The 57,092-nt window shown below is 71.6% G+C and carries 51 protein-coding genes (2 of these 51 running past the window's edge); 18 read left to right on the top strand and 33 right to left on the bottom strand.

Annotation, left to right across the window (positions count from 1 at the left end; translation table 11 throughout):
• The 3 genes from BG418_RS33510 to BG418_RS33500 form a co-directional block, all read left to right on the top strand.
• Positions 1-1,259, top strand: the 3' portion of a protein-coding gene (locus tag BG418_RS33510) for a glutamine synthetase family protein (protein WP_188277833.1). Its footprint begins 103 nt before the window's first position; the window shows 1,259 of its 1,362 coding nt (coding positions 104-1,362); its start codon lies off the left edge, out of view; the stop codon is at positions 1,257-1,259.
• Positions 1,260-1,372: 113 nt separating this feature from the next.
• Positions 1,373-1,717: a VOC family protein gene (locus tag BG418_RS33505; protein ID WP_188277832.1), complete on the top strand. Its 345-nt coding sequence runs from the start codon at positions 1,373-1,375 to the stop codon at positions 1,715-1,717.
• A gap of 132 nt (positions 1,718-1,849) precedes the next feature.
• A complete protein-coding gene (locus BG418_RS33500) occupies positions 1,850-2,209 on the top strand; it encodes a 5-carboxymethyl-2-hydroxymuconate Delta-isomerase (protein WP_188277831.1) in 360 nt (119 codons plus the stop codon).
• On the opposite strand, the gene BG418_RS33495 is transcribed toward BG418_RS33500, so the two are convergent.
• The 7 genes from BG418_RS33495 to BG418_RS33465 all read right to left on the bottom strand — a co-directional run bounded on the left by BG418_RS33495 (position 2,206) and on the right by BG418_RS33465 (position 12,407).
• Positions 2,206-3,231, bottom strand: coding sequence for a PD40 domain-containing protein (locus BG418_RS33495; protein WP_188277830.1), 1,026 nt, complete (start codon positions 3,229-3,231; stop codon positions 2,206-2,208). The two genes, BG418_RS33500 and BG418_RS33495, sit on opposite strands and share 4 nt — an antisense overlap.
• Positions 3,228-4,487 carry an MFS transporter gene (locus BG418_RS33490; protein ID WP_188277829.1) on the bottom strand — a complete coding sequence of 420 codons (1,260 nt, stop codon included), beginning with the start codon at positions 4,485-4,487 and terminating at the stop codon, positions 3,228-3,230. Before BG418_RS33490 ends, BG418_RS33495 begins: the two co-directional genes overlap by 4 nt.
• Position 4,488: 1 nt before the next feature.
• On the bottom strand, positions 4,489-5,379 hold the full coding sequence (locus tag BG418_RS33485) for an alkaline phosphatase family protein (protein ID WP_188277828.1): 891 nt from the start codon (positions 5,377-5,379) through the stop codon (positions 4,489-4,491).
• 209 nt (positions 5,380-5,588) lie between these two features.
• Positions 5,589-8,579, bottom strand: coding sequence for a bifunctional [glutamine synthetase] adenylyltransferase/[glutamine synthetase]-adenylyl-L-tyrosine phosphorylase (locus tag BG418_RS33480; protein WP_188277827.1), 2,991 nt, complete (start codon positions 8,577-8,579; stop codon positions 5,589-5,591).
• Between the two features lie 98 nt (positions 8,580-8,677).
• The gene (locus tag BG418_RS33475) at positions 8,678-9,577 is read right to left on the bottom strand and encodes a phosphatase PAP2 family protein (protein WP_399001656.1); all 900 of its coding nucleotides are present in this window, start codon (positions 9,575-9,577) and stop codon (positions 8,678-8,680) included.
• Between the two features lie 150 nt (positions 9,578-9,727).
• Positions 9,728-10,750: a LacI family DNA-binding transcriptional regulator gene (locus tag BG418_RS33470; RefSeq protein ID WP_317453847.1), complete on the bottom strand. Its 1,023-nt coding sequence runs from the start codon at positions 10,748-10,750 to the stop codon at positions 9,728-9,730.
• Positions 10,751-10,775: 25 nt separating this feature from the next.
• Positions 10,776-12,407: a glycoside hydrolase family 13 protein gene (locus tag BG418_RS33465; RefSeq protein ID WP_188277824.1), complete on the bottom strand. Its 1,632-nt coding sequence runs from the start codon at positions 12,405-12,407 to the stop codon at positions 10,776-10,778.
• Positions 12,408-12,720: 313 nt separating this feature from the next.
• On the opposite strand from BG418_RS33465, the gene BG418_RS33460 reads away from it, so the two are divergent.
• The 7 genes from BG418_RS33460 to BG418_RS33430 all read left to right on the top strand — a co-directional run bounded on the left by BG418_RS33460 (position 12,721) and on the right by BG418_RS33430 (position 23,106).
• Positions 12,721-13,995 (top strand): extracellular solute-binding protein, encoded by a 1,275-nt coding sequence (locus BG418_RS33460; protein ID WP_188277823.1) that lies wholly within the window; start codon positions 12,721-12,723, stop codon positions 13,993-13,995.
• Positions 13,996-14,052: 57 nt separating this feature from the next.
• Positions 14,053-15,060, top strand: a complete 1,008-nt coding sequence (locus BG418_RS33455) for a carbohydrate ABC transporter permease (RefSeq protein ID WP_188277822.1) — start codon at positions 14,053-14,055, stop codon at positions 15,058-15,060.
• A 2-nt stretch (positions 15,061-15,062) separates the two neighbouring features.
• Positions 15,063-15,926: a sugar ABC transporter permease gene (locus BG418_RS33450; RefSeq protein ID WP_188277821.1), complete on the top strand. Its 864-nt coding sequence runs from the start codon at positions 15,063-15,065 to the stop codon at positions 15,924-15,926.
• Positions 15,927-16,526: 600 nt separating this feature from the next.
• On the top strand, positions 16,527-18,170 hold the full coding sequence (locus BG418_RS33445; protein WP_188277820.1) for a glycoside hydrolase family 13 protein: 1,644 nt from the start codon (positions 16,527-16,529) through the stop codon (positions 18,168-18,170).
• Positions 18,155-19,192, top strand: a complete 1,038-nt coding sequence (locus BG418_RS33440) for a LacI family DNA-binding transcriptional regulator (RefSeq protein WP_188277819.1) — start codon at positions 18,155-18,157, stop codon at positions 19,190-19,192. Before BG418_RS33445 ends, BG418_RS33440 begins: the two co-directional genes overlap by 16 nt.
• Before the next feature lie 139 nt (positions 19,193-19,331).
• Positions 19,332-21,374 carry an NB-ARC domain-containing protein gene (locus BG418_RS33435; protein ID WP_188277818.1) on the top strand — a complete coding sequence of 681 codons (2,043 nt, stop codon included), beginning with the start codon at positions 19,332-19,334 and terminating at the stop codon, positions 21,372-21,374.
• 133 nt (positions 21,375-21,507) lie between these two features.
• The gene (locus BG418_RS33430) at positions 21,508-23,106 is read left to right on the top strand and encodes a fused response regulator/phosphatase (protein ID WP_317453845.1); all 1,599 of its coding nucleotides are present in this window, start codon (positions 21,508-21,510) and stop codon (positions 23,104-23,106) included.
• Here BG418_RS33430 and BG418_RS33425 read toward each other — a convergent pair.
• The 8 genes from BG418_RS33425 to BG418_RS33390 all read right to left on the bottom strand — a co-directional run bounded on the left by BG418_RS33425 (position 23,099) and on the right by BG418_RS33390 (position 33,144).
• A complete protein-coding gene (locus BG418_RS33425) occupies positions 23,099-23,617 on the bottom strand; it encodes a GNAT family N-acetyltransferase (RefSeq protein WP_188277816.1) in 519 nt (172 codons plus the stop codon). The two genes, BG418_RS33430 and BG418_RS33425, sit on opposite strands and share 8 nt — an antisense overlap.
• 21 nt (positions 23,618-23,638) lie before the next feature.
• Positions 23,639-24,352, bottom strand: a complete 714-nt coding sequence (locus BG418_RS33420; protein WP_188277815.1) for a TetR/AcrR family transcriptional regulator — start codon at positions 24,350-24,352, stop codon at positions 23,639-23,641.
• Between the two features lie 13 nt (positions 24,353-24,365).
• On the bottom strand, positions 24,366-25,439 hold the full coding sequence (locus BG418_RS33415) for a PDR/VanB family oxidoreductase (RefSeq protein WP_188277814.1): 1,074 nt from the start codon (positions 25,437-25,439) through the stop codon (positions 24,366-24,368).
• A 1-nt stretch (position 25,440) separates the two neighbouring features.
• The gene (locus BG418_RS33410; RefSeq protein ID WP_188277813.1) at positions 25,441-26,328 is read right to left on the bottom strand and encodes a metal-dependent hydrolase; all 888 of its coding nucleotides are present in this window, start codon (positions 26,326-26,328) and stop codon (positions 25,441-25,443) included.
• Between the two features lie 177 nt (positions 26,329-26,505).
• Entirely contained in the window at positions 26,506-28,422 is a 1,917-nt protein-coding gene (locus tag BG418_RS33405) for a hypothetical protein (RefSeq protein ID WP_188277812.1), read from the bottom strand.
• Positions 28,423-28,564: 142 nt separating this feature from the next.
• Positions 28,565-29,362, bottom strand: coding sequence for a tyrosine-protein phosphatase (locus BG418_RS33400; protein WP_188277811.1), 798 nt, complete (start codon positions 29,360-29,362; stop codon positions 28,565-28,567).
• 91 nt (positions 29,363-29,453) lie between these two features.
• On the bottom strand, positions 29,454-30,017 hold the full coding sequence (locus BG418_RS33395) for a rhomboid-like protein (protein WP_188277810.1): 564 nt from the start codon (positions 30,015-30,017) through the stop codon (positions 29,454-29,456).
• A 43-nt stretch (positions 30,018-30,060) separates the two neighbouring features.
• A complete protein-coding gene (locus BG418_RS33390) occupies positions 30,061-33,144 on the bottom strand; it encodes an alpha-N-acetylglucosaminidase (RefSeq protein ID WP_188277809.1) in 3,084 nt (1,027 codons plus the stop codon).
• A 145-nt stretch (positions 33,145-33,289) separates the two neighbouring features.
• Here BG418_RS33390 and BG418_RS33385 point away from each other — a divergent pair, with 145 nt between their 5' ends.
• Positions 33,290-33,685 (top strand): hypothetical protein, encoded by a 396-nt coding sequence (locus BG418_RS33385; RefSeq protein WP_188277808.1) that lies wholly within the window; start codon positions 33,290-33,292, stop codon positions 33,683-33,685.
• Between the two features lie 86 nt (positions 33,686-33,771).
• Here the strand turns inward: BG418_RS33385 and BG418_RS33380 are convergent, their stop codons facing one another.
• The 7 genes from BG418_RS33380 to BG418_RS33350 form a co-directional block, all read right to left on the bottom strand.
• A complete protein-coding gene (locus BG418_RS33380) occupies positions 33,772-35,322 on the bottom strand; it encodes a DUF1996 domain-containing protein (RefSeq protein ID WP_188277807.1) in 1,551 nt (516 codons plus the stop codon).
• Between the two features lie 128 nt (positions 35,323-35,450).
• Positions 35,451-36,602 (bottom strand): methyltransferase, encoded by a 1,152-nt coding sequence (locus BG418_RS33375; RefSeq protein WP_188277806.1) that lies wholly within the window; start codon positions 36,600-36,602, stop codon positions 35,451-35,453.
• Between the two features lie 271 nt (positions 36,603-36,873).
• Complete coding sequence (locus tag BG418_RS33370) at positions 36,874-37,521, bottom strand: response regulator transcription factor (RefSeq protein ID WP_188277805.1); 648 nt, start codon at positions 37,519-37,521, stop codon at positions 36,874-36,876.
• A complete protein-coding gene (locus tag BG418_RS33365) occupies positions 37,506-38,774 on the bottom strand; it encodes a sensor domain-containing protein (protein ID WP_188277804.1) in 1,269 nt (422 codons plus the stop codon). Before BG418_RS33365 ends, BG418_RS33370 begins: the two co-directional genes overlap by 16 nt.
• Before the next feature lie 221 nt (positions 38,775-38,995).
• Positions 38,996-39,574 (bottom strand): winged helix-turn-helix domain-containing protein, encoded by a 579-nt coding sequence (locus BG418_RS33360; protein WP_188277803.1) that lies wholly within the window; start codon positions 39,572-39,574, stop codon positions 38,996-38,998.
• Positions 39,575-39,972: 398 nt separating this feature from the next.
• Complete coding sequence (gene glnII, locus BG418_RS33355) at positions 39,973-41,001, bottom strand: glutamine synthetase (protein WP_188277802.1); 1,029 nt, start codon at positions 40,999-41,001, stop codon at positions 39,973-39,975.
• 183 nt (positions 41,002-41,184) lie between these two features.
• The gene (locus tag BG418_RS33350; RefSeq protein WP_188277801.1) at positions 41,185-41,658 is read right to left on the bottom strand and encodes a hypothetical protein; all 474 of its coding nucleotides are present in this window, start codon (positions 41,656-41,658) and stop codon (positions 41,185-41,187) included.
• Between the two features lie 185 nt (positions 41,659-41,843).
• On the opposite strand from BG418_RS33350, the gene BG418_RS33345 reads away from it, so the two are divergent.
• The gene (locus BG418_RS33345; RefSeq protein ID WP_188277800.1) at positions 41,844-42,407 is read left to right on the top strand and encodes a carboxymuconolactone decarboxylase family protein; all 564 of its coding nucleotides are present in this window, start codon (positions 41,844-41,846) and stop codon (positions 42,405-42,407) included.
• A 28-nt stretch (positions 42,408-42,435) separates the two neighbouring features.
• On the opposite strand, the gene BG418_RS33340 is transcribed toward BG418_RS33345, so the two are convergent.
• The gene (locus tag BG418_RS33340) at positions 42,436-42,795 is read right to left on the bottom strand and encodes an arsenate reductase family protein (protein WP_188277799.1); all 360 of its coding nucleotides are present in this window, start codon (positions 42,793-42,795) and stop codon (positions 42,436-42,438) included.
• A 164-nt stretch (positions 42,796-42,959) separates the two neighbouring features.
• Here BG418_RS33340 and BG418_RS33335 point away from each other — a divergent pair, with 164 nt between their 5' ends.
• On the top strand, positions 42,960-43,241 hold the full coding sequence (locus BG418_RS33335) for a hypothetical protein (protein ID WP_188277798.1): 282 nt from the start codon (positions 42,960-42,962) through the stop codon (positions 43,239-43,241).
• A 178-nt stretch (positions 43,242-43,419) separates the two neighbouring features.
• Here the strand turns inward: BG418_RS33335 and glnA are convergent, their stop codons facing one another.
• Positions 43,420-44,829, bottom strand: coding sequence for a type I glutamate--ammonia ligase (glnA, locus tag BG418_RS33330; RefSeq protein WP_188277797.1), 1,410 nt, complete (start codon positions 44,827-44,829; stop codon positions 43,420-43,422).
• A 244-nt stretch (positions 44,830-45,073) separates the two neighbouring features.
• Between glnA and BG418_RS33325 the strand changes: the two genes are divergently transcribed.
• Positions 45,074-45,541, top strand: coding sequence for an RDD family protein (locus BG418_RS33325; RefSeq protein ID WP_188277796.1), 468 nt, complete (start codon positions 45,074-45,076; stop codon positions 45,539-45,541).
• Positions 45,542-45,741: 200 nt separating this feature from the next.
• Here the strand turns inward: BG418_RS33325 and BG418_RS33320 are convergent, their stop codons facing one another.
• The 4 genes from BG418_RS33320 to lipB all read right to left on the bottom strand — a co-directional run bounded on the left by BG418_RS33320 (position 45,742) and on the right by lipB (position 48,868).
• Positions 45,742-46,440, bottom strand: coding sequence for a DUF4191 domain-containing protein (locus BG418_RS33320; RefSeq protein ID WP_188277795.1), 699 nt, complete (start codon positions 46,438-46,440; stop codon positions 45,742-45,744).
• Positions 46,441-46,459: 19 nt separating this feature from the next.
• The gene (locus tag BG418_RS33315; RefSeq protein ID WP_188277794.1) at positions 46,460-46,663 is read right to left on the bottom strand and encodes a hypothetical protein; all 204 of its coding nucleotides are present in this window, start codon (positions 46,661-46,663) and stop codon (positions 46,460-46,462) included.
• Positions 46,664-46,978: 315 nt separating this feature from the next.
• Positions 46,979-47,944, bottom strand: coding sequence for a lipoyl synthase (gene lipA / locus BG418_RS33310; RefSeq protein WP_188277793.1), 966 nt, complete (start codon positions 47,942-47,944; stop codon positions 46,979-46,981).
• Positions 47,945-48,070: 126 nt separating this feature from the next.
• Positions 48,071-48,868, bottom strand: a complete 798-nt coding sequence (gene lipB, locus BG418_RS33305) for a lipoyl(octanoyl) transferase LipB (protein WP_188277792.1) — start codon at positions 48,866-48,868, stop codon at positions 48,071-48,073.
• 207 nt (positions 48,869-49,075) lie between these two features.
• Between lipB and BG418_RS33300 the strand changes: the two genes are divergently transcribed.
• Entirely contained in the window at positions 49,076-50,545 is a 1,470-nt protein-coding gene (locus tag BG418_RS33300; protein WP_188277791.1) for a regulator, read from the top strand.
• 114 nt (positions 50,546-50,659) lie between these two features.
• Here the strand turns inward: BG418_RS33300 and BG418_RS33295 are convergent, their stop codons facing one another.
• The gene (locus BG418_RS33295; RefSeq protein ID WP_188277790.1) at positions 50,660-52,033 is read right to left on the bottom strand and encodes an NAD(P)/FAD-dependent oxidoreductase; all 1,374 of its coding nucleotides are present in this window, start codon (positions 52,031-52,033) and stop codon (positions 50,660-50,662) included.
• Between the two features lie 184 nt (positions 52,034-52,217).
• Complete coding sequence (locus BG418_RS33290) at positions 52,218-53,111, bottom strand: TIGR01777 family oxidoreductase (protein WP_188277789.1); 894 nt, start codon at positions 53,109-53,111, stop codon at positions 52,218-52,220.
• Positions 53,112-53,168: 57 nt separating this feature from the next.
• On the opposite strand from BG418_RS33290, the gene BG418_RS33285 reads away from it, so the two are divergent.
• Together BG418_RS33285 and BG418_RS33280 are read left to right on the top strand one after the other, a co-directional pair.
• Positions 53,169-53,663 carry a GNAT family N-acetyltransferase gene (locus BG418_RS33285; RefSeq protein ID WP_188277788.1) on the top strand — a complete coding sequence of 165 codons (495 nt, stop codon included), beginning with the start codon at positions 53,169-53,171 and terminating at the stop codon, positions 53,661-53,663.
• Positions 53,664-53,712: 49 nt separating this feature from the next.
• On the top strand, positions 53,713-54,783 hold the full coding sequence (locus BG418_RS33280; protein WP_188277787.1) for a PP2C family protein-serine/threonine phosphatase: 1,071 nt from the start codon (positions 53,713-53,715) through the stop codon (positions 54,781-54,783).
• A 10-nt stretch (positions 54,784-54,793) separates the two neighbouring features.
• On the opposite strand, the gene BG418_RS33275 is transcribed toward BG418_RS33280, so the two are convergent.
• The gene (locus BG418_RS33275) at positions 54,794-55,315 is read right to left on the bottom strand and encodes a DUF4240 domain-containing protein (protein ID WP_188277786.1); all 522 of its coding nucleotides are present in this window, start codon (positions 55,313-55,315) and stop codon (positions 54,794-54,796) included.
• Positions 55,316-55,424: 109 nt separating this feature from the next.
• On the bottom strand, positions 55,425-56,270 hold the full coding sequence (locus BG418_RS33270; protein ID WP_188277785.1) for a winged helix-turn-helix domain-containing protein: 846 nt from the start codon (positions 56,268-56,270) through the stop codon (positions 55,425-55,427).
• A 257-nt stretch (positions 56,271-56,527) separates the two neighbouring features.
• Here BG418_RS33270 and BG418_RS33265 point away from each other — a divergent pair, with 257 nt between their 5' ends.
• Positions 56,528-56,746 carry a hypothetical protein gene (locus tag BG418_RS33265; protein ID WP_188277784.1) on the top strand — a complete coding sequence of 73 codons (219 nt, stop codon included), beginning with the start codon at positions 56,528-56,530 and terminating at the stop codon, positions 56,744-56,746.
• Positions 56,747-56,812: 66 nt separating this feature from the next.
• On the opposite strand, the gene BG418_RS40670 is transcribed toward BG418_RS33265, so the two are convergent.
• Positions 56,813-57,092 carry the end of a winged helix-turn-helix domain-containing protein gene (locus BG418_RS40670; RefSeq protein ID WP_317453844.1) on the bottom strand. The gene runs 620 nt beyond the window's last position, so only the last 280 of its 900 coding nucleotides appear in the window; the start codon falls outside the window, past its right edge; it ends in the stop codon at positions 56,813-56,815.

Below are 57,092 nucleotides of genomic sequence, written 5' to 3'. Positions count from 1 at the left end.
CGGTGGCTCCTGCCGAGCTTGAACAGGCGTTCGACGAGGGCATCGGCTTCGACGGCTCGGCCATCGAGGGCTTCGCCCGGGTGTACGAGTCGGACATGATCGCCAAGCCGGACCCGAGCACCTTCCAGATCCTGCCGTGGCGCGCGGAGGCCCCGGGCACCGCGCGGATGTTCTGCGACATCCTGATGCCGGACGGCTCCCCGTCCTTCGCGGACCCGCGCTTCGTCCTCAAGCGCATCCTCGCCAAGACCTCAGACCTGGGCTTCACCTTCTACACCCACCCCGAGATCGAGTTCTTCCTGCTGAAGGACAAGCCGCTGGACGGCACCCGCCCGGTGCCCGCCGACAACTCCGGTTACTTCGACCACACCCCGCAGAACGTCGGCATGGACTTCCGCCGCCAGGCGATCACCATGCTGGAGTCGATGGGCATCTCGGTCGAGTTCAGCCACCACGAGGGCGCGCCGGGCCAGCAGGAGATCGACCTGCGCTACGCGGACGCGCTCTCCACGGCCGACAACATCATGACGTTCCGCCTGGTCATGAAGCAGGTCGCGCTCGAACAGGGCGTCCAGGCGACGTTCATGCCCAAGCCCTTCTCGGAGTTCCCCGGCTCCGGCATGCACACCCACCTCTCCCTCTTCGAGGGCGACCGCAACGCGTTCTACGAGTCGGGCGCCGAGTACCAGCTCTCCAAGGTCGGCCGCTCCTTCATCGCGGGTCTGCTCAAGCACGCCGCCGAGATCGCCGCGGTCACCAACCAGTGGGTCAACTCCTACAAGCGCATCTGGGGCGGCTCGGAGCGCACCGCGGGCGCGGGCGGCGAGGCCCCCTCGTACATCTGCTGGGGCCACAACAACCGCTCGGCCCTCATCCGCGTGCCGATGTACAAGCCCGGCAAGACGGGCTCCGCCCGCGTCGAGGTCCGCTCCCTCGACTCCGGCTGCAACCCCTACCTCGCGTACGCGCTGCTGCTCGCGGCCGGCCTCAAGGGCATCGAGGAGGGCTACGAACTCCCGGCGGGCGCGGACGACGACGTCTGGGCCCTCTCCGACTCCGAGCGCCGCGCGATGGGTATCGAGCCCCTGCCGCAGAACCTCGGCGAGGCGATCACGCTGATGGAACGCAGCGAACTGGTCGCCGAGACCCTCGGCGAGCACGTCTTCGACTTCTTCCTGCGCAACAAGAAGCAGGAGTGGGAGGAGTACCGCAGCGAGGTCACGGCGTTCGAGCTGCGGAAGAACCTGCCCGTTCTGTAGGGATCTTGGGGCATTCGGGTGCTCCCGGCGGGCGGGTCGGTCCGCCGGGGTGTGTCATGGCAGGGGCGGACGCGAAGCCGTCCCGTGACACGCACTTCGAGGAGTACATCCCCATGACCCAAGGCCTCAAGACGATCATCTATCCCGTCAAGGACATCGCCGCCGCGAAGGCCCTGTTCAGCGGGCTTCTGGGCGCCGATCCCGTGATGGACGAGCCGTACTACGTGCAGTTCAACGCGGCGGGCCAGGAAGTGGGGCTCGATCCGAACGGGCACGGCAAGGGGATGACCGGGCCGGTCCCGTACTGGCACGTCGACGACATCGAGAAGAGCGTGAAGGCGCTGCTCGACGCGGGGGCGCAGCCGCTCCAGGACGTCCAGGACGTCGGCGGCGGCCGCCGCACCGCGTCGGTGAAGGACGCGGACGGCAACGTCATCGGGCTGGTCCAGCCGTCCTGACGCCGTCCTCGTACGACCGGGAGGCCCGCCCCCGCGCCGGGGCGGGCCTCCCGGCGTCCGCGGCGTCGGACGGCACAGAGATACTGCCTGGCGGGAGCCGGCCGGTTCCGCCGTGCGAGAAGAGGATTGAGCATGCCGTTCGTCACCGTCGAGTACTCCGACCGCCTCGCCGAGACCTTCGACCGCCGGGCCTTCGCGAGCGAGGTGCACACCACCGCCCCGGCGATCATCGACGCCCCGACCACGGCCTTCAAGTCCCGCTTCCGCCGTATCGAGGAGGCGTACTTCGGCGAGGGCGACGACGACCTCGACGTCGTCTTCATCCAGCTCTCGATCCTCACCGGCCGCACCCAGCAGGCCCGCGAGCAGCTGAGCGAGACGGTCCTGGACATCGCCCGCAAGCACGTGACGGCCCCGCAAGGCCGCCGCCTCCACCTCACGGTCGAGGTCCGGGAGATGGAGCGGGCGTCCTACCGCTTCGACAAGGACTAGCCCAGATACGCCGGAGCCAGCCCCGCCGTCAGCAGGCGGTGAGGCTTTCCTGTGCCGTCGGCCGGGAGCGTGTAGAGGTCGGCGCCGTAGTCGCCCGGCAGGGAGTACGTCACCGTCTTGTCGTCCTGCCAGACCAGTTGGTCGTCGACGCTGCGCGGCTCCGCCAAGGGGGTCTCGTGCATCGTCGTGAGGTCCAGGACGTACAGGCGCCAGGGCGCGTCCGACGGGAGGCCGGGGACGCGTTTCTTGAAGGCCAGGCGGGTGCCGTCGGGGGAGAGGGACGGGCACTCCAGGTTGGTGCGCAGGGTCGTGACCCGGCGGGTTTCCAGGTCGCCGCGGATCAGGTACGTCTTGCCGGACGTCGCCATCGTCGCGTAGAAGTGGCGGTCGTCGGACGCGAAGGTGACGCCCCAGAAGTTGACGTCCGAGGCGTGGTACGTCTTGCCGTCCCGCTCGATCGTGAAGTCTTCGAGTGTTTTGGTGAGTTGGCCGGTGTGCGTGTCCAGGATCGCCGTGCGGGTGGAGAAGTTGGTGCCAGCGTACGAGTCGCCGCCGACGAAGACCGTCCAGGCGGCCAGCTTGCCCGACGGGGATACGCGGGCCCGGGTCGGGATGCCCGGGACGTCGTAGTGGGCGCGCTCCTTGAGGTGCGCGTCCAGGACCACCGCGCGGTAGGTCGTCTGCACCGTGCCCCGCTCGGCCCGCAGGCACACCCCGGTCCCGCCGGCCGCGTAGAACCGCAGGCACTTCACGCCGGAGGCGGTGCGCGGCCCCGACGGATCGCCCGCCGGGACCGTGGCGAGCTCGTCGCGGTGCGGGCCCCAGGCCATGTTGCGGAAGACGATCCGGCGCCCGGCGTCCGGGGCCAGCGACACCTGCCCGGCGCTCACCGGCGGGCCGCCCGCCTGCACCTGGTTCTTGCGGTCGGCCCGGCTCGACGCGTGCAGCACGGACGCGATGCCCACGCCCGCGAGCACGACCAGCGCCGTCGCGAGGATCAGCACCTTGTTGCGCAGACTCATGCCGCGGCCACCTCCGTCGAATCCGTCGGCCGCAGCAGCATCGCCCCCGCCGCGCACACGGTGAGGGCCAGCGCCGCCGTGGAGAGCGCCGTGCGGTCGCCCCACGCCGTCCACGCCGCGCCGAACGCGATCGAGCAGACGAAGCGGGCCGACGCCTGGCCGGTCTGGATCAACGCGAGTCCGCTGGAGCGCAGTTCGGCCGGTACGGAACCGGCCGCCGCGGCCATCAGGACGCCGTCGGTCGCCGCGTAGAACAGACCGTGCAGGGCGAGCACGACGTACGGGAGCGCCGCGCCCTGCCAGCCCGGCAGCAGCAGGCCGTACGCGCACAGCAGGGCCGCGTGGCCGCCGAGGAAGACCCGCCAGCGGCCCACCCGGTCGGCGAGCCGGCCCAGCGGGACCGCGAGCAGCAGGAACGCGGCCGCCGTGCCCAGCGGCAGCAGCGCGAACCAGCGGTCCGGCACATCCAGGCGCCGCTGGAGCAGCAGGTAGACGAACGAGTCGCTGACCGTGGCCAGGCCCAACAGCAGGGCGCAGAGGGTCAGTCGGCGTACGTCCCGCTCGGCAAGGAGCGCGAGCGCCGCCTTCAGGGACGGGCGCGGGGCGTCCGGCGCGCGCTCGGGGGCCGTGCGCGAGGGCACGAACAGCAGCAGGACGAGGACGCCCACCGCCGCCACGCAGAAGCTCACAGTGAACACCGCGTCGTAGCCGTCCACGGCCTGACGGAGAATCAGGAACGCGGCCAGCGGGCCGAGCAGCGCGCCCGCCGTGTCCATCGCGCGGTGCACCCCGAACGCCCGCCCGCGTGCCTCCGGCGCCGACGCCAGCGAGATCAGCGCGTCGCGCGGGGCCGTGCGCAGCCCCTTCCCGGTCCGGTCGACCGCGAGCACCGCGCCGATCATCGGCAGTGAACTCGCCACCAGGAGAAGGGGTTTGCACACCGCCGACAGGCCGTAGCCGAGTACCGCCACCGTCTTGTGGCGCCCGCCCCGGTCGGCCAGATGCCCGCCGACCAGGCGGACGAGCGCGCTGAAGCCGTTGTAGACGCCGTCGAGGAGGCCGAAGCCGAGCGGCGACAGGCCCAGGCCCGTGACCAGGTAGAGCGGCAGGACGGCCGTGACCATCTCGGACGAGACGTCGGTGATCAGGCTGACCGCGCCGAGCGCGAGCACCGTGGGGGCCACGGCGGACCGCCGCCCGGGGGTGAGCCGGGCGGCGGCCGCCGCAGGGGTGCTGCGGCTGTCTGCTACGTACACGTCAGGAAGCCCAGATGCCCGTGATGTCCGAGGCGTTGGCGGCCTGGCCGGCGTGCGTGGTGCCGTACATGTCCTCGATCGTGCGGAGGATGTTGTAGTGGTTGTACGTCGCCGAGGACGAAGACCCCGGGGTCACCGGCTGCCCGTACAGGACGGTCGGGATCTTGTTGCCCGCGAGCCGGTTGTCCTCGTCGAAGGTGACGACGAGCAGGCTGTTGTGGGTCTTGGCCCAGGTCGCGTACGCGCCCAGGTTCTTCTTCAGCCAGGTGTCACCGGTCGAGACCGAGCAGTCGTGCATGTCGCTGCACAGGTTGGGCGTGACGTACGAGACCGTCGGCAGCGTGCTGTAGTCCGTCGGGAACTGCGTGAAGGTCTTCGCGCTCGACGTCGGGACGTTGGAGAAGCCGAACCACGGGTTGTGCTTCTGCGCGTACTTGCCGCTGGTGCACACGGTCGAACCCTGGCTCGGCAGCGACTCGTTGTAGCTCGCCCAGGTCTTGCCCGCGGCCATCACCTCGGACGCCAGGTTGGGCGCGGAGGAGAAGCCCGGGGTGACGCAGCTGTCGTCCGTGATGCCCTGCGTGGAGCCGGAGAACATCGCGTAGTAGTTGGGCTGGCTCGGGTGCGTCTCGGCGAACGTCTGCGAGAGGTTGGCGCCGCCGCTCTTCAGCGAGTTGATGTACGGGGCGCTGGAGCTTCCGATGACCTGGTTGTACGCGTGGTTCTCGAAGACCACGACGACCGTGTGGTCGGGGGTGGGGACGCTCGCCGCCGCGTGCGCGGAGGACGTACCGCCGAGCCCGGCCCACAGGCCGACGGACGCGGCCACGAGGCCGACGGCGGAGAAGAGGGCGGTACGGGTACGGCGGCGGGGTATGGACCAGCCGGACACGGCGGATACCTCCGGTGAGGGGACGTGGGGGGCTGTGCACCGTGAGGTTAGGGCGGGCTGTTGAAGACGGGAAGATCCGTGCGGGTGAAGGTAGTGAGAACGGTTGGGGTACTTTGTCGGCTGGCCGTGCCCCGAAGTGGTTAGGGGCGCGGGGAACTGCGCGACCAGCCACCGACGGTCCGCAGTCGAAATGCGCCCTTACCGGCAGGCTACGCCCCGTAGAACAATCGCTCCACCACAGCGCGCGCCCGCCGCGTGACCCGCCGGTAGTCGTCCAGCATGTCCCCGACATGCCCCGGCTCGTAGCCGAGATAGCGGCCGACCGCCGCGAGCTCGCGGCCGTCGGACGGGAACGTGTCACCGGCACGGCCCCGCACCAGCATCACCCCGTTCCGCACCCGCGTGGCCAGCACCCACGCCTCGTCCAGTATCTCGGCGTCCTCGGTGGCGATCAGGCCCGCCGCGTGCGCCGCCGAGAGGGCGTCGCGGGTGCGGGTGGTGCGCAGGCCGGGCTCGGCCCAGCCGTGCTGCATCTGGAAGAGCTGGACCGTCCACTCGACGTCCGAGAGGCCGCCCCGGCCGAGCTTGGTGTGCAGCGTCGGGTCGGCGCCGCGCGGCATGCGCTCCGACTCCATGCGGGCCTTGAGCCGCCGTATCTCCCGTACCGCGTCCTCGCCCAGTCCCTCCGCCGGGTAGCGCAGCGGGTCGATCAGCTCGATGAACCGGCGCCCCAGCTCCGCGTCGCCCGCCATCGGCTCGGCGCGCAGCAGCGCCTGGCTCTCCCACACCAGCGACCAGCGGCGGTAGTACGCGGCGTACGAGCCGAGCGTGCGCGCCATCGGGCCGCTCTTGCCCTCCGGGCGCAGATCGGCGTCTATGAGCAACGGCGGGTCGGCGGTGGGGAGTTGGAGCAGCCGGCGCATCTCGGTGATGACCCGCGTGGCCGTCCGCGACGCCTCCTGCTCGTCGACGAACTCGCGCGGCTCATGGACGAACAGCACATCCGCGTCCGAGCCGTAGCCCAGCTCGTGCCCGCCGAAGCGGCCCATGCCGATGACCGCGAACCGGGTCGGCAGGGTCTCGCCCCACTCCGCCCGCACGGCGGCCCGCAGCGCGCCCGCGAGCGTCGCCGCGTTCAGATCGGTGACCGCGTTGCCGACCCGGTCGACCAGGGCGCCCGGGTCCGGCTCGGCGGGGCTGTCCTCGGTGCCGTACGAGCCGATGAGGTCGGCGGCGGCGGTGCGGAACAGCTCTCTTCGCCGTACGCCACGGGTCGCGGCGACCGCGCCCTCGGCCGTCTCGGCGCGGCCCACGGCGGCCAGTACCTCCTGCTCCAGATGCTCGCGGCCGCGCGGCTTCAGCCCCTCCGGGTCGCCCAGGATCGACACCGCCTCCGGGGCGCGAAGGAGCAGGTCGGGGGCGAGGCGGCCGGCCGAGAGGACCCGGGCCAGGTTCTCGGCGGCCGCGCCCTCGTCGCGCAGCAGCCGCAGGTACCACGGGGTCTTGCCGAGCGCGTCCGACACTTTGCGGAAGCCAAGCAGGCCCGCGTCCGGGTCGGCCGAGTCGGCGAACCAGCCGAGCAGTACGGGCAGCAGGGTGCGCTGGATGGCGGCCTTGCGCGTGACGCCCGAGGACAAGGCCTCCAGGTGCCGCAGCGCCGCCGCCGGGTCCGCGTAGCCCAGGGCCTCCAGGCGCTGCCCGGCCGCGCGCGGGCTGAGCCGGGTCTCGCCGGGCGAGAGCTGCGCGACGGCGTCGAGCAGCGGCCGGTAGAACAGCTTCTCGTGCAGCCTGCGCACCACGGCCGCGTGCTTCTTCCACTCCCGGTTGAGAGTGGTCACGGGCTCGGTGCGCAGACCCAGCGAACGGCCAAGGCGCCGCAGGTCGGCCTCGTCCTCGGGCACCAGATGCGTGCGGCGCAGCCGGTGCAGCTGGATGCGGTGCTCCATCGCCCGCAGGAAGCGGTACGCCTCGTCGAGCTGGGCGGCGTCCGCACGGCCCACATAGCCGCCCGCCGCGAGCGCGCCGAGCGCGTCCAGGGTGGTCCCGCTGTGCAGGGTCGCGTCGCTTCGGCCGTGCACCAGCTGGAGGAGCTGGACGGCGAACTCGACGTCCCGCAGCCCGCCGGGCCCCAGCTTCAGCTCGCGCTCGACCTGGGCGGCCGGGATGTTGTCGACGACCCGGCGGCGCATCTTCTGCACGTCGCTGACGAAGTTGTCGCGCTCGGCGGCCTGCCACACCAGCGGCGAGACCGCCTCGATGTAGGCCTCGCCCAGCTCCGGGTCCCCGGCCACCGGCCGGGCCTTGAGCAGCGCCTGGAACTCCCAGGTCTTGGCCCAGCGCTGGTAGTACGCGAGGTGGGAGGAGAGCGTGCGCACCAGCGGCCCGTTGCGGCCCTCGGGGCGCAGATTGGCGTCGACGGGCCAGATGGTGCCCTCGACGGTGGTCTCCGAGCAGATCCGCATCAGATGTGAGGCGAGCCGGGTGGCGGCCTGAATCGCCTTGCGCTCGTCGGCGCCCTCCGCGGGCTCCCCGACGAAGATCACGTCGACGTCGGAGACGTAGTTCAGCTCATGGCCGCCACACTTGCCCATCGCGATCACCGCGAGTCGGCACAGCGCCGCGTCCTCGGGGGCGGCGGTACGGGCTATGGCGAGGGCCGCGCGCAGGGTGGCGGTGGCGAGGTCGGCGAGCTCGGCCGCCGCCTCGGCCACATCCGTGGTCCCGCACACATCACGGGCCGCTATGGCCAGCAGGCACCGCCGGTAGGCGATCCGCAGCGACACCGGGTCGTCGGCCCCGGAAAGCCCGCGCTCGAACTCGGCGATCCCCGGATGCAGGTCCGCCGCCTCATAGGTGACCAGGGCGTGCCAGTCGTGCGGATGCCGGGCGAGATGGTCGGCCAGCGCCTCGGAGGCCCCCAGGACCCCGAGGAGGCGGTCCCGCAGCGGCTTGGCGGTGATCAGGGTGTCGAGCAGCGTGCGCCGCTCGGCCGGATCCTGGGCCTCCACGATCCGCACCAGGCCCGCGAGCGCCAGATCGGGGTCGGCGGTGGCGCCCAGCGCGTCCAGGAGCACCGGATCGGTGCGTACGGAGGCGAGCTCCGGGGCGTCCAGGCGCCGCTCGGCCGCCGACGGGTCGGTGAAGCCGTACCGCAGCAGCCTGGTGAAGGTGCTGCTCCTGCGCCCCGGCACCGCCGTCATCCCGCCGCCTCCCACCACCACGCGCCCGGCTCCGGCGCCGGATCAAGCTCAGGACGAGCCTAGCCGTAGCGGGCCGAGTGGTACCTGGTGAGAACCGGCTACGCGCGCGAGGTGCCCGCCACCACGCGGCCCCGTGGCGCGTTCTGGACCCGGCGGGAGAGGCGGTGCGGGAGCTTGCCGTACCAGGCGTACGAGACGAGGAAGCCGAACGAGAGGCACAGGATGCCGCCCACCGCGTCCAGCCAGAAGTGGTTGGCGGTGGAGACGATCACCAGCAGGGTCGCCGCGGGGTAGAGCAGGCCCAGGATCTTCGCCCACGGAGCCTTCGCGAGCGCGAAGATCGTCAGGCCGCACCACAGGGACCAGCCGATATGCATCGACGGCATCGCCGCGTACTGGTTGGACATGTTCTTCAGGTCGCCCGAGGCCATCGAGCCCCAGGTCTCGTGGACCAGGACGGTGTCGATGAAGTCGCCGCCGTGCATCAGGCGGGGCGGCGCCAGCGGATAGAAGTAGTAGCCGACGAGGGCCACGCCGGTGGTGGCGAAGAGGATCAGCCGGGACGCGGCGTACCGGCCGGGGTGCCAGCGGAAGAGCCACACCAGGACGCCGATCGTCACCACGAAGTGGAGCGTGGCGTAGTAGTAGTTCATCCCTACGATGAGCCATGTCACCGAGTTGACGGCGTGGTTGACGGACTGCTCCACCGCGATGCCGAGGTGGCTCTCGACCGACCAGATCCAGTCGGCGTTGTCGAGCGCCTGCGACTTCTGTTCGGGGACCGCGTTGCGGATCAGCGAGTACGTCCAGTAACTCACCGCGATCAGGAGGATTTCGAACCAGAGCCGGGGTCTGCGCGGGGTGCGCAGCCGCCGCAGCAGCGAGGGGGGCGGTGCCGGGACCGGCGGCGACGGCTCGTCCGGGACGGATGGGATGGACGCAGCCGACGGGGCGGGCGACGGGGTGTCCGCCGTACCTTCCGGTGTCTTCACGGTCATTTCACCCATAGCGAGAGAGTCTGCCAGACGGACATACCCCGTGCCGATCATCCTCCGGTCGGGTTCGATCCGCATCCGTACTCCCTACGGACGACGGACCGACCCTTACACCGAGCTTATTCCGGACCCGTGTACGGGCCCAGTCGAGCCCTACTTGGTAGTAGGCCCGGAGGCCGTTGAACCGCGAACCACCAGCTCCGGCATGAACACGAACTCGCTGTGCGGAGCGGGGGTGCCGCCGATCTCTTCGAGCAGTGCGCGGACCGCCGCCTGACCCATGGCCGTGACCGGCTTGCGGATCGTGGTCAGCGGGGGATCGGTGAAAGCTATCAGGGGCGAGTCGTCGAACCCGACGACCGAGATGTCCTTCGGTACGTCGAGTCCGGCCTGGCGCGCGGCGCGGATCGCGCCGAGCGCCATCATGTCGCTGGCGCAGACGATCGCGGTGCAGCCCTGCGCGATCAGCGCGGTGGTCGCGGCCTGGCCGCCCTCCAGGGTGTACAGCGAGTGCTGCACCAGCGACTCGGCCTCGGCGGGGGAGAGCCCGAGCCGGTCCTCCATCGCCGCCGTGAACCCCTCGATCTTGCGCAGTACGGGGACGAACCGCTTGGGCCCGACCGCGAGTCCGATCCGGGTGTGGCCGAGCGCCGCGAGATGGGTGACCGCGAGCCGCATCGCCGCCCGGTCGTCGGGCGAGATGAACGGCGCCTGCACCTTGGGCGAGAAGCCGTCGACCAGGACGTACGGGACGCCCTGGGCGCGCAGTTGCTCGTAGCGGTCCATGTCGGCCGTGGTGTCGGCGTGCAGTCCGGAGACGAAGATGATGCCGGAGACGCCGCGGTCGACCAGCATCTCGGTGAGCTCGTCCTCGGTGGAACCGCCGGGGGTCTGGGTGGCGAGCACCGGCGTGTATCCCTGGCGGGTGAGCGACTGGCCGATGACCTGGGCGAGCGCCGGGAAGATCGGGTTCTCCAGCTCCGGCGTTATCAACCCGACCAGACCGGCGCTGCGGCGGCGCAGCCGCACCGGCCGTTCGTAGCCGAGGACGTCGAGCGCGGCCAGCACGGATTCGCGGGTGCCCGCGGCCACACCGGGCTTGCCGTTGAGCACGCGGCTGACTGTGGCTTCGCTGACCCCCGCCTGGGCTGCGATGTCGGCAAGCCGTGCGGTCACGGGGTTGGACTGTACCGGTCGCACGTCAGATTGCCCACCAGACGGCGGATTCGGCGGGGATCGTGACATTACCGCCGGTGAACTCCAGGGGTGCCGTGGCGATCAGCGGCCGTCCCGGGACGGCCAGTTCGACCGCACAGGCACCGGTGTTGACCGTGCACACGAACCCCGGCCGGGCGAACGCCAGCATGTCGGCGGGCGCCTCCAGCCACTCCATCTCCCCGTCACCGAGCCCCGGAAGCGCACGCCGCAGCGCGAGCGCGGAGCGGTAGAGCTCCAGCGTGGAGCGCGGATCACCGGTCTGCGCCTCGATGCTCAGCCCGGCCCATGCGGCGGGCTGCGGCAGCCAGCTCCCGCCACCGCCGAAGCCGTACGAGGACCCGTCGGCGGTCCACGGAATCGGCACCCGGCAGCCGTCCCGGAACCCGTCCTGGCCCTCGGCGCGGAAGAACGACGGGTCCTGGCGCACCTCGTCGGGCAGGTCGGTCACCTCGGGCAGGCCCAGCTCCTCGCCCTGGTAGATGTACGCGGAGCCGGGCAGCGCCAGCATCAGCAGGGCCGCGGCCCGCGCCCGGCGCAGGCCCTGCTCGCCGCCGCCGTACCGGGTCGGGTGGCGCACCACGTCGTGGTTGGAGAGCACCCAGGTGGTGGGGGCGCCGACCGAGCGGGTCGCGGCCAGCGAGGCGTCGACGACCTCGCGCATCTCGGCCGCGTCCCAAGGGCAGTTCAGGAACTGGAAGTTGAACGCCTGGTGCAGTTCGTCCGGCCGTACGTACAGGGCCAGGCGCTCGGGAGAGGGGGCCCACGCCTCGGCGACCGCGATGCGCTGGCCGTCGTACGAATCGAGCAGGCGGCGCCAGCTGCGGTGGATCTCGTGGACGCCGTCCTGGTCGAAGAACGGCAGCTCCTGGGCGCCGATCAGCTTGGCCTGCTCGCGGGCGCCGATGTCGGGCAGTCCCTCGGCCTTGACCATGCCGTGGGCCACGTCGATGCGGAAGCCGTCGACGCCGAGGTCGAGCCAGAACCGCAGTACGGACTCGAACTCGGCCCGCACGTCCGGGTGTTCCCAGTTGAGGTCGGGCTGCTCGGGGGCGAACAGGTGCAGATACCAGTCCCCGTCCTCGGTACGGGTCCAGGCGGGGCCGCCGAAGACCGACTCCCAGTCGTTGGGCGGCGCGGCCGGGCCCTGGGCGGGCACGGCCGACCGCTTGCCCGGGTGGAAGTGGTAGCGCTCGCGCTCCGGGCCGCCGGCGAGCGCCGCGCGGAACCAGCTGTGCTGGTCGGAGGTGTGGTTGGGGACGATGTCGACGATGACGCGCAGACCGAGCCGATGGGCCTCGCGGACCAGGTCGTCGGCGTCCTGGAGGGTGCCGAAGAGCGGGTCGACGGCCCGGTAGTCGGCCACGTCGTAGCCGCCGTCGGCCTGCGGGGAGGCGTAGAACGGGGTGAGCCAGACGGCGTCCGCGCCGAGCTCCGCGAGATGCGGCAGGCGGGCCCGGATGCCGGGCAGGTCGCCGATGCCGTCGCCGTCGCCGTCCGCGAAGGAGCGGACGTACACCTGGTAGATGACGGCGTCGCGCCACCAGTCGGCGGCCGGGGTGTCGGTGTCCGGGGTGCGGCCCGCGGTGGCGGGGGGCGTGGTCAGCTCCTGCGTCATAAACGGGTCCCTCTCCAGTGGCCTGAAACGGTGTCCTGCGCCTACGGGATCAACGCCGCTGCACCCCGAAGGTAACAGTCTTGCAAGGTCTTGCGGAAGTCTTGCAAGCCTGCTGTCGACCTCTCTGTCATGCCCGTGGAGTGCCAAGAGCCCCGCTGGCAAGGCGCGTGACGGCAACCGTGTGGACACGTGGATGTAACGATCGACCCGCCTTGCAGAAATTCTTCGCAAGGTCTTTCGGTCTTCTTTCATCCTTGTTACGTTCCTGGCGATCCGGCGCCGTGATGGCGCGGCACCCGTTGAAGGAGTTCACATGCGACGTGGCATAGCGGCCACCGCGCTGGTCGCGACACTGGCGCTCGCGGCGACGGCTTGCGGCGGCAGTGACAGCAGTGACAGCGGTGACAAGAAGAGCTCGGGCGAGCTCTCCGGCACCGTGACCTGGTGGGACACCTCGAACGACACCGAGAAGGCGACCTTCCAGAAGATCGCCGAGGACTTCCACACGCTGCACCCCAAGGTCACCGTCAAGTACGTCAACGTGCCGTACGGCGACGCGCAGAACAAGATCAAGAACGCCTTCGGCAGCGGCTCGGACGCGCCGGACGTCATCCGCTCCGACGTCGGCTGGGTCGCCGACTTCGCCTCGCTGGGCTACCTGGACAAGGTCCCGGACGCCAAGGCCAAGGAAGTGGACTCCGCGTTCCTCAAGCAGGCCGCCGCCAGCGGCAAGTACGACGGCACGATGTACGCCGTACCGCAGGTCATCGACACCCTCGGCCTCTTCTACAACAAGAAGATGCTCAAGGACGCGGGCGTCCAGCCGCCGAAGTCGCTCGACGAGCTGAAGACCGCGGCCGCCACGATCAAGTCCAAGACCGGCAACACCGGCCTCTACCTGCGCGGCGACGACTCGTACTGGTTCCTGCCGTTCATCTACGGCGAGGGCGGCGACCTCGTCGACGCCAAGGGCAAGAAGGTCACGGTCGACGGCCCCGCCGGGGTCAAGGCGTTCAAGGCCGCCCGTGACCTGGTCACCTCCGGCGCCGCGATCACCAACGCCACCGACGGCTGGAACAACATGGAGACCGCCTTCAAGTCGGGCAAGGTCGCCATGATGGTCAACGGCCCCTGGGCCGTCGCGGATGTGTACGCCGGTGACCAGTTCAAGGACAAGTCCAACCTCGGCGTCGCCGCGGTCCCGGCCGGCTCCGCCGCCCAGGGCGCCCCGCAGGGCGGCCACGACCTCGCGGTCTACGCGGGCTCCAAGAACCTCGATGCCTCGCACGCCTTCGTCGACTACCTGACCTCGCAGAACGTCCAGGTGCAGACCACCAAGGCGCTCAGCCTGCTGCCGACCCGGACCGCCGCGTACGACCAGCCGGACGTCAAGTCCAACGAGATGGTCCAGTTCTTCAAGCCGGCCGTCGACAAGGCCGTCGAGCGCGCCTGGATCCCGGAGAACGGCTCCCTCTTCGAGCCGCTGAAGCTCCAGTTCACCAAGGCCGTCACCGGCGCCTCGTCGCCCGAGGACGCGGCCAAGGCCTCCGGCGAGGCCTTCCGCAAGATCCTCAAGGGCTGGAAGTAACGGACGGGTCGAGCAGTCCGGCAGGTACGAGACGGTACGGAGATAGGTAGTCCTGACATGACTGTCCACACCGACCGGTCGACGGCGAAGGCCGCGGGCGACAGCGCCCGCGGCCGGGCCCGCGCGACCGGCGAGCGCCCGGGCCGGCTCCGGCGCGCGCTATCGACGCACTGGTACGCCTGGACGATGGTCGCCCCCGTGGTGATCGTCCTCGGCGTGATCATCGGCTGGCCGCTGGGCCGGGGCGTCTACCTGTCGCTGACCGACGCCAACGAGCGCAACGTCGGCCGGACGATCGGCGCCAACCACATCGCGGCGACGTACAAGTTCGTCGGGTTCGACAACTACACGAGCGTGCTCCAGGACCCCGTGTTCCTGCAGCGGCTGGTGTGGACCGTGGTGTGGACGGTGTGCTGCGTCTCCATCACGTTCCTGCTCGGCCTGGGCCTGGCGAACATGCTCAACCGGCAGTTCCGGGGCCGCGCGGCCTACCGGATGATGCTGATCCTGCCGTGGGCGGTGCCGGGCTTCGTCTCGGTGTTCGCCTGGCGGTTCCTGTTCAACCGGGACAACGGCCTGCTGAACAAGGTCCTTGACGGCGGCGGCATTTCGGCGATCCCGTGGCTGGACGACCCGACGTGGGCCAAGGTCTCGGTGATCGCGGTCAACGTCTGGCTGGGCGTGCCGTTCATGATGGTCGCGCTCCTGGGCGGCCTCCAGTCGATCCCCGGCGAGCTGTACGAGGCGGCGGAGATGGACGGGGCCGGCCCGTGGAAGCGGTTCCTGCACATCACGGTGCCGGGCCTGCGGGGTGTGTCGTCGACGGTGATCCTGCTCTCCACTATCTGGACGTTCAACATGTTCCCGGTGATCTTCCTGCTCACCCGGGGCGGTCCCGGCGACTCCACCGAGATCCTGGTGACGCAGGCGTTTCGCCAGGCGTTCGTGGAGAGCCCGCGCGACTTCGCGGGGTCGGCGACGTGGGGCGTGCTGATCCTGGCGGTTCTGATGATCTTCGCGCTTGTGTACCGGCGGTCGCTGCGCAAGCAGGGAGAGGTGTGGTGACGATGACGTCTTCTGTACGGAGTGAACGTGACGGGGCCGTGCGCGGCAAGCGCTCGCCGCTGGCGTCCTTCGGCCTGCACGCGACGCTGATCGTGGCGTCGATCATCGCGGTCTTCCCGGTGCTGTGGGTGCTGCTGACGTCGCTGAAGCCGGCGAAGTACGCGATGACCACGGACTTCTTCAAGGACACGACGCTCGACAACTACCGCTATCTGGTGGACAAGACGAGCTTCTTCACGTGGTTCGGGAACTCGGCGCTGATCGCGGGGGTGACGACGGTGCTCGGCGTCTTCATCTCCGCGACGACGGGTTACGCGGTCAGCCGCTTCCGGTTCCCCGGCATGCGCCCCCTGATGTGGACCCTCCTGATCACCCAGATGTTCCCGATGGCGATCCTGATCGTCCCGCTCTACAACCTGATGGGCCAACTGGGGCTGCTGAACCAGCCGGTGGGCCTGATCATCACGTATCTGACGATCGCGGTCCCGTTCTGCGCCTGGATGATGAAGGGGTTCTTCGACGGGATCCCGGTGGAGATCGACGAGTCGGGGCGGGTGGACGGGCTGAACCCGTTCGGTACGTTCTGGCGGCTGATCCTGCCGTTGGCGAAGCCGGGGCTCGCGGTGACGGCGTTCTACTCCTTCATCACGGCGTGGGGCGAGGTCGCGTACGCGTCGGCGTTCATGGTGGGGGACGAGCATCTGACGCTGGCGGGCGGGTTGCAGACGTTCGTGACCCAGTACACGGCGAACTGGGGCCCGATGACGGCGGCGTCCGTGCTCATCGCCATCCCGGCGGCGGTGTTCTTCCTGTTCGCGCAGAAGCATTTGGTGGCGGGGATGACGGCGGGGGCCACAAAGGGATGACCCCCACCCCGCCCGTTCCCTTAACTCTCCGAGGGTGGGTGGGGGTTGAGGCCCCGTTTCCGGAACCCCTTCGCGGGCCCTGCGGCCCCTGCACCCCTCGGGGCTCCGCCCCTCAGACTCCCCGCCGGGGTTCCGCCCCGCTCCCCGGCGGGGCTTGCACCCCCGGAGGCTCGGTTCTTCGACTGCGGGCCGGCGGGGGCTGGTCGCGCAGTTCCCCGCGCCCCTTAAGGCACCTCCGACACCTCCGGCGCGTGGGGATCGGGGTCCGGGGCGGAGCCCAGCCCCGGCGGGGTGCAGGCCCCGTGTACCCACCCACCCAACGGGGGGTGCGGGGTACAGCCTCGCTCGCCCACCCACCCCAGCGGGGTGCAGGGGCCGCAGGCCCCGCCCGGGGTTTGGGGGCGGAGCCCCCGAGGGGGTGCAGGGGCGCAGCCCCGCTCGGGGGGCCGGGGGCGTAGCCCCCGGGAGACGTCCTTCGTTCCCGCCCGGCCGCCCGCCCAGGGCTTTAGGGAAGGGGCGGGGTGGGGAGCCGCCCGCCGCAGGCGCCGCCCACCCGCACCCGTCCCGTACACCACCACCAACCACCACCCCAGGGAAGAAATGACCCCGCACCTCACCGCGACCGCCGAAACCCGCACCACCTGGTGGCAGGACGCCGTGATCTACCAGGTCTATCCGCGCAGCTTCGCCGACGCCAACGGCGACGGCATGGGCGACCTCGAAGGCGTGCGGTCGCGCCTGCCGTACCTCCGGGACCTCGGCGTCGACGCCGTCTGGCTGTCGCCCTTCTACGCGTCCCCGCAGGCCGACGCCGGCTACGACGTCGCCGACTACCGCGCCATCGACCCGATGTTCGGCACCCTGCACGACGCCGACGCCCTCATCCGCGACGCGCACGCGCTCGGGCTGCGGATCATCGTGGACCTGGTGCCCAACCACTCCTCCGACCAGCACGAGTGGTTCAAGCGGGCCCTGCGCGAGGGGCCGGGCTCGGCGCTGCGGGACCGGTACCACTTCCGGCCGGGGCGCGGCGAGAACGGCGAACTGCCGCCCAACGACTGGGAGTCCATCTTCGGCGGCCCCGCCTGGACCCGTACAGCCGAGCCCGACGGCGAGTGGTACCTCCACCTCTTCGCCCCGGAGCAGCCGGACTTCAACTGGGAGCACCCCGCCGTCGCCGACGAGTTCCGCTCGATCCTGCGGTTCTGGCTGGACATGGGTGTGGACGGGTTCCGCGTCGATGTCGCCCATGGTCTGGTGAAGGCGGCGGGCCTGCCCGACATCGGCGGCGCCGACCAGCTCAAACTGCTGGGCAACGATGTCATGCCGTTCTTCGACCAGGACGGCGTCCACGCGATCTACCGCTCCTGGCGCCGCATCCTCGCCGAGTACCCGGGCGAGCGCATCGCGGTCGCCGAGGCGTGGACCCCGTCGGCCGACCGCACGGCCCTGTACGTACGTCCGGACGAGCTCCACCAGGCCTTCAACTTCCAGTACCTGGGCGCCCCTTGGGACGCCGAGGAGCTGCGGAACGTCGTCGACGACTCGCTCGCCGCCATGCGCCCGGTCGGTGCCCCCGCCACCTGGGTGCTCTCCAACCATGACGTGACCCGGCACGCGACGCGGTTCGCCAACCCGAGCGGCCTCGGCACCCAGTTGCGTACCCCGGGCGACCGCTCGCTCGGGCTGCGCCGCGCCCGGGCCGCCACGCTGCTGATGCTCGCGCTGCCCGGCTCCGCGTACATCTACCAGGGCGAGGAACTCGGCCTCCCGGACGTCACCGATCTCCCCGACGACGTACGCCAGGACCCCTCCTTCTTCCGCGCGGAAGGCCAGGACGGGTTCCGGGACGGGTGCCGGGTGCCGATTCCGTGGACCGTCGACGGGTCCTCGTACGGCTTCGGCAGCGGCGGGAGCTGGCTGCCCCAGCCCGACGACTGGGGGAAGCTGAGCGTCGAGGCGCAGGTCGGTGACGCGTCCTCCACGCTGGAGCTCTACCGCTCCGCCCTCGCCGTCCGGCGCGACCACCCCGGGCTCGGCCGGGGCACCGCCGTCGAGTGGCTGGACGCGCCCGAGGGCGTGCTCGCCTTCGCCCGGGACGGGTTCGTCTGCACGGTCAACTTCACGCGCGACGCCGTACGGATGCCCGTGCGCGGGGCGGTTCTGCTCGCCAGTGGTGAAGTCGTCCTGGACGGGAGCGAGTTCGACCTTCCCGGCGACACCGCGGTGTGGTGGACGGTGTGACCGAGGCCGGTCCGCGCCTCGCCGACATCGCCGCCCAGGCGGCCGTCAGCGAGGCCACCGTCAGCCGGGTGCTCAACGGGCGCCCGGGCGTCGCCGACCCCACCCGCCAGCGGGTGCTCGCGGCGCTCGACGTGCTCGGCTGGGAGCGGCCCGCGCGGCTGCGGCAGCGCAGTGCGGGGCTGATCGGGCTGGTGACCCCGGAGCTCACGAACCCGATCTTCCCGGCGTTCGCGCAGGCCGTCGAGCAGGTGCTCGCCGGACACGGCTACACCCCGGTGCTCTGCACCCAGCTGCCCGGCGGGGCGACCGAGGACGAGCTGGTCGAGCAGTTGGAGGAGCGCGGGGTCAACGGCATCGTGTTCCTCTCGGGGCTGCACGCGGACACCGCCACCGACCCCGGCCGCTATCTCGCGCTCGCCGAGCGCCAGGTGCCGTTCGTCCTGGTCAACGGGTACAACGACCGCATCCCCGCACCCTTCGTCTCGCCCGACGACCACGCGGCGATGGCGATGGCCGTGCGCCATCTCGCGGACCTCGGCCACACCCGGATCGGGCTCGCGGCGGGCCCGCCGCGCTATGTGCCCTCGCGGCGCAAGGCCGAGGGGTTCACGGCGGCGCTGGGGGAGCGCCTCGGACTGCGTACCGAGGAGGCCGCCGCGTACATCCGGCACACGCTCTTCAGCGTCGAGGGCGGACAGGTGGCGGCGGGCGCGCTCCTCGACCAGGGCTGTACGGGGGTGGTGTGCGCCAGCGACATGATGGCGCTCGGGGTGATCCGCGCGGCACGCGAGCGCGGGTTCGCGGTGCCCGGCGACGTGTCGGTGGTGGGCTTCGACGACTCCCAGCTGATCGCCTTCACCGACCCGCCGCTGACCACGGTCCGCCAGCCCGTCCAGGCGATGGCGACGGCCGCGGTGGGCGCGCTCCTGGAGGAGATCCACGGAAACCCAGTCCAGCGCACGGAGTTCGTGTTCCAGCCGGAGCTGGTGGTGCGCGGCTCCACCGCACGCGTACGGAAGTGAGCGGGCTTGGTTACGTTGATGGCGGGGCTTCGATCGTAACGAGCTGTTGAGTGACCAACTCTGGCCGTTTTCTGGTCGGTTCCGTCTGAACCGTGCGATGGGCTCGGGGCCCGGTCATCCTCTGGTCCAGACTGTGCGCGTGTTGGGGAATCTGCCAGCGGAGACCACGAGTTTCGTCGGCCGGTCGGTGGAACTGGCCACCCTGGACGGCCTGTTGCGCCGCAACCGGCTGGTCACGGTCACCGGGCCGGGCGGCGTCGGCAAGTCCCGGCTCGCGCTGCGGGCCGCGCGCGAGCGGCGGGAGTCCTGTCCCGACGGGGTGTGGTGGGTCGAGCTGTCCCCGCTGTGCGACCCCGTGCTGCTCGCGGCCACCGTCGCCGACCATCTGCCCGTCGCCGAACAGAGCACCCGCACCGCCGCCGAGGCGCTGTGCGGGTGGCTCGGCGACAAACAGCTCCTTCTTGTCCTGGACACCTGCGAGCACCTGGTCTCCGCCTGCGGCCACCTCATCGGCGAACTGCTCCAGACCTCGCCGGGGCTCACCGTCCTGGTCACCAGCCGGCAGCGGCTCGGGCGCCCGGAGGAACGTGTTTTCTCGCTGAGCCCGCTGCCGCCCGAGGGCGCCGCGCTCACCCTCTTCAAGCAGCGCGCCGCAGAGGCGGTCCCGCATCTGTCGCCCTCGTCCTTCGACGCCCCGGCCCGCGCGGAGGCGGCCGTCGCCGTCTGCCGCAGACTCGACGGCATCCCGCTGGCCATCGAACTCGCGGGCGCCCGGCTGCGGTTGTGGACCGTGGAGCAGCTGGCCGAACGGCTCGACTCACGGTTCGAGGTCCTCGCCGACACCCGCGCCGCCCGGCTGCCGCGCCACCAGACCATGCGCACCACCATCGGCTGGAGCCACGAGCTGTGCGCGCCCCTGGAACGTCTGCTGTGGGCCCGGCTCTCCGTGTTCGCCGGGGGTTTCGACCTGGACGCGGCCCGGGACGTCGCCGCGGGCGGACCGCTGGAGGCCGAGGGCGTCGCCCCGGCGCTCGCGGGACTCGCCGCCAAGTCCGTCGTACGGACCAGAACGCACCGCGGACGCTCCGGCTACCGGATGCTCGACACCATCCGCGAGTACGGCCGCCAGTGGCTGCGCGAGCTCGGCGAGGAGGACGAGGTCGCCCGGCGCCACGCCGAGCGCTGCCGCCGCCTCGCCCATGAGGCCGAGGCGGGCTGGATGGGCCCGGACCAGCTGGAGTGGTACGAGCGGCTCACCGCCGAACACGCCGATCTGCGCACCGCGTTGGAGTATCTGCTCGCCACCGACCCGGCGGCCGCGCTCGACATGGCGGCCTCGCTCTGGTTCTTCTGGTTCTGCTGCGGGCATCTGCGCGAGGGCCGCGACCACCTGGAGCGCGCCCTGGCGCTCGCCCCCGAACCGGGCCCGGCCCGCGACCGGGCGCTGTGGGCGCTCGGCATGACCGCGTTCCTCCAGGGCGACATGGAGACCGCCCTGCACCACGCCCGGCGGTGCGCCGAGGCCGCCACCGACACCGAGTCCGGGCTGCGCGCCGCCTATCTGCTCGGTGGGGCCATCCTGATGCCGGGCGACCCCGAAGGCGCGCTCGACGTGTGCACCCCGGTCATCGACGCGGCCGACATCGACTACTCGCCCGGCCTCGTCCTGTGCGTCCTCGCCCGGATCTACGCCCTCACCAACCTCGCCCGCTACGCCGAGGCCGCCGCCGAGGCGACCTGGCTGCGCGACCAGTGCGCCGCACGCGGTGAGCGCTGGATGCGGGCCTACGCCGACTACATGATCGCCGTCACCGCGCTCGCGCTCGGCCGCCCCGACGAGGCCGCCGTGCACGCGCGCGCGATGCTCGCCGGCAAGCGGCTGCTCCACGACAGCTTCGGCATCGCCCTCGGCCTCGACCTGCTCGCCTGCGCGCTGGCCGCCCAGGGCGAGGGCGAGGACGGCGCCCTGGTGCTCGGCATAGGGCAGAAGTGCTGGCGTACCGTCGGAAAGGCGCAGATGGGCGCGCCCCGGCTGACCGCCGTGCGCGAGGAGTGCGAGCGCCGGGCGCGGGCCACGCTCGGGGACCGCGCGTACGACCTCGCGTTCCGCCGGGGCATGAGCACCGGACTGGACCAGGGGCTCAGCTACGCCCTCAAGGGTGATTTCGCTCAAGGGAGTTGACGTTCTTCCCCGATGGCCGGTTCGCGCGGCTACGGTGAGTCGTACCGAACCGACTGTCCGTATGAACGACCCGTCGAAACGATCCGTCCGCACCACCGCCCACCGGGGCCGTCCGCCCCACGGGGGACTCGCAGTGAAGCCGTCCTACGACACCACCGTGCTGGTCGTCGACGACATCGACGCCAACCGCTACGCCATGGGCGCGGTCCTGCGCCGGGCGGGCCACCGGGTGGTGCCGCTGGCCACCGCGTCCGCGACCCTGGTCGAGCTCGACCTGCGGGTCAGGAGCGGCGCGCTGCCCGACGTGGCCCTGGTCGACGTGGGCCTGCCCGACATGGACGGCATCGAGCTGTGCCGCCGCATCAAGGCGCACCCCGAGATCGCCGTGATGCCCGTGGTGCACTTCTCGGCCGCCGCCAGCACCCCGCGCGACCGCACCCGGGGCCTGGACGCGGGCGCCGAGGCGTATCTCGGGGTGCCCGTGGAGCCCGAGGAGATCCAGGCCGTCGTACGGGCCGCGCTGCGCGGCGCCCGGTTCCGCCACGACGCCGACGCCCGCGCGGGCCGCCTCGCCCGGCTCGCCACCGCCACCGCCGAACTCCACGCGGCGAGCTGCCCGCAGGAGCTCGCCGACACGGCCGCCGCCGCGACCGCCGCCCTGGTGCGCTGCCCGGCCGCCGCCTTCGTCTTCGGCACCGACGGCACGCTGTACGCGGGCGGCCCGCCGCGCCGCCGGATCGGCACCGCCACCACCGCCCTGTCCGTACTGCTCCAGCGGTCCATGGCGGGCCGCACCGGCGTCCGCTCGCTGGCGGCCCCCGCCCCCCTGTGGCCGCCCGGCATCCTGTGGGCAGGCCCGGGCCGCGGCGAGGTGCGTCTGGTGCTCGCCCGCACCCACGTCGACCAGCCGCCGGTCTGTCTGGCCGCGCCCGTGCGCGCCGCCGAGGACCAGGACACCCGGGCCCTGCTCGGTCATCTCGCCGAGGCCACCGCGCAGGCCGCCGAGTCGCTGCGCACCGCCGCCGAGGAACGGCATGTGGCGCTCACCCTCCAGCGCAGCTTCCTGCCGCAGCACCAGCCCCGGCTGCCCGGCGCGGACGTCGCCGTGCGCTATGTCCCGGCCTCGCCCCGCGCCGAGATCGGCGGCGACTTCTACACCGCGCTGCCCACCCCCGACGGACTCCTCGTCGGCGTCGGCGACGTCGTCGGCCACTCGCTCGACGCGGCCACCGTCATGGTCGAACTGCGCCATGCGCTACGGGCGTACGCGACCGACGAGCGCGACCCGGCCGTCCTCGCGCGCCGCCTCGACCGCATGCTCCAGCTCTACCACCCCGAGGCCACCGCGACCTTGTGCCTCGCCCTCATCGACCCGCTGCGCGGCGTCGCCCGGATCGCCAACGCGGGCCATATACCGCCGTTGCGGATCCCCGCCCACGGCGAGGCGGCCTACCTCGACGTACACGGCCCGCTGCTCGGCCTCGGCCTCGAACGGCCGGAGGCGGTCAGCCATCAGCTGGAGCCGTCCGACGTCCTGCTGATGGTGACGGACGGGCTGATCGAGACGCGCGGGACCGACCTCGCGGACTCCATGGAGCGACTGCGCCGCATCGCGGCCCTGGCCCCGCCCGGCACGGCCGCCCTCTGCGACACGCTCCTGAGCGCCTTCGGCAGCCGCGAGGACGATGTGGCGCTGCTGGCGCTGCGGCTCACGGGAATGGCGCTCAGCTGAGACGCTTCTCCATCAGCACCACCGCGTAGTTGCTGCCGCCGCCCTCCTTGAACGGCTGCTCGCCCGTCACCGCGTACCCGGCCCGCTCGTAGTACGCCCGCAGCCCCGGGCTCGACGCCTTGAAGTCCAGACGGACCAGGGCGCGCCCGGCGGCCGCGATCCGCTGCTCGGCGTGCGCGAGCAGGGCCCGGCCGGTGCCGGCCGGTGCGACTGAGGTATCGGTCATCAGTCGGTGCACATAACCGGCCTCGGGCGGCCGCACCCCCCAGGCGGGCTCGTCCGTCCACCACAGCTCGTACGCCCCGGCCACTTGGCCGTCGAGGAGCGCGAGCCAGACCTCGCCCTCCGCGATCCGCTCCCGGAAGTGCGCCGCGTCCTTGTCGCCGGGCCGCCACTGGTCGATCCCGCTGCCCCGCATCCGGTGCGCGGCCGCGTCGTACAGGCCCACCAGGACGTCGAGATCGCCCTCGTCGGCGGGCCGGAAGGAGAGCGTGTCGAGCGATGTCGTCATGGTGATCACGGTACGGGCAGGTCAGTGGTCCCCGCGCGGCGGTGCCAGCGCGGTGAGCCGCGCCAGCAGGTCGCCGAACGGCCCGTCCGTGGGCTCGTTCGCGATGATCCGCAGCACCACCGCCGCCATCTCCGCGTCGTACGCGGCACTCACCGCGGCGAGCGCCGCGAAGTCGTGCACCAGCTGCAACTCCAGCTCGGCGCGCGGGATCCGGCGCCCGTCCAGCCAGATCAGCGCAGTCGACTCGGCCAGCGAGACCCACGACCGTACGACCAACTCAAGCCGCGCGGGCGGGTCCTGGACGTCCAGGTGGGCGAGGATCTGGAGGTAGGCCGCGTGCCGCACCTCGTCGATCATCGCGTTGGCGGTGGTCGAGCCGACCGCCGAGGCCGCGGGGCCGCCCCGCATCAGCGCGGAGAAGCCGGGCCCGTGCCCCTCGACGAAGTCGAAGAACCGCCCCATCACCCGCAGCAGCCGCGCCCCGAGCGGCCCTTCGCGCGGCTCCACGAACCGTCCGGCCAGATCGTCGGCGGCCAGCCGCAGCGCTGCCTCGTACAGACTCTGCTTGCCGGGGAAGTAGTGATAGACGAGCGGCCGCGATATCCCGGCGGCCGCCGCTATCTCGTCGATGGAGACGTCGTCGGGGGAGCGGTGGCTGAACAGCTCCAGCGCGACCCCGATCAGCTGCCGCCTGCGCTCTTCGACGCCCATCCTGCGCCGTACCCCGGTCGTCATGCGAACAGAGTACCTACAGGTCGAGGACGATTTTCGCCCCCCGGCAGCGAGATACGCAGATCAGCATCGAGTCCTCGCGCTCGGCGTCGGTCAGCAGCTCGTCCTGGTGGTCTATCTCCCCTTCCAGGACCCGCTGTTGACAGGTTCCGCAGAAGCCCTGCTCGCAGGAGTACGGGAGGTCCGGAAGCTCCGCGCGGACGGTGGCGAGCACGGAGGTGCCCGCCTCGACGGTGAGCGTGCGGCCCGTACGCCGCAGTTCGACGTCGAAGGTGCCGAGCTGCGCGGTGCTCGCGCCCGGCGTGAAGCGTTCCAGATGCAGGGTGGGCCCCTCGGGCACGCGCGCGCCCACGGCGTCCATCAGCGGCTCGGGCCCGCAGCAGTACACCGCCGCGCCGTCGTCCGTTCCGGTCAAGTAAGCGGCTACATCGGGCAGTCCGGCCTCGTCCTCGGGCACCACGGTGACCCGCGAGCCCTCGGCGCCCAGCTTCTCGATCTCGTCCAGGAACGGCATGGTGGCGCGCGAGCGCCCGCCGTACAGCAGCCGCCACTCGCCCCCGGCCGCCGCGACCGTACGCAGCATGGGCAGGATCGGCGTGATCCCGATCCCGCCCGCCACGAACGCGTACGAGGACGCCTCGGTCAGCGCGAACCGGTTGCGCGGGCCGCGCACCACGAGTTCGGCGCCCTCGCGCAGCTGCTCGTGGACCTCGCGGGAGCCGCCGCGGCCGTCCTCGATCAGCCGGGTCGCGACGGTGTACGCGGCGCGGTCGGCGGGGTCGCCGCAGAGCGAGTACTGGCGGATCAGGCCGGACGGCAGCACCAGATCGAGGTGCGCGCCCGGCTCCCAGGCGGGCAGCGGGGTGCCCGTCGGCGCTTCCAGCCGCAGCAGCGCCACGCCCTCGGCGGGGAGCGTCCGTTCGGTGACGGTGAGCCGCATTGAGGGGGCGCGGCGCGTGCCCTGCCCCGAGATCGGCGCCTCCAGGGCGGGCAGCGGCCACAGCGGGGAGGTGGCGATACGGCGGCGCAGCGCCCGCCGGGTGAGCAGCGCGGCCCCCGCGAGAAGGACCACGGACCGGGTACGGGGCATGTCAGCGGCCTCCGTTGGCGCCGGGCGAGCTCGCCAGATAGGCCACGGCCTGCTCCGTCGAGCCCTCCTGGGAGGGGTGGTACGTACGGCTCAGATAGCGCGGGATCGAGCGCAGCATCGCGGTGGGCGTGGGCAGTGTGCCCTGGCGTCCGGCGCGCGCGAAGTCGCGGAAGGTGGCCTTGCCGTCGAGCAGGGTCGGGTCGTTCGCCATGAAGAAGCGGGCGCCGCGCTGCCAGAGGAAGACGAGCGCGGTGAACGCGGTCGCCCAGGTCCGCGCCCGGCGCCGGTAACCCCCGTCGACGTGCATGAACAGGTCGAACGCGACGGAGCGGTGCTCGACCTCCTCGGCGCCGTGCCAGCGCAGCAGATCCAGCATGGTCGGGTCGGCGCCACGCCGGTCCAGGGCGTCGGCGTTGAGGATCCAGTCGCCGAGGAACGCCGTGTAGTGCTCGATCGCCGCGATGGTCGCGACCCGCTCCATCAGCCACCACTCGCGTGCCCGCCCCGGCGGCAGCGTCCGGTCCCCGAGCAGCTTCTCGAAGAGCCAGTCGACCTGCGCGGTGTACGGGGTGGGGTCCAGGCCGAGCGCCTTGAGGTGGGGGAGCACGTCGTCGTGGGCGGCCGAGTGCGTGGCCTCCTGCCCGATGAACCCGATGACGTCCTCGCGCAGCCGCTCGTCGCGGATGTACGGCAGGACCTGCTTGTACACCTGCACGAACCAGCGCTCACCGGCGGGCAGCAGCAGATGCAGCACATTGATGGTGTGGCCGGTGAACGGGTCGCCGGGGACCCAGTGCAGGGGCGTCTTCTCCCACTCGAACGAGACGTTCCGGGCCTTGAGCTCTATGTGCTCCGAGACCACCGGAGCGGGCTGCGGCGTATTAGACATGGCGTCAATGTACTGACGGGTAGACGCCTGGCAACAGGGTTGTGCGAGGAGTTGTTCGTGCGGAACCGGTCATACGGGCGCCGGCGCGGGCGTCGATGGCCCGGCCGGAGCCGGTCATACGGGCGTGAGCCCCCGGGTCAGTCCCGGTCGTGCGCGCCGGGCGCCCGGCGCGCACGCTCAGCGCAGGGCGTTGACCGTGGTGCCGTCCGCGAGGCGGCCGGTGAGCTGGGCGCGGGCGCCCTCCTGGGTGCGCACGGCGAGCAGATGGCCGTGCTCCTCGGCCTCGACGCCACCGGTGACGCCGACCCGGGTCATGTCGTCGCTGCCGGCCGCGAGCACGTACCAGTGCCCGCCGTGGGACTTCCAGAGCACTCCGGCCAGCACATGCGGCTGGCGCGGGCCGCAGGCGGCCGTGTTCTCGGCGCGCGCGGCCACCGCGCCCGCCGTGCCGGGCCTGGGCGCTGGGGCCTGGAACTGGGCGAGCACCTGGTTGTCCGTACCGGACCAGGTGTCGGCGCGGGTGCAGAGCCAGGCGGCCGTGCCGCTGGTCTCGGGGAGCGTCTGCTTGGCGAACTGCCATGAGTTCACCGTGCGCACGCCGTGCGAGCGGACCGTGGGGAGCAGACAGGCGGTCCTGGCCCAGCCCTCGCGCGCGGCCGCGCTCGTGACGTCCTTGGGCGCGTCCGGCGAACCCCAGGTCAGCCGCGCGGGCGCGAGCTCGCCGAGGTCGGTGAGCAGCGCCGTCCCCGAGTCGTCGTGGAGCTGGAGCACGTCCCAGGAGGTGCAGTCGCGGGCCTGGGCGGGCGAGACGATCGGGCCGGTCAGACCGTCCGCGTCGCGGTGCAGCGGGCGGGGCGCGGCCGACGGGTCGAGCAGGTCCCGTACCGCCGCCTCGCGCACCCAAGGAGCCGTCAGATAGCGGACGTTGCCGTCGGTGCGGCCCACCACCATCGCCTCGGCGGACGCCGTGTCGGCGCCGTCCACGCGCGCGAAGTCGAGGGCCGCGCCGGACTGGCCGTCCAGCGGCTCGGCGTAGCGCGCGATGCGCATCCCGTCATAGAACAGCACGATACGGGCGCCGTCCACCCGCCCCGCGTACAGCAGTTGGGGCGCGCCCATCGGGGGGCCGGACGGTGTTCCGGGCGTCGCCGAGACGTGTACGGACTTCCCCGGCCGCGCCCAGACGGCGAGCGCGCGCCGCAGCAGCTTGCTGTCGCCGGTGAGCGCGCCCCGGGCGGGCCATACGGAGAAGTCGGTACGGGCCGAGGTCCGCCAGGCCGCGCTCTGCACCCGGACGACCTGGGCCGGGTCGAGGGCGGCCTCGGCCGCGGGATTACGTGCGTACGAGGGCGCGGCGGCGCCGTCCGGGCCCCAGCCGTCGCCGGGCAGCCCGAGGAGCGCGCCGCAGACCACGACGGCGGCGGTGGCGACGAGGGCCGCGCGCGCGTGCTGGCGGCGGCGCATCAGGTCGGTGGGGCGGGCCTGGAGCGAGCAGGGGTCGAACTCGGCGGAGGCGAGCAGCGCGGCCGAGGCGTCCCGGTCGCCGGCCTCCGCGAGGGCGGCGGCGGGGTCCTCGACCCCCACGGCGTCGAGCTCGCGGCGCAGCTCGGCGTCCCCGAGCCCGTCGAGCCCGCGCAGCACGTACGCGGCCCGGCCGGGCCCGCTGAGCGCCGAAAGCCGCTGGTCCAGGGCGAGTTCATCGGCCCCGCCGGACCGGGGGAACAGGCGCAGCCCCCACACCTGCGGCAGCACCGGCGGCAACTGCGCCCGCTTCGGCCACGCCCGCCGCCGCAACGGCAGCCCGGCCTCCAACGCCTGCCGCACCACCTGCCGCCGCACGAACCCGTACCCCGGGTCCTCCCGCCGGGGCGCCGGAATCGGCCCCTCCCCGGCACCACGCCCCCGGGGCAGCGACCTCTGCACCAGCGCGTGCGCGGTCACCACGCGCCGGTTGCGCCCGAGGGAGGGCGGCAGCACGAGATAGGCGAGCCGGGTGAGCCGCGGATAGTGCTCGACCAGGGCCGCTTCGGCCTGCTCGATACCGATGGGGGCGGGGCGGTTGAGGATGTCCTGGGGCGGGGCCACGTTCAGCAAAACGAGCGAATGGTGAGATGGTCACCCGGTCGCCGCAGGGTGGGAGGCGTGGGACGGGACGTGGCTCGTGGGCCGAGGCGCGCCCGAGAGCACCGCTCTCCTCAAGGCTCGCGCCCGGCCCGGCGCGCCCCCGACGCACCCCTCACCCCACCACCCGCCCCCGAATCCGCTCCACCACGTCGTCCCCCACCCCCAGCCCCTCTCGCACATACCCCTCCATCGACCCGTACCGCAGCGACACCTCGTCCAGCGCAGCCGTGAGGTACTCCGGGACCACACCGATCACGGCCAGCGCGATCTCCGGGTCGCCGCCCTGGGCCGTGAAGCCCTCGATCAGGGGCGCGAACGCCTGACGCACCGCGCCGTTCACCGACAGGTACTCCCGCTCGATCGCCGACGCATCCGCTCCCAGCAGCGAGAGGACGATCGTCGTGCCCCAGCCCGTACGGTCCTTGCCCGCCGTGCAGTGGAAGAGCAGCGGGCCCGCGTCCTCGGCGGCCAGTTCGAGCAGCAGCGTGCGGTACGCGGTGCGGGCGGCGGGTGAGGAGACCAGGCCCCGGTAGGTCTCGGCGAACAGTTCCTCGGCCCGGCCCCGGCCCAGGCGCTGTTCGGCGGTGACGGGGTCGGCCAGGACGTGCCGCAGCTGCGCGGCCACCGCCGGAGCCCCGTCCGCGCTCACCGCGTCCGCCAGCGCGTCCGCGACGACGAGCCGCGCCCCGTCGGGCAGCCGGTCGGGCCGTTCGGCGCGCTCCGAATCCGTACGGAGGTCGATCACCGTACGGATCCCGAGCGCGGCCACGCGCGGGTCGCCGCCGGGGTCGTAGCGGTCGAGCGCCCCGGCCCGGAAGACGAGGCCGGGCCGGACCGTACGGCCCCCGGCGAGCGGCGTGCCGCCCAGATCGCGGAGGTTGGCGACAGTGGTGGCGGGGATCGCGGTCATGGGCGAACGGGCTCCTGCACGGGATGAAGCGACATGGACTCGTCCATGTGTGCCCAGGTTTGCCACGAAACGTAACCAGACCGCGGAGCCCTTACCGCCGACCACCCCACGACGCCGCCATCCCCAGGCACAGCGCCACCGCGTGCCCCGCGTCCGTGAACGTGCGCTCCCGGCGCAGCAGCGGGCGTGCGCTGAGCGCGAGGAGCGCGAGCCGGGCGCCCGTGCGCCACGGGCCGCGCGGCAGGGTGCCCGTCAGCGCGCCCGCCACCCCGTAGAAGCCGTAGCTCGTGCCGACGTCGAGCGCCGACCGGGTCGTCGGGGAGGGGCGGGAGGCGACGAGCCCGCCGTACACGAGCAGCGTCGCGCCGATGTGGCCGAGCAGGAACACCCCGGCCGTCCACCACGCACCGCGCGCGTACTCGGCGTATCCGAGGACCGCGAGCAGCAGCAGGGCGTACGGGAGTTCCATCGGTTCCTCGACCACCAACGCGCTCAGCCCGAGCGTCGGCCAGCGGCCCGCGCTCAGGTTGTCGACGTTGGTGGAGCAGGCGCGCAGCAGGTCCTGGCAGGCGGGGGCGTCGAGCAGCTTCCGGGAGGCGTACGCGCCGAGCTGGACTCCGCCGACGTACACGGGTGCGAGCACAGGGGCATCCATGCCGACATCATCCGCCACGCGGACAACGCAGGACCCGCCGCCCCTACCGCACCGACCACTCACTGAACTCCGCCGTCCCACGCACCCCGTCCGCCCCGTTCGCCGCCGTCATGAACACCCCGGCGTCCTGGACCGCGGACGTCGCCGGGACGGTCGCGGTGGCCACGGGCCGCCAGTTCGCGCCGCCGTCGGTCGAGCAGGTGCCGGTGAACGACCCGGCCGGGCCCCGGCTCAGGCGCAGCAGCACCGGCGCGCGGACGCCCGTCAGGCGCCGGTAGGTGTCGAGCAGCCCGTCGCCGTCCGCGTCGTACGACAGCACCACGCCCTGCCCCGGCGTCACAGCCAGATTGACGAAACCGGCGGCCCCCTGCACGGCCAATCCATTGCGTACGACGATCCCGCAGCGGGCCCAACTCCCCGTATCCGCCTGGGAGTCGACGCGCACGGTCGCGGTCGTGCCCGTCACCATCGCCCCCGGCCGGTACGCCGTGCCGAACTGGGCCACGCCCTTCCACAGGTCCTGGCCGCCGCCGTTGATCGCGAGCCGGTCGCCGAGTTCGCCGAAGACCGCGTCGTTGCTGGTGAACGTCCGCCACCGGGCGCTCAGCGGCGCGGCCAGGCAGAGGGCGGAGCGCTGGACGGCCCTCACCCGGTCCTCGCCGTCCGGCCCGTACCGCGTGCTCAGCTCGTACGGCATCGGCGCCAGCGGTACGGTCAGCGGCCCGGCGGGTGCGGTGACCCGCCAGTGCACCGCTCCCACGCCCGCCGCCGGGACCCGTCGCAGGAACGTCTCGTCCTCGGGCCGGGCGTCGAGTCCGGTCAGCGTGAAGTCGACGCGGCCCGTCGCCCGCAGCCCGTTGAGGTTGCGGAAGACGGCCGTGACCGTGCCCGTGGAGCCCGGGGTGAAGCTCACCGGGTCGGCGGCGACGGTGACGGTGCCCTGGTAGGGGGCGCCCGCGAGGGTGTCGTGCACACGCCGGGCCGTACGGTACGGGTCGCCCGTCGCCCGTACCGGATACGCGCCACGCTCCCGCGTCCACGCCTCCTCGCCCGGGTACCAGTCGAAGGGCCGGGGCGGCCGGTTGTCCGCCAGCGCGTCCGCCATCTCGTCCAAGTAGGCCTGCCACTGCGGGAGATGGAGATCCGCCAGCAGGCCCTGCCAATTGCGGTCCGCGTAGTTGCTCAGGTTGTCGGCCGCCGAGCGGTCCGCCCAGGTGGTGATCAGGGTGCGGGCCGTCCACTCCAGGCGTACCGCCTCCTGCGCGCTCGTAGCGAACCGTTTCGCGTCCTCGATCCAGGGGCCGAGCAGGAACGCCCGGTGGCAGCCGGACATCTCGTCCGCGAGCCGCATCAGCTTGAGCCAGAGCCTGCTCAGGGTGCGGAAGGCGGCCCGGTCCTTCTCCTCGTACGCGAGCCGCAGCCGTGGCAGCAGCAGCCGGGAGCGGTTCGCGAGCGCCTGGCGGGCGAGGTCGGTGAGGTCGTGGGCGTACGCGTCCGACTCGCGCAACTCGGGCCGTACAGCCATCAGTTGGGCGAACGCGCCGTCGAAGAGCGACGGGTCGAAGGCGGTCACGGCGGCGGCCGTGAGGGACGGGCGGCGGGTGAACAGCGAGTCGACGGGCCGGCCGTCGGCGGTGGTCAGCCGGTACGCCGTGGCGGCGAGCGCGGCGAACGCCTCGCGCGCGTGGCCGTCCTCGCCGCCGTACCGGATGTCCGCGTACGTACGGAACCACGCCTCCCGGTCCACCGGCTCGGTCCGCCAGGCGAGCTCGCTGAACAGCTCGAAGGCGGCCGGGTCGCGCTCGGCGGCCTCCGGCATGTACGCCGTGCCCACCAGCGCGCTGCCCGGCTGGTCGCGCCACTGGGTGAACTTGGCCGCCCAGTGGTGGGTGTTGGCGCCGATGGTGGTGCGGCCGCCGAAGTTCGGGATGGTGCCGAACGCGTACGGCGTACTGCCCCAGTCGCTCTCGCGGTCGGTGACCGTGGCGAGGTCCGAGAGGCCGTCGACGATCAGTACCCGGGACCTGTCGACGGCGTCGAGGACGGCCCGGCGCGGGTTGGTCTGCCAGCCGAGTATCACCCAGGTCGCGCCGGGGCGGGCGGTGTGCAGGGCGCGCTCGACGGCCCTGGCCGCGTCGGCGACCGGGACGTCGCCCGGGGTGCCGCCCTCGTGCAGCAGATCCATCTTGAAGTGCCGTGCCTCGCCGAGGAGTTCGGCCTGGTGGCGGTAGAAGGCGGCCGCGACCCGGGGGAACGCCTCCGTGCGCGGATCGAGCCAGTCGGGGCGCCGCAGCCCGTTCCAGCTGCCCTGCGGGACGACCCGTGCGCCGGGATTGCGGGACGCGAAACCGTCCGGGACGGTCCCGAAGTAGCCCGGCAGCACCGGCCGCATCCCCAGTTCCCGCAGCCGTGCGGTGATCCGCGCGCCCAGCGCCGCGCGGCGCTCGATCAGCGCGGGGGAGGGCGGACCGCCGTACCCGCTCATGTTCTGGAGCAGCCACCACGGCTGATGCGAGGGCGCGGGCAGCCACGCGCGCGCCTCCTCGTCCGTGTACCCGAAGTCGAGCAACAGCCGGTGGTAGACGGCCTCTTGGCCCGAAGTCACCAGCACCTCGTTGCAGCCGTGCAGCGCCAGGACGTCGATCAGCCGCTCCCAGCGCGGCCAGTCGGCGTACGGGCCGGTGTAGCCGTCGTGGGTGTCGTTGCAGACGAACCGGTGCGGGACGGTGGCCGCGCGCTCCACCGGCCGGGCGGGCGCGGGCAGCCGCCGCGGCAGGTCGAGTTGACTTCCCGCCCAGGTCAGATGGGCCTTGCAGGTGTATTTGAGGTACCAGTGCAGGCCGGTGAGGGCGGTGGCCGGGCCGGTGGCGGCGATCTCGATACGTCCGGTGCTGCCGGTGACGCGGAAGCGGTCGGGGCCGTCGGCGGGCAGCGGGACGAGGTTGATCTGGTCGGCGTGGTGGGAGAGGAGACGGGTGAGGGCGGCGCGGGTGGGGTCGGTGGGGCTCGCGGTGTACGCGGGGGTCGCGGTCCCGGCCCCGATGGCGGCCCCGGCCCCCACCGCACCGGCGGTCTCCAGCACTACGCGTCTCGAAAGGTCGGCGGTCTTCGGAAGATCGGCTGTCATCGGCTCTGCGCTCCTCGTGTTGTTGCGGTGACAACAGGCGCGTGCGGAGCGCACGGTAACGAAAAGGTGCGGGGGACCGGTAAATGAGGTCACTGATATGGCCGAATACCCACGGGGAAGCGGTGGTTGAGGGCACGATAAGAGAATGCGCAAACTCATACGAGCGGCCCTGGCGGCGGCATTGATGACCTTGGCGGCGGGCTGCGGATCACACGGTGATGACGCGCCCAAGGCGACCGGCGGAACACTTGAGGAAATCGCGGCGAAAGCCGCGTGCAAGCCGAAGATCTCCACGAATGCGACGGAGCTGCGGCAGGCCAACTGCACCACTTCGGACGGGCGCTACGTCCTGGCGACGTTCGCCACGGACCGGGGCCAGCGGGAGTGGATCAACGGGGCCAAGGACTACGGCGGCGCCTATCTGGTGGGCCGCAAATGGGTCGCCGTCGGCGACGAGACCGTGGTCAACGCGCTGCGCGGTCGGCTCGGTGGCAGTGTCGAGACCGGGACCAACCATTCCGGACACCACCACATGAGCTGACCGCGCAGGGGGCGCTCCCCCGGGCCCAGAAGCCCGGGGGAGCCATCAGGGGGAGCGGTTATGCAGGCGCGTGCGCGCCTTGTGTGTCAGGCGCAACTGCGCCCCGTGTTGATGCAGTTCACCACCTTCCTCATCAGCGAATCGCTGAAGACGTCGATGAAATCACCGTGATCGGTGACAGGCTTGTGGAGCTGCTCGGGAAACGAGTCCACGGCGAATCCGGGACCGGGCGGCACGGCGTACACGATCCGCTGCTGCAATTGCGGGATCGCCTTGAATCCGGCCGGGCACGCGCCGTTCTTCTGGGCGAAGGCGACATGCGTCCGGTGGTTCGCGCTGTCGGTGTTCTTTCCGTCCCAGCAGCTCTGGAATTTGAAGGTGCGCACCACGTTGCTGCCCTGCGGGCAGATCGGGTATTTGTCCTTGAGCTGACGGTTCTCGAAACCGGTGCAGCTCCATGACGCGTTGGCATTGGCGTCACCGTTGGTCAACGCCTTCGCGTCACCCGTGATGATCCGCAGAAAACGCGGCATCGCGGTGACCTTGCTGACCGGACTTCCGGCGAGCTTGATGGTGACCTGGACCGGCGTCTGAATCTTGCCGACGTTCTGGTCCTTGCCGCCGCCGTCCGCGTTGGCGTCGTTCTCGTTCTGCCCGTTCTGCAGCCGCAACACCGGCCAGTAATACGTGGACTTGTCGCCCTGGTTCTGGCAGCTCGTCCCGCCGTTGGCCAGATCGGTGTCGCTGGAGAAGGCGTCGGTGGCCTGATTTCCCACGTAGTCGTGCATATGGTGGGCGCCATTGCTCACGCCGGGCGCGACGATGACGTTGTCGGGGTTGCGTTTGGCGTTCTGGTTGACGCCGCAATTACTGGTGAACAGACCGGTGGAACCGTTGCGCTGGGTGCGGGGGGTGCGGACGTTGGGCTGGACGGACCGGATGTCGACGAAGTCGCTCTTCGAGGGCCCGTTCCCGAGGGCGCCCTGCCCCTGGCCACCGACGTTCTGCCCCTGCCCTTGGCCTCCGCCCTGGGCCTGCCCCTGCCCACCGACGTTCTGACCCTGGCCCTGAGCCTGGCCCTGACCTTGGGTCTGGCCCTGCTGCTGGCCCTGGGCCTGCCCGTTGGCGGCGGCCGCGCCGCCGTTGTCGTCGGCGCGCATACTGCACGCCGCGAGCCCCTGCAGCCCCTGGGGCTGCTGCCCGCCGACGCGACCGATGGCGGCGCCGATCCGGTTCAGCGACGCCGCCCGGCTGTCCTTCAGCGGCGCCAGGACGGACCGGTCCGCCCAGCCCGGATCCCGGGCGACCTTGTCCTTGTTCGAGGCGAACTTCTCGTACGCGTTGGTGATCTGCGTGTCAATGTCGGCCAGTTCGCGGTCGACCTGCGGCCGGGCCTGATCGGGTACGTCCGGCAGGCTGTTGGTCACGTCCGGGCAGCTGATGGTCGACATCTGCTGACCGATATTCAACTGCCCGGAATTCTGGCCCGATCCGGGGCCGGACTGGCCCTCATTGGCAGAGGCATACACATTGACCGCGACCAGCCCACCCCCGCCCAGGATCAGGGCGACCGAGGCAATCGCCATACGGCCGGCCAGTGTCGAGCGTTTTCGTGATGAGCGTGATGAGCGTCGCATGGAACTCCTTCGCTTGAAGCAGCGCGTCGTTCCATACGGATGTGGCTCATGGGGCGTTCAACGCCCCGGCTATTTCGTAGGTATCTCCAGGAACACCGGGGCGCACGGGCCGCCCCGGTGACCGCTCGTCAGCGCTTGACCGCGCGCAGCACCACGAACTTCGGGTCGCTGGCGACGAGTTCGCTGTTGCCGAAGAGCCGCTGGAGCTTGAGGTGGTAGCCGAGGTGCCGGTTGCCGACCACCCACAGCTCGCCGCCCTCGCGCAGCGCGTCGCGCGCGTCCGTGAACATCCGCGTCGACGTACGGTCGGTCGTCGCCTGATGGGTGTGGAACGGCGGGTTGTTGAGTACGAGGTCGGCGGTGCCCGGCGGGAACCCGCTCAGCCCGTCGCCCAACCGGAACTCGGCGTCCCCCTCGCGGGCCGCGCCCGTGCAGAGCCGGAACGTGGCCCGCGCCGAGGCGATCGCCTGGTGCGACTCGTCCGTGAACACCACCGAGGCCTCGGGGTTGGCGAGCGCCGCCGCCGTCCCCACGATGCCGTTGCCGCAGCCGAGGTCGACGACCCGGTCCGGGCCCGTACGCGTCGGCATGTGCTGGAGCAGGAAGCGGGTGCCGATGTCGAGGCGGTCGGCGCAGAACACGCCCGCGTAGTTGACGACGGCGAGCCCGGAGGCCGGGCCGATGCCCATCTCAAGGGAGTACGTCAGCGGCCACGGGTTCACCGGACGGACCAGCTCCGGATCCGGCTCGCAGAAGATCAGCCGGGCCTTCTTCTCGGCCAGCGAGGTCTTCGTCGGCCCGAGCAGCTTCTCGAACAGCTTCAGTGTCGAGGTGTGGATGTCCTTCACCATGCCGGTGCCGACGACCACGGTCCCCGCGTGCACGGCCGGGGCGAGCCGGTGCAGCTGGTCCTCCAGGAGCGCCAGGCTCTTCGGCACCCGTACGAGCAGCACGTCCACCCGGGCGGGCGGTGCGTCGTGCGTGGAGAGCAGGGTTACGGAGCCCTCCGGCACCCCGGCGCGAGCCAGGTTGGCCCGGGTGGCCTCCTGCCCAAGGAACGACTCACTGATCTGAGTGACCGAGCCGGTGCCCCGGGCCGCGAGGACGGTAGTCAAGGCCCCCCACCGGTCCCCGAGCGCGACGACGGCCCCCGAGAGGTCGGCACCCGTGTCCTCCAGATGCCGCAGCAGATACTCGTCGGCAGCATCCCAGGCCCGCAGCTGATCGCGCGGATCCTCAGGAAAACGGTTCAGCTCGTACTCGCCCCAGGGCGTGGTCATGCGGTTCATGGTCAGGCCAGGCTAACCCGCGCGGGGCGCATGCCCGCGCCAATCCGGTCCGGGGTCACCTACAGGGGCGCGGTCCGATGCGGTTCGATGCGACCCTGGGCCACTTATAGGGGCGCGGGGCTGTGACATTGGCGGCTCCGCCGCGTGGGCGCGACAAGCCACGCACGACCTGCACTGACCCACCGGCCTCTTAAGGGGCGCGGGGAACTGCGCGACCAGCCCCCACGGTCCGCAGCCGAACACCGCACCCCCCGCGAAGCGGCTAGCCCTGCTCCAAATACGCCAGCACGGCGAGCACGCGCCGATTGTCATCGTCAGACACAGGCAAGCCCAACTTCGCAAAGATGTTGGACGTGTGCTTGGCAACGGCCCGCTCGGTCACCACCAGCTGCGAAGCGATCGCCGCATTGGACCGTCCCTGAGCCACCAGCTCCATGACCTCCCGCTCACGCGGAGTAAGCCCCCCGATAGGAGCGTCCCGCACCTTGCGGGAAAGAAGCTGCGAGATCACCTGCGGATCCATCGCGGTACCCCCGCCCGCAACCCGCCGCACCGCATCCACGAACTGATCGGCATCGAAGACCCGGTCCTTCAACAGATACCCGACGCCCCCGTTCCCGTCCGCCAGCAGCTCACGCGCGTAAAGCTGCTCGACATGCTGCGACAGGACGAGCACGGGCAGGCCGGGCCGCGCTCGCCGCGCGGCGAGCGCGCACTGCAACCCCTCGTCGGTGTGCGTGGGCGGCAGCCGTACGTCCACGATCGCCACCTCCGGCTCCAACTCGGCCAGCGCACGCGTCAGTTCGGGCCCGGTCTCGACCGCCGCGAGGATCTCGAAGTCGTACGCCTCAAGCAGCCGCACCAGACCGTCGCGGAGCAGGAAGAGGTCTTCGGCTAGGACAACGCGCAAGGAATCTCCACGGTCACCATGGTGGGGCCGCCCACGGGACTGCTGACGGCCAGGACGCCGTCGAATGTACCCAGTCGGCGTTCGACCCCGCTCAGCCCGGACCCGCCGCCCACGTTCGCCCCGCCGCGCCCGTTGTCGGTGACCGAGAGGCGCAACGCCCCACCGGCGTACGAGAGGTCGACCCAGATCCGGTCGGCCTCGGCGTGCTTGACCGCGTTGGTGAGCAGCTCGCTGACCGCGAAGTACGCGGCCGACTCCACCGGCGCCTCGGCGCGACCGGGCGGCAGCTCCACGTCGACGTCCACCATCACCGGCATACGCAGCGCAAGGGCGCGTACCGCGTCGCCCAGACCACGCTCGGCGAGGACCGGCGGGTGGATGCCCCGGACCAGGTCGCGCAGCTCGGTCAGCGCCTCGGCCGAGGACTCACGCGCCTTGGCGAGCAGCAGCTTGGCCTGCTCGGGGTCCTTCTCGATCAGCGCCTCGATCGTGCCGAGGTTCATGCCCATGGCGACGAGCCGGGCCTGTGCCCCGTCGTGCAGATCCCGCTCGATCCGGCGCAGTTCGGCGGCCGAGCTGTCCACCGCGTCGTGCCGCGTCTCGGTCAGCCGCTCCACCCGCAGGGCGAGCGCCTGCTCGCGGGTGGGGGAGAGCAGCGACCTGGCGATGGCGAAGTTGGCCCGTACCAGGTACGGGTTCACGAACAGGCCGAGGAACGCGTACACGACACCGAGGACGGCCGCCAGGTTGGCCGTCGGCTGCGAGGTGATGTGGACGAAGGTGAACCACAGGCCGCCGCCCGCGTTGTCGATCGGCTTCCAGACGCCCGCCGCGAGCACGATGCCCCACACGCTGTAGAGCAGCAGACAGGGCGCCAGGAGGGCGACGACGGCACCCGCCGTCATGTCGGCGAACAGCCACTCCAGGTCGCGCCAGGTCGCCGGGTCCTTCAGGAGCAGCCCGCACCGCTCGGCCGTGCCGAGCAGCCCGGCCCGCTGCGTGCCGGGGAGCGCCCGATACGGAACGGCGATCTCCATCCCGAGCCACTCATGGGCGAGGGAGCGGCGCCGGTTCGCGTACACCCGTACCGCGTCGAGCGCGGCCGGGGTGGTGAGCACACCGACGCCGATCGGGATCAGGCTGATCGACACGACGGCCAGGGTGAACAGGAGGATCCCGACGGCCATGCCGCTCGTCGCGAGGCCGAACCCCCGGCCACCGGCGAGCAGCCCCGCCCGTATCTTCTTCACCATCGTCGTCGTCCCCCTTCATGGGCCCTGCCGAGCTTGCGGACCCCAGTCTCGCCGCGCCGCACGGGTGCGGTCACGGGGCCGGTCCCCCCGACCGGGGTGTACCTGGCAACACCCCCTGACCTCGTATCCTGCCCGTTTTCGTCGCTGTGTCCGCACACGAGGGCGCCCCCGGCACGGGAGAAGCGTGCCGGGGGCGCCGGTGCGGGGGACCAAGGGGCGGGTCAGGGCGCGTACTTGTACCCGACCCGCCGGACCGTCTGGATGGCGTGACGATTCTCCGCGCCGAGCTTGCGGCGCAGCCGGGCGACATGGACGTCGACGGTCCGGCCGTCGCCGACATGGCCGTACCCCCAGACGGTGGTCACCAGCTGGTCCCGGGTGTGCACCCGCTGCGGGTGCGCCACCAGATGGGCCAGCAGCTCGAATTCGAGATACGTGAGGTCGAGCACGCGCCCGTCGACCTCGGCGGTCCGGCGCACCGTGTCGATCCGTACGAGCTCGTCACCGGTCACGGGCGCCGGTACCTCGACGAGCGGTTCGGGCGCGGCCGCGAGCGGTGGCTGCTGGTCGGCCGGGACGAGCACGAGATAGCCGATCATCGGCGGCCGGCCGGGCAGGACGGGCACGGTGTGCTGGGGCGCGGGCAGCCAAGTGGCGCCCGGCGGAAGGAAGTCGACGACGGTGCCGGTGGCGGCCACCTCGTCACGGTCGACGGCACGGAGTCGATGGCGTCCCAGAGGTACGGGACCGGGGTGGGCGGCGGTCGCAGCGGAGGCGGAGACGGTACGGGTGTTCGCCATGAGAGGTCAGCTCTTTCGCGCGGAGTCGTCAGGGACGTACGTCGTGCGCGCGGGCCGAAGGCCTTCGGAGAAGGGAGGCTTTAGAGGGCCGGCGCGTTCGTCGCGCGGCAACACACCCGGTCGAAGTCGTGGTCCTGACGGGACGGCCAGAACGGCTCAAGGTCGCTGCGACCTGTAGCGGGGTTCGGGAAGCTGGCCATGCGCCCATTCAACCAGATCGGCCGTGACCCGCCCAGCGCCCTCCCACGTGCTGATACGGATCCTTGGCACGGGGTGGCCAAATCCCGCCGCCGGAAAGGCCGGAGGGGAGGCGGGAGGGAACGCCGGAGGGCGCCCACCGCACGTACGCGGTGAACGCCCTCGGGAAAAACCGTGGCCGAAACTCCGGCTCGCTCGGCTCAGACCTGTCCGGCCTTCTCAAGCCCGGTGCAGCAGGTCTCGACGATGAGCCGCGTCACGACGTACGGGTCGACGTTGGCGTTGGGGCGGCGGTCCTCGATGTAGCCCTTCTTGTCCACCTCGACCTGCCACGGGATGCGCACCGAGGCGCCGCGGTCGGAGACGCCGTACGAGTACTCGTTCCACGGGGCCGTCTCGTGCAGGCCGGTGAGGCGGTCGTCGATGCCCGCGCCGTAGTTCTTGACGTGGTCCATCGGCTTGGAGCCCTCGCCGAGCGACTCGCACGCGGTGATGATCGCGTCGTAGCCCTCGCGCATGGCCTTGGTGGAGAAGTTGGTGTGCGCGCCCGCGCCGTTCCAGTCGCCCTTGACCGGCTTGGGGTCGAGGGTCGCCGAGACGTTGAACTCCTCGGCCGTGCGGTAGAGCAGCCAGCGCGCGATCCACAGCTGGTCGGAGACCTCCAGCGGCCCGACGGGGCCGACCTGGAACTCCCACTGGCCCGGCATGACCTCGGCGTTGATGCCGGAGATGCTCAGACCCGCGGCGAGGCAGTGGTCGAGGTGCTTCTCGACGATCTCGCGGCCGAAGATCTCGTCGGCGCCGACACCGCAGTAGTAGCCGCCCTGCGCGGCCGGGAAGCCGCCGACCGGGAAGCCGAGCGGGCGGGTGCCGTCGAAGAAGGTGTACTCCTGCTCGATGCCGAAGATCGGCTCCTGAGCGGCGAACCGCTCGGCGATGGGACGCAGCAGCGCGCGCGTGTTGGACGCGTGCGGCGTGCCGTCGATGTCCAGGACCTCGCAGAGTACGAGGACGTCGTCGCCGCCCCGGATCGGGTCCGGGCAGGAGAAGACCGGCTTGAGGACGCGGTCGGAGGCGTGTCCCACGGCCTGGTTGGTGGAGGACCCGTCGAAGCCCCACACGGGCAGCTCGGCGTCGGCGGACGCACCCGCGATGATCTTGGTCTTGGAGCGGAGCTTGGCGGTCGGCTCGGTGCCGTCGATCCAGATGTACTCGGCCTTGAACGTCACGGAAGCCATCCTTCGGGGGAGCTGCGGGGTGTGCCGGGCCCAGTGCGGCGGGCTCGGCGGTGCGGGGTCCCGGCGGTGGGAGGGTGCGCCGGTGCGGGCAGCTTCACATCTGCGGATTTCCCGTCCGTTGCCCGTTTGTGAACCCGGTGTTACCGAGGTTGCGCTACAGCCTGTTCTTGTCTGTCACTTGATGACCGCGTTCGCACCGGCGATGAGCACGCCGATCGCCGCGTCCGCGCCGCCGATGAACGCGGCGGCCCGGCGCCGGTAGCCCACCCGCAGGGCCGCGAAGGTGCCCCAGCCGAACAGCAGGGCCGCGTTGAGGGCCAGCCCGGCGGTGGTGACGTCGCTTTCCCGCCAGCCGGCGGGGCCGGATATGACGAGCAGCAGCACGGTCGGCATACACGCGATGATCACCGGCCACTCGTCGGAGACGGCCACCGCGAGCCGCCGCCACCGGTGCTTGCCGCTGTCCTGCCGGTGACACGACATGTGATGCGCGTACGCGTGGGCGAGCGCGGCGGTGCCGGCGGTCACCAGGATCCAGGCGGCGTTGTAATACGGCGTGTACGGGGTGCCCTCGCTGTGCAGCGCCGCGAGCAGCGCGCTGCTGAGCACCGTCCCGTATACGCCACCGAACAGCCAGTTCTTCTGCATGGGCTCCACGGTAGGAGCGGGTTTCGCCCGGATCGTCCCCGTTAAGTACTGGTTGATCTGACCGAAAGGATGACAACCGGGGGAGGGGGGTGGGGCTCAGGGGCCCGCAGAATCGACCCTTGAATTGACCCACGTTTCCGCATCGAAAATGCACCTGTGGGCGGGTCGCATGCTCCCGTAGATTCATGATCATGACGACGACGCAGAACACGCAGACGATGACCACGACCACGATCACGACCGAGGCCATGGCCGCGACGATCAACGGGGCCGTGGCTCGCGCGGCGGCCGAGACCCCGGTCCGTATCGACTTCGCCAAGGCGAACCCGAAGGCGTTCAAGGCGATCATCGCCCTGAACGCGGCGGCCACCGAGCACCTCGACCCGGCCCTGGTGGAGCTGGTGCAGATCCGCGCCTCGCAGCTCAACAGCTGCGCGTACTGCCTTCACATGCACGTCAGCGACGCGCGCAAGGCGGGCGAGGACCCGGAGCGGCTGCACATGGTCGGCGTGTGGCGCGAGGCCCCGCACTTCTTCACGCCGCCGGAGCGCGCGGCCCTCGCCCTCACCGAGGCGGTCACGCTGATAGCCGACGGGGGTGTGGAGGACGAGGTGTTCGAGGAGGCGGCCGAGGAGTTCAGCGAGCAGGAGCTCGGCGGGCTGCTCGCGCTGATCTTCACGATCAACACGTGGAACCGGCTGAACGTGACCGCGCGCAAGGTCGCGGGCACGGACGAGCGAGTCCGCTGACGGCCTCCGGGGCGGCTGGTGGGGACGGTTACCGGGAGAGCGCGTCCCGTACGGCGTCGTCCGTGCGGGCGACCACCGCCGTACCGTCGTCCGCCGTGATGATCGGGCGCTGGATGAGCTTCGGGTGCGCGGCGAGCGCCGCGACCCAGCGCTCGCGCGCCCCCGCGTCACGCGGCCACTCCTTCACCCCGAGCTCCTTGGCCTCGGCCTCCTGCGTACGCGTGATGTCCCACGGCTCCAGCCCGAGCCGGTCGAGTACGGCGCGGATCTCGTCCTCGGACGGCACGTCGTCGAGGTAGCGGCGGACGGTGTACGAGGCGCCCTCGGCGTCGAGCAGTTGGATGGCGCTGCGGCACTTGGAACAGGCGGGGTTGATCCAGATCTCCATGCGGGACAAGGTACCGCTGGAGGGGCGCCCGGGACGGCGTCCAACGCCCTCTGGCCAGCGCAAACGGACTATCCCAACAGCCCTTCCAGCCGGGCCGATTGTCAGTGGTGGGCAGTAAAATTGAGGCAGTTCGTGAGGGTTCCCGACTGCCCAGGAGGATGCCCATGGCCGCTGCCGTACTCACTTCGCACACCCCGCAACAGCTGTCCCTGCTGTCCCTGAAAAAGGTGCCGCTGCCCGCCGGGCGTCCGCGCGTGTGGTACGAGACGCACAACAGGCGCCTCAAGGCGATGCGCCTGGCCATCGCCCTGCTCGACACCGGCGTGTACCAGCCCGAGCAGGCCCCCAACCGCAAGATACGCACGACGGCGGAGCTGATCGGAGTCCACCCGCCGTCCGACACGACGTGCCGGATGGTCCGAGCACTGATCCGCTACGGCCGCTGACGCGGAGGCGGTGCCGCGCCTGTTGGCGGGCGCGGCACCGTATGTCGTCAAGAGGGGTACGGGGGCGTCGAATTCAGGCCCGGGCGGCCCCACGCAAAAGGCCGTCGGCCGTGTCTTCCGGGGGGAAGAAACACGGCCGACGGCCTGAGCATCACGCGAGCGCGGACTTCGGTCCGGCTTAGATGTCGAAGTACAGCTCGAACTCGTGCGGGTGCGGGCGGAGCTGGATCGGGGCGATCTCCGCCGTGCGCTTGTAGTCGATCCACGTCTCGATCAGGTCGGACGTGAAGACGCCGCCCGCCTGGAGGTACTCGTTGTCGGCCTCCAGGGCCTCCAGTACCGCCGGGAGGGAGGTCGGGACCTGGGGGACGCCCGCGTGCTCCTCGGGGGCGAGCTCGTAGAGGTCCTTGTCGATCGGCTCGGCCGGCTCGATCTTGTTCTTGATGCCGTCGAGGCCCGCGAGGAGGAGGGCCGAGAAGGCGAGGTACGGGTTCGACGACGGGTCCGGCGCGCGGAACTCCACGCGCTTCGCCTTCGGGTTCGAGCCCGTGATCGGGATGCGCATCGCGGCGGAGCGGTTGCGCTGCGAGTAGACCAGGTTGACCGGGGCCTCGAAGCCGGGGACCAGGCGGTGGTACGAGTTCACCGTCGGGTTGGTGAAGGCCAGCAGCGACGGGGCGTGCTTCAGGATGCCGCCGATGTAGTAGCGCGCGGTGTCCGACAGGCCCGCGTAGCCCTGCTCGTCGTAGAACAGGGGCTCGCCGCCGGTCCACAGGGACTGGTGGACGTGCATGCCCGAGCCGTTGTCGCCGAAGATCGGCTTCGGCATGAAGGTCGCGGTCTTGCCGTTGCGCCAGGCGACGTTCTTCACGATGTACTTGAAGAGCATCAGGTCGTCGGCCGCGGCCAGCAGCGTGTTGAACTTGTAGTTGATCTCCGCCTGGCCGGCCGTGCCCACCTCGTGGTGCTGGCGCTCGACCTGGAGGCCGGACGCCTCCAGCTCCAGGGAGATCTCGGCGCGCAGGTCGGCGAAGTGGTCGACCGGCGGGGCCGGGAAGTAGCCGCCCTTGTAGCGGACCTTGTAGCCGCGGTTGTCGTTCTCCGCACCGGTGTTCCAGGCGCCGGCCTCGGAGTCGATGTGGTAGAAGCCCTGGTTCGCCGACGTCTCGAAGCGCACCGAGTCGAAGACGTAGAACTCCGCCTCGGGACCGAAGTACGCGGTGTCCGCGATGCCGGTCGACGCGAGGTAGGCCTCGGCCTTCTTGGCGATGTTGCGCGGGTCGCGGCTGTACTGCTCACCCGTGATCGGGTCGTGGATGAAGAAGTTGATGTTCAGCGTCTTGTCGCGACGGAACGGGTCCAGACGCGCCGTCGACAGGTCCGCGCGCAGCGCCATGTCGGACTCGTGGATGGCCTGGAACCCGCGGATCGAGGAGCCGTCGAACGCCAGCTCCTCGTTCGGGTCGAACGCCTTCGCGGGAATCGTGAAGTGCTGCATCACGCCCGGCAGGTCGCAGAAACGGACGTCAACGAACTTCACGTCCTCGTCCGCGATGAACTTCTTCGCGTCGTCGGCGTTCTGGAACATCCAACTCCTCCTACTCCCACCCGGGGGAGGGCGGGGTTGCAGCTCGGTCGTGCGGCCAGTGCGGTGGCACACGCTCGACCCGACCATAGGCAGACGGGATTTCTCAAGCGTGACCCGTTTGTTTCGCCCAAGTTAACCGGGCCCGGGGTAGGCGGCGCATCATGACCCGTATAAATCGGATAATTCGGGGCCTCTGTCCCATCCCGGGGACCGCCCTCGAAACACCGGCCGGTACCGTGGAGGGGTGGACAAGAGGCAAGCAATGGGATCGTGGCTCTCCGGGCCCAAGGCGGCGGCCGAGGAGATGGGCGTCGACTTCGGCTACCGGGGCGAACAGCTCGGTCTGCCGGAGGAGGGGCCGGGCTCCATCGCCCCCCTGGGTCGGCGCTTCGGCGCCATCTTCATCGACTGGTCGCTGTGCGCACTGATCGCATACGGGCTCATCGCGCACCGCAGCGTCCACTCGACCAACAACTGGGCGCTCGTCGTCTTCCTGGTGCTGAGCATCCTGACCGTCGGCACGGTCGGCTTCACCCCCGGCAAGCGCATCCTGGGCCTGCGCCTGATCGCCGAGGACGGCGGCCGCCTCAGCTTCCCCCGCGCCCTCCTGCGCAGCGTCCTCCTCTGCCTGGCCCTCCCCGCCCTGATCTGGGACCGAGACGGCCGAGGCCTCCACGACCGCCTCTCCCGCGCCATTCAGGTCCGGATCTAGCCCATGGGGCGCCCCGAAGGGGCGCCTTCCAGGGGCGCGGGGAACTGCGCGCCCAGCCCTGCACGACCCGCAGCCGAGACCACTCCCAAGGGCACTCCCACAGGAGTCGTTGCAGCTCAGTGGCGTACGTACGAGAAAAGGGCGACCCAGGACCAATGTGGTCCGGGCCGCCCTTTTCTCGTACGTACAGGCAAAAAAACCTAGCGCGCCTTTCCGCCGCGCGGCATCCGCATCCCCTTGGGCATCGGCCCCTTGGGAAGCGGCATGTTGCTCATGAGATCGCCCATCGCGCGCAGCCGGTCGTTGGCCGCCGTCACCTGCGGGCCCGCCAGGACGCGCGGGAGCTTCAGCAGGGTGGTGCGGAGCTTCTTGAGCGGCACCTGGCCCTCGCCGTCGCCGACCATGACGTCGTGGACGGGTACGTCCACCACGATCCGGGCCATCTTCTTCTTCTCGGCTGCCAGCAGCGACTTCACCCGGTTCGGGTTGCCCTCGGCCACCAGCACGATGCCGGCCTTGCCGACCGCCCGGTGCACGACGTCCTGGCTGCGGTTCATCGCCACCGCCGGGGTCGTCGTCCAGCCGCGGCCGATGTTCTGGAGCACCGCGGCCGCGGCCCCCGGCTGGCCTTCCATCTGCCCGAAGGCAGCGCGCTCGGCACGGCGTCCGAAGACGATCGCCATGGCGAGGAAGGCCAGCAGGAAGCCGAGAATGCCCAGGTAGATGGGGTGACCGAGCCAGAAGCCGAACGCGAGGAAAGCACCGAAGGTGACGATTCCCACTGCCGCGACGACGAGACCGACCTTCGGGTCGGCCTTGCGGGTCATCTTGTAAGTCAGGGCGATCTGCTTGAGTCGCCCGGGGTCCGCAGCGTTGTCTGCGTTTTCCTTCCTCGCCATAAACCGAAGTTTACGTGGCTCACGAGGGACGGGTAGCCACGGCCTCCAGTACATGGAGGGCCTCGGTGCGGTCCTTGGCCCGGCGCCGGTCCTCCAGGACCGCCGTCCAGGCGTTGCGGCGGGCGGTGCGCTGGCCCGCGGCCATCAGGAAGGACTCCATGGCCCGCAGTGCGTCGGTCACGGACGGGAGCGCGGTGGCGCGTACGGTCGTCGCGGCCTGCATGGTGGCGGTTCCTCCCTAGGACGGGCAACGGGGGCGTGCGCACATTCGGGGTGTGCGCCGTGGAGCGTGCACGAGTGGAGCATGAGCGGTGCGTAAAGCCAGGGTCACTGATTGGTGTTACCAGGGCGTGTCCGGACGGTCAAACACCTATGAAACCTTGACGCGCCTCGGTAAAACGCTGACGCGGCCCGCACATGCCTCCTACCTGCGAGGGATGTACGAGCCGCGTCGAATCGGCCATTACCGGCCGGTAGCCGCTTGTGCGCGAATTCACACGCTGCCGCCGCCACGCGCTCCGCTATGCGGTGCGGGCTGTCACAGGGTCGGTGCGGCCACCGTCTCGCCGCGTGCCTCCATCGCCTGCTGGAACAGCCGGCCCGCGCGGTACGAGGAGCGGACCAGCGGGCCCGACATCACACCGGAGAAGCCGATCTCGTCGGCCTCCTCCTTGAGCTCCACGAACTCCTGCGGCTTCACCCAGCGCTCCACGGGGTGGTGGCGCACCGACGGGCGCAGGTACTGCGTGATGGTGATCAGCTCGCAGCCCGCGTCGTGCAGGTGCTGCAGCGCCTCGCTGACCTCCTCGCGGGTCTCGCCCATGCCGAGGATGAGGTTCGACTTGGTCACCAGGCCGTAGTCGCGCGCCTGGGTGATGACGTCGAGCGAGCGCTCGTAGCGGAAGCCGGGACGGATCCGCTTGAAGATGCGCGGCACCGTCTCGACGTTGTGCGCGAAGACCTCCGGGCGGGACGAGAAGACCTCGGCCAGTTGCTCGGGGACCGCGTTGAAGTCGGGCGCCAGGAGCTCGACCTTGGTGCGGCCCTCGGCGCGGTCCGCCGTCTGCGCGTGGATCTGGCGCACGGTCTCCGCGTACAGCCAGGCGCCGCCGTCGGCCAGGTCGTCGCGGGCGACGCCGGTGATCGTGGCGTAGTTCAGGTCCATCGTGACGACGGACTCGCCGACGCGGCGGGGCTCGTCGCGGTCCAGCGCCTCGGGCTTGCCCGTGTCGATCTGGCAGAAGTCACAGCGCCGCGTGCACTGGTCGCCGCCGATGAGGAACGTGGCCTCGCGGTCCTCCCAGCACTCGAAGATGTTGGGACAGCCCGCCTCCTGGCAGACCGTGTGCAGCCCCTCGCTCTTCACCAGGCTCTGCATCTTGGTGTACTCGGGGCCCATCTTCGCCCGGGTCTTGATCCACTCGGGCTTGCGCTCGATGGGGGTCTGGCTGTTCCGGACCTCCAGGCGCAGCATCTTGCGTCCGTCGGGTGCGACTGCGGACACGACGTGCTCCCTATGACTTCGATTCTTCGGCGGACACCAGGGTACGCCCGTTATTTGCGTGGCATTACGTCTGGCCAACCCATGGCCAGAGGGGCGCATTCCCGTACGGGGTGCGCCCGGGGCGTACTAGGCGGTAGCCGCCTCGATCTCCCGGGGCGCCAGTTCCGCGTTCTCCAGGATGTCCTTGAGGTGCTTCTCGATCACCGGCAGGACGTCGGCGATCGTGATCTCGCGGCCCAGTTCGTACGAGAGCGAGGTCACGCCCGCGTCGCGGATGCCGCACGGCACGATCCTGTCGAACCAGGTGTTGTCCGGGTTCACGTTCAGCGCGAAGCCGTGCATGGTGACGCCCTTGGCGACGCGGATGCCGATCGCCGCGAGCTTGCGGTCCTCGCGGCGCTGGCCCGCGTTGGAGGGCGCGTATTCGGGGCCGTTCAGACGCGCGTCGAACTCGTCGTCGGTGAGCCGGGGGTCGAAGTCGAGGGCCAGGCCGCCGAGCTTGGGGCGCTGCTCGATGGGGTCGCCGAGCACCCACACGCCGCTGCGGCCCTCGATCCGGGTGGTCGCCAGGCCGAACTCGGCGGCCGTACGGATCAGGGCCTCCTCCAGACGGCGCACATGCGCGACCACGTCCACCGGGCGCGGCAGCTTCTGGATCGGGTAGCCGACCAGCTGGCCCGGGCCGTGCCAGGTGATCTTGCCGCCGCGGTCGACGTCCACGACCGGGGTGCCGTCCAGGGGGCGCTCGCTGGGGTCCGTGCGCCGGCCCGCCGTGTAGACGGGCGGGTGCTCAAGGAGCAGACAGGTGTCCGGGAGCTCGTCGGCGAACCGGGCCGCGTGCACCCGTCGCTGCTCGTCCCAGGCCTCCTGGTATTCGACCGCGTCGTCGCCGAAACCCAGTCGGACAAATCGCAGCTCGTTCACGCCGGCTCCTCACCCAGTGCATACATGCGCCCCAGCCACTGTACGGCCGCGTTCGACGGCACCGGGAGCCGGGCAGAAACGGCACCTCCTCACACGATCGGATGAATGCGGGGCGTAGGTGGCGGTCCGGGCGGTATCGGCCGCTAAATTCCCCCCGTTCCATGAGGGCTGCCCGCTTGGCCCGGAAGGCAGGAGAACGCACAGCTGATGACGGAACGACCCGCGCAGCGCACCCCCAACCGCCAGCTCGCCGCGCTCATCGCGGAGGCCGGGTTCTCGAACGCGGGCCTAGCCCGCCGTGTGGACCAGCTCGGCCTGGAGCACGGCCTGGATCTGCGGTACGACAAGACGTCGGTGACGAGGTGGCTGCGCGGGCAGCAGCCACGCGGCACCACGCCGGCGCTGATCGCCGAGGTGTTCACCCGGCGCCTTGGGCGCCGGCTATCGGCCCAGGACCTGGGGCTCGACGCCTGCGCCCCGGTCTACGCGGGCCTGGAGTTCGCCGCGACACCGGAGGAGGCCGTCGACATCGTCAGCGGTCTGTGGCGCAAGGACTCCGGCAGCCATATCGAGCTGCGGAAGATCGCGTTCACCCCGGCCGGTCTGGTCGTCCCGAGCCGGGACTGGCTGATCGGACGGGCGGACGAACGGGTCGGCCACGGCGACCCGTCCCCGCGCTTCGCGGGCGAGGCGGCGGCTACCCCAGGGCCCCGCATCCCCAGCCAGGGGCGGCCCAGCGTGCCGCGCCAGCGGAGCTCCGACCGGGGCCCCGGACAGCGTGTGACCAGCGGCGACATCGCGGCCCTGCGATCCGTCGGCGAGCTCTTCCGCACTCTGGACCACGCCTACGGCGGCGGCCACGCGCGCCAGGCCCTGGTGCGGTACCTGGAGCACGAGGCCGAGCCGATGCTGCGCGGCTCGTACGGGGAGACCACCGGCCGCAGGCTCTTCGCGGCGGCCGCCGACCTCACCCGGCTCGCGGGCTGGACCTCGTACGACATCGCGGCGCACGGTCTGGCCCAGCGCTACTTCGTGCAGGCGCTGCGCCTGGCGCAGGCGGCGGGCGACCGGGCGTACGGGTCGTACGTGCTGGTCACGATGAGCCGGCAGGCCGTCTACCTCGGCCACGGCCGGGAGGCGGTCCAGCTGGCGCGGGTCGCCCAGCAGGGCGTCGGCTCCTCGGCGCCGCCGGTGGTGCAGGCGATGCTCAACTCCGTGGAGGCGCGCGGGCACGGGGTGCTCGGCGAGATCCGGGCCTGCACCGCCTCCCTTGTGCGGGCGGAACGGGCGATGGAGACGGCCCGGCCCGGCGACGACGTGCCGCACTGGGCACGGTTCTTCGACGAGGCGCAGCTGGCCGACGAGTTCGGGCACTGCCACCGGGATCTTCAGCAGTACCGGGCGGCCGCGCAGCACGCGGAGCGCTCGCTGCAACTGCGCGCGCCCGCGTACGCCCGCTCGCGCCTGTTCTGCCGGGTGGTCCTCGCGTCCGCCCGGCTCGGCCTCGGCGAACTCGACCAGGCCTGCGCGCTGGCCGCGGAGGCGGCGCAGCAGGCGAGCGAGATGCGGTCGGTTCGGGCCACGGAGTACGTACGCGACTTCGAGCGCCGGCTCGAACCGTATCGGGACGCGGCGGCGGTACGGACGTATCGCGATCGGGTCGCGGCGCTGGGGTAGCCCGTGGCTCGCGCAGTTCCCCGCACCCGTAGGAGGGCCCGAAGGGCCCATCAAGGGGCGCGGGGAACTGCGCGAGCAACCCAGCACGGTCCGCAGCCGAAAGACCGCGCCCGCTCAGGCGGCCCTGATCACCGGTACCTCCGGCTCCGCCGGCCTGCGGCCCAGGTCGGTGAGGATCGCGTGGGCGGCCCTGCGGCCCGAGTACAGCGCGCCCTGGACCGTACTCGTGTCGCGGTGGTCGCCGCAGACGTACAGACCGGCCAGGACCCGCACCGGACGGCGTACGTCGTGCGGCGCGGGCATCGCCGGGACCGCCTCCGGGGTGTGGCGCACGGCCAGCAGGTCCCAGCCGTCCGTCGACGTCCCGTACAGCCGGGCCAGATGGCGCAGGACCGCCGCCTCCAGGTCCGGCGGCGGTGTGCCCAGGACCGTGGAGCTGATCAGGGCGCGGCCGCGCGGCGCGCGCGCCGGGTCGACCTCGCTCATCACCGCCGTGTACGCCACCGGCCCGGCCCGGTCCGCGTCGAGCAGCAGCGCGGGGTCGGTCAGCGGTGGCTCGGGTGCCGTGTGGTGCAGCACGGTGATCGGGTGGAACGCGGGCACGCGCAGCCCGGGCAGCAGTTCGGCGGCGGCGCGCGCGTCGGTGGCGAGCAGCAGGGAACGGCAGCCGATGACACCGTGGTCGGCGGTGCTCACGGAGGTCGTGGCGACGGAGGTGACCTTCACGTTCGTACGGACCGTGCCCGGCGGCAGCGCGGCCGCCAGGAGTTCGGGGAACACGGACGCGCCCCCCGACGGCACGCACAGCCGCCCGCGTGCGAAGCCGCGCAGCGCGAGGTCGGCGCACCGGCTCGACGTGGTGAGGTCCGGGTCGCAGAGCAGCGCGGACAGCAGCGGCCGCACGAACCCGTCCAGGGTGCGGGTGGGCAGGCCGCGGGTCTTCAGGGCGGTCCCGATGGGCAGTTCGGGCCGGGTCAGCAGCCGCTCGACCGGGGTCGCGGCGAGCCGGGCCAGGGCGGCGCCGAGGCGGGCCTGGTCGAGCGCGCCGCCCAGCGGGGTGGGTGCACCCCGCACAGCGCCCCGAGCGGCACTTCTGGGCACTCCTCGCGCGGCTCCCCGGGCCGTTCCCCGGGGGGCGCTCGCGAGGGCGCGCGCCGCAGCCAGTGCGCCCCGCGCGCTCCGGGGCGCGCCGGCCCGGTAGTGCCGCCCCGCGCTGTGGACGAGCACCCCGGGCGAGAACGCGCTCAGGGCAAGCCCCTCCAGGCCGGGCGAGCGGGCCAGCTCCGGATACGAGGTGGAGAGCAACTGGCCGATCCGGTCGAGGCGGAAGCCGTCCACGTGCTCCGTGGACATCCGCCCGCCCACCTCCCCGGCGGCCTCCAGAACCATGACCGTCACTCCCGCGCCGGTCAGCTGATGCGCGGCTGACAGGCCCGCGAGGCCGGCTCCGACGATGACGACGTCCGCATGGTGCGCGGTGCTGAGCACGTGCCCCTCCCAGAGGTCGGCGCGGCTAGGTGGAGGCCTCATGCCCCCAACGGGCCTACGAAATGCAGGAGTTCGGGGAGAGAGTAGAAAGCGCGGTCGAATCGGAGGGTCGCGCATGAAGCAGGGCACCGGAGCATGCGGGCGCACGCCGTCCGTCCCGGGGAGGCCGCCACCCTCAGGACCGTTACTTGCGCAGCGCCGCCCCGATCGCCTCGTCCACCGTCGGGAACGCGAAGCGGAAGCCCGAGTCCAACAGGCGCTGGGGGAGCACGCGTTGGCTGCCCAGGACGTCCTCGGCGAAGTCGCCCAGGACCAGGCGCAGCGCGACGGCCGGGACCGGGAAGAGCGCCGGGCGGTGCAGGACGCGCGACATCGCCGCCGTCGCCTCGCGGTTGGTGACCGGATCCGGGGCGGTCAGGTTGACCGGGCCCGACAGCTCCGGGGTGTCGATCAGATGCCGCAGCGCCCCGATGTGGTCGTGCAGCGCGATGAACGACCAGTACTGGCGGCCGTTCCCCATCCGTCCGCCGAGCCCCGCGCGGAAGATCGGGAACAGCTTGCCCCAGGCGCCGCCCTCGCGGGCCACCACCAGGCCCGTGCGCGCGAACACCGTCCGGATGCCCGCCTCTTCGGCCGGGGCCGCCGCCTCCTCCCACTCCACGCACACGCCCGCGAGGAAGCCCTCGCCGGGCGGCGCCGACTCGTCCACCGCGCGCGTGCCCGTATCGCCGTAGTAGCCGACCGCCGTGCCGCACACCAGCACCTTCGGCGGCGCGTCCAGCGAGGCCAGCGCCTCGGCGAGGGCCGCCGTGCCGAGCACCCGGCTGTCGCGGATCTCCTTCTTGTACGCGGCCGTCCAGCGCCGGTCACCGACCCCGGCACCGGCCAGGTGGACCACCGCCTCGCACCCGGCGAGCGCGCCCGCGTCCACGTACTGCCGCTTCGGGTCCCATTCGACCTCGTCGGGGCCCTGCGCCCGGCGGCGCACCAGGCGCACCACCTCGTGGCCGTCCGCCCGCAGTGAGCGCGTCAGCGCCGTTCCGATGAGCCCGGTCGAGCCGGTGATCGCGATCCGCATGCCGCATTCTCCCCCCGCCCGTCGATCCCCGCCCGTCGATCCTGGCACAGTGGCCCCATGTCCGAGCCGTTCATACGCAGCGCACGAACCGCCGACGAAACCGCTCTCGCCGCACTCGACCGGGCCGCCTGGTCGCCGCTGCACTCCGTGCAGCCCCGGCCGGAGCCACCGTACGAGCCGTTCTTCGACGCCCGGCATCCGCCCGAGGACTACCTGGTGGCCGAGCTCGACGGCCGTGTCGCCGGATATCTGCGCCTCGCGCGGGCCACCCCGCTCCTCTGCAACAGCCATGTCCGCCAGATCCAGGGCCTCGCCGTCGCCGACCGGGCGCGCGGGCGGGGACTCGCCCGGGCGCTGCTGCGCGCGGCCGGTACCGAGTCCCGCCGCCAGGGCGCGCGCCGCCTCACCCTGCGCGTCCTCGGCCACAACACCCCGGCCCGCAAGCTCTACGAGTCGGAGGGCTTCGCGGTCGAGGGCGTGCTGCCCGGCGAGTTCTTCCTGGACGGCGAGTACGTCGACGACGTGCTGATGGGGCGCTCGCTCACGGAGTGACGTAGAAAGGGAGGTAACGGCATAGATCGGGCGTCTGAGGAGCTTCGCGATGGCGGACGAGGGCGCGTCCGGACTGCTGCCGGTCGCGCCCCGGCCCCTGTGGCAGCGGGCGGTCCCGGTGGTGGTCCTCGCCGGGATCACGGCCGCCCAGCTCGGCACCCCCAACGGGGTCGAGCTCGGCTACTTCCTCGCGGCCGTGCCACCGCTCGCCGCCTTCGCCTACGGCCCGATCGGCACCGTCGTCCTTGCCGCCATTACTTTCGCCGGTGTCCTGCTGCCGCACACCCGTGACTGGTATCCGCAGGGCGGTGACATCCTCACCATCGCGGTCGTCGTGGCCTTCAGCATCGTCGTCGCCTGGGTCCGCCAGCGCCGCGACCACCAGCTGGTGACGGTCCGCACGGTCGCCGAGGCCGCCCAGCTCGCGGTGCTCCCGCCACTGCCGGACGCCGTGGGTCCGGTGCGCTGCGCCGGTCTCTACCAGCCCGCCCAGGGCGGCACTCTGGTGGGCGGCGACTTCTACGACGTACGCGAGGGGCCGTACGGCGTACGGGCGGTGGTCGCCGACGTCCAGGGGCACGGGCTCGCGGCGGTCGGCACGGTGGCCGCGCTGCTCGGTGCCTTCCGCGAGGCCGTGCTCGACGAGCCCACGCTGCGGGCCGTCGCCGCCCGCCTCGACCGCCGCCTGGTCGTGGACGCCGCCTCCGACGGGCACGGCGAGCTGTTCGCCACCGCGCTGCTCCTGGAGTTCCCGCCGCACGGCGGCGTCGTCCGCGTGGTGAGCTGCGGCCATCCACCGGCGCTGCTGCTGCGCGGGGGCGCCGCCGACGAGCTGGCCGCCGAGCCCGCGCCGCCGCTCGGCCTGGGCCTGGCGGGCCTCGAACCGCCCGGGGAGACGAGCGTGGACCTCGCGCCGGGCGACCGGATCCTCGCGTACACCGACGGCGTGACCGAGGCCCGCGACCGGGCCGGGGTCTTCTATCCGCTCGCCGACCGGCTGACCGCGCTGGCCCCGCGCGACGGGCTCGTGGCGCTCACCGAGGCGGTACGCGACGACCTCGCGCGATACGCCGGGCGAGCGAACGACGACGTGGCGCTGCTGGCCCTGGCCCTGCGCTGACCACCAGCGGCTACGGCGTGCCGAATCGTTCCCACAGCCGGGGGAACCGTTCCGCCAGCGCGCTGTCGTCCTCGAAGTCGATCGGGGTGCCCAGCGGCTCGGTGGGCTGCGGCGGGATGCCCAGGTCCGGCGCGACGACCCCGGTCAGCTGCTCGTACGCCTCGTCCGCCGCGTACCCCAGGTCCTCGCCGTCACCGTCGATCTCCTCGTCGAACTCGTCGAGGAGGGAGGCCAGCGCGTCCGGGTCGTGCAGTGAGCCCTCGAAGACCTCTCGGCCCTGGCCGATCAGCCAGCAGCGGAAGTAGTCGAACGCGTCGTCGCTGGCCCCGCCGAGCAGCACGGCGGCCGCGCCCCACAGATCCCAGGCGTAGGCGCGGTTGTAGCGGGCCTCGAAGTGCCGCGCGAAGTCGAGGACGGAATCCGGGTCGAGCTGCACCAGCCGCTCGACCAGCAGCTCGGCATGGTCTTCGGGGTCGCCCTCGGCGTCCGCACGGGTGCTGTCGATCAGCTCCCAGAATTCCGTCTCGTCCATCACGGGATCCAGCATCGTGGCTCGCGGGGGGCCGCGCACGCGGAGCCGTACAAATCAGCCCTTCGGGCGGCTGAAACGGATCACTCGCCCCACCGGCCCCGCCACCCGCTCAATCGCCCAGCGGCAGCGGCTCGGCGATGTTCTCCCAGCGGGACTCGAACCACACCTTTATCTGCTCGAAGCGGGCCCGCTCCAGGGCGCTCGACCCGTTGGCGTCCAGCGGCGAGGGGAAGAGCGCGTCGCTGTGCAGCTCCAGTACGTCGATGGCGGCGCCGTCCGGGTTGTTGTGCATCCGGGTCTCGCGCAGCCGGTAGTAGCCGGTGATCATCTCGGCGTCGTTGATGATGTACCGCTTCTCGCCGGGAATCGTCGGCAGCCCCCGGATCTCCACCGACACCCGTTCCACCAGACGCTCCTCGGCCAGCAGGGTGAGCGAGTGCTCAAGCGCTCCCGCGTACGTACGGATCACATGGCGCAGCCGCAGCAGCGGCCGGATGTCGTCGGGGTCGCCGACCGCGCGCGGAAACGGGTGCCGGGTGGTCAGATCGGGCAGCAGCACCCGCACCCGGATCGAGTCGGGGCTGGGCCTGCGCCCCTGCCGGATCGCCTCGGCCTCGTTCTGCACGGCCCGGGACAGCTGCTCGGTGTCGAGCGACCACACGTCGAGCGAGACCCGGCGGGCCGAGAAGGCGCGTTCGATGTAGTACGCCAATGGCTGGAGGTTGGCCATCTGATTGGCAACCCGGGCCGCCCGCCCCGGCACGCCCTCGTCGATCAGCCCCTCGTCGCGCAGCACCTGAAGCGCGCTCTGCACGGTGCCCCGCCCCACCCCGTAACGCCGCTGCAACTGCTGCTGCTTGGGCAGCAGATCGCCCGGGTTCAGCCGGCCGTCGCGGATCTGTCGGCGCAGATCGTCGGCGACCGAGCGGTAGCGGGGGTGCTCGGGGATCTCCACGTCGCGAGGCTACAACTCCCGGTCGGTCAGGGACAGAGACCTGCGTCCACCGGTCAACTGCCGTACTTGACCGGATGGTTGACCGGTTGGGGACGGGCGATGCCCGGGCGACCGGCCCAGGTTGACCGATGTGCAGCCAGTGCGGCGCCGATGGCCGCCATTGGGTCCGGGTAGGAGAAGGGAACAGATTCTCTCGGCCAATGGGCCGCCAATCGCACAGATTGCGGCCGCTTCGGGCCAAGACCGGAGGAGGTGCCATGGGGGCGACCCGAGTGGAGATCTTTTGGGAACTGCTGTCGCACGCGGGGCTGTTGACGTCGGCGCTGGGTCCGGCGGGGTTGGTCGGAGCGGTGCTGGGGGTGCTGCTGGTGAAGGAGTCGGGCACCCCGGCCAAGCCGAAGGAGCCGCGATCGTCGGGGACGCTGCTGTGTGTAGCGGCGGTAGTGGTTGTACTACTGATGGCAGCAGCACGCTGAGTGGGTCACTTGAGGGGCGCGGGGAACTGCGCGACCAGCCACATACGGCCCGCACATGTCATACGGTCAACCGCTGTCCAGCGGCCGCGCAATCGTGTCCCACAGCGAGTCGAACCACAGCTGGGTCTGCTGGACGTACGCACCCGTCACATGGTCACCATCAACCGCGGTGTGCCGGAAGAGCATGCCCTCCACGCCGAGCATGTCGTAGATCTCGATCGGGTCCCGGTCGAGGTCGACGGTGCGCGACTGGACTTGGTAGTGACCGGCAAGAACCTCCTCGCCGTTGAGGATGTACACCTTCTGGGTCGGGGTGATGGAGACCTTCCGCGCCTCGACCGATACA

Source organism: Streptomyces sp. CBMA152 (genome assembly GCF_014596475.1).
In the GTDB taxonomy this organism is placed as follows: Bacteria; Actinomycetota; Actinomycetes; order Streptomycetales; family Streptomycetaceae; genus Streptomyces.
The sequence above is the reverse complement of the archived record's forward strand: the minus strand, read 5'-3'. Positions and strand labels throughout refer to the sequence as shown.

Coding starts and splice junctions, on each gene's coding strand:
- BG418_RS33280 (WP_188277787.1), top strand. CDS start 53,713: ATGGCGGACGAGGGCGCGTCCGGACTGCTGCCGGTCGCGCCCCGGCCC.
- BG418_RS33380 (WP_188277807.1), bottom strand. CDS start 35,322: ATGCGACGCTCATCACGCTCATCACGAAAACGCTCGACACTGGCCGGC.
- BG418_RS33395 (WP_188277810.1), bottom strand. CDS start 30,017: ATGGATGCCCCTGTGCTCGCACCCGTGTACGTCGGCGGAGTCCAGCTC.
- BG418_RS33400 (WP_188277811.1), bottom strand. CDS start 29,362: ATGACCGCGATCCCCGCCACCACTGTCGCCAACCTCCGCGATCTGGGC.
- BG418_RS33385 (WP_188277808.1), top strand. CDS start 33,290: ATGCGCAAACTCATACGAGCGGCCCTGGCGGCGGCATTGATGACCTTG.
- BG418_RS33480 (WP_188277827.1), bottom strand. CDS start 8,579: ATGACGGCGGTGCCGGGGCGCAGGAGCAGCACCTTCACCAGGCTGCTG.
- BG418_RS33455 (WP_188277822.1), top strand. CDS start 14,053: ATGACTGTCCACACCGACCGGTCGACGGCGAAGGCCGCGGGCGACAGC.
- BG418_RS33320 (WP_188277795.1), bottom strand. CDS start 46,440: ATGGCGAGGAAGGAAAACGCAGACAACGCTGCGGACCCCGGGCGACTC.
- BG418_RS33315 (WP_188277794.1), bottom strand. CDS start 46,663: ATGCAGGCCGCGACGACCGTACGCGCCACCGCGCTCCCGTCCGTGACC.
- BG418_RS33345 (WP_188277800.1), top strand. CDS start 41,844: ATGATCATGACGACGACGCAGAACACGCAGACGATGACCACGACCACG.
- BG418_RS33410 (WP_188277813.1), bottom strand. CDS start 26,328: ATGTCTAATACGCCGCAGCCCGCTCCGGTGGTCTCGGAGCACATAGAG.
- BG418_RS33290 (WP_188277789.1), bottom strand. CDS start 53,111: ATGCGGATCGCGATCACCGGCTCGACCGGGCTCATCGGAACGGCGCTG.
- BG418_RS33265 (WP_188277784.1), top strand. CDS start 56,528: ATGGGGGCGACCCGAGTGGAGATCTTTTGGGAACTGCTGTCGCACGCG.
- BG418_RS33420 (WP_188277815.1), bottom strand. CDS start 24,352: ATGACGACCGGGGTACGGCGCAGGATGGGCGTCGAAGAGCGCAGGCGG.
- BG418_RS33460 (WP_188277823.1), top strand. CDS start 12,721: ATGCGACGTGGCATAGCGGCCACCGCGCTGGTCGCGACACTGGCGCTC.
- BG418_RS33335 (WP_188277798.1), top strand. CDS start 42,960: ATGGCCGCTGCCGTACTCACTTCGCACACCCCGCAACAGCTGTCCCTG.
- BG418_RS33285 (WP_188277788.1), top strand. CDS start 53,169: ATGTCCGAGCCGTTCATACGCAGCGCACGAACCGCCGACGAAACCGCT.
- BG418_RS33275 (WP_188277786.1), bottom strand. CDS start 55,315: ATGGACGAGACGGAATTCTGGGAGCTGATCGACAGCACCCGTGCGGAC.
- BG418_RS33475 (WP_399001656.1), bottom strand. CDS start 9,577: ATGACCGTGAAGACACCGGAAGGTACGGCGGACACCCCGTCGCCCGCC.
- BG418_RS33340 (WP_188277799.1), bottom strand. CDS start 42,795: ATGGAGATCTGGATCAACCCCGCCTGTTCCAAGTGCCGCAGCGCCATC.
- BG418_RS33375 (WP_188277806.1), bottom strand. CDS start 36,602: ATGACCACGCCCTGGGGCGAGTACGAGCTGAACCGTTTTCCTGAGGAT.
- BG418_RS33365 (WP_188277804.1), bottom strand. CDS start 38,774: ATGGTGAAGAAGATACGGGCGGGGCTGCTCGCCGGTGGCCGGGGGTTC.
- BG418_RS33495 (WP_188277830.1), bottom strand. CDS start 3,231: ATGAGTCTGCGCAACAAGGTGCTGATCCTCGCGACGGCGCTGGTCGTG.
- BG418_RS33415 (WP_188277814.1), bottom strand. CDS start 25,439: ATGCCCCGTACCCGGTCCGTGGTCCTTCTCGCGGGGGCCGCGCTGCTC.
- BG418_RS33450 (WP_188277821.1), top strand. CDS start 15,063: ATGACGTCTTCTGTACGGAGTGAACGTGACGGGGCCGTGCGCGGCAAG.
- glnA (WP_188277797.1), bottom strand. CDS start 44,829: ATGTTCCAGAACGCCGACGACGCGAAGAAGTTCATCGCGGACGAGGAC.
- BG418_RS33500 (WP_188277831.1), top strand. CDS start 1,850: ATGCCGTTCGTCACCGTCGAGTACTCCGACCGCCTCGCCGAGACCTTC.
- BG418_RS33465 (WP_188277824.1), bottom strand. CDS start 12,407: ATGACGCAGGAGCTGACCACGCCCCCCGCCACCGCGGGCCGCACCCCG.
- BG418_RS33300 (WP_188277791.1), top strand. CDS start 49,076: ATGACGGAACGACCCGCGCAGCGCACCCCCAACCGCCAGCTCGCCGCG.
- BG418_RS33390 (WP_188277809.1), bottom strand. CDS start 33,144: ATGACAGCCGATCTTCCGAAGACCGCCGACCTTTCGAGACGCGTAGTG.
- BG418_RS33360 (WP_188277803.1), bottom strand. CDS start 39,574: ATGGCGAACACCCGTACCGTCTCCGCCTCCGCTGCGACCGCCGCCCAC.
- BG418_RS33425 (WP_188277816.1), bottom strand. CDS start 23,617: ATGACGACATCGCTCGACACGCTCTCCTTCCGGCCCGCCGACGAGGGC.
- BG418_RS33505 (WP_188277832.1), top strand. CDS start 1,373: ATGACCCAAGGCCTCAAGACGATCATCTATCCCGTCAAGGACATCGCC.
- BG418_RS33445 (WP_188277820.1), top strand. CDS start 16,527: ATGACCCCGCACCTCACCGCGACCGCCGAAACCCGCACCACCTGGTGG.
- BG418_RS33350 (WP_188277801.1), bottom strand. CDS start 41,658: ATGCAGAAGAACTGGCTGTTCGGTGGCGTATACGGGACGGTGCTCAGC.